The following is a 57,671-nucleotide window of genomic DNA, read 5'->3' as shown; positions in this document are numbered from 1 at the left end:
GGAGAAGTCATCGCAGTGTCCCTCGGTCCAGACCGTGCAGTAGAGGCACTTCGTACTGCCTATGCTATGGGTGTAGACAGAGCCGTTCATGTAAAAGTGGATGACTATGTAACTTTTGATTCTACATACACTTCCGAACTTCTTGCAAATCTCATTAAAGCAGAAAACGCAGATGTGGTCATCGGTGGTCGTCAATCAATCGACACTGACAGCTCACAAGTTGTGGTGCAAATTGCAGAGAGACTGAATGTTCCTCACGTAGCTATGGCCCTCAAACTTGAGTTTGACGGAAACAAAGTAACTGCCACTCGCGAAATCGAAGGTGGAACTGAAGTTGTAGAAACTACAGCTCCTCTAGCAGTAACTGCACAAAAAGGTTTAAATGAACCAAGATACCCAAGTTTAAAAGGTATCATGTCTGCAAAGAAAAAACCGGTAGATGTTAAAAAACCGGAAGAACTCGGAGCAACAGGATCTAAACTCGAAGTAGTATCTCTTGAACCACCTCCTCCACGTATCGCTGGTCGAAAACTGGAAGCGGCAGATGCACAAGGTTTTGCATCTCAACTTGTAAAAGCTCTTCGCGAAGAAGCGAAGGTCATCTAAGGAGACGAACATGGCTGATGTTTTAGTAGTTGGTGAATTAAAAAACGGCGAACTTAAAAAAATCTCAAAAGAACTCACTTCTGCAGCTCGCAAAATTGCGGACTCCATTGGTGGTAAAGTTCATACAGTAATCATTACTGACAACGTAGATACGTTTGCCGGTGATTTGAAAGCGGTTGGTGCAGATACTGTCATCGGTGCAAACCTTGGTGAATTTTCTCCTGAAGGTTATGCAAATGGAATTTTTGCAATCATCCAAGAGAAAAAACCAGCAGTGGTTCTAATTCCACACTCTGCACAAGGAAAAGAATACTCAGCACGAGTAGCGATCAAAGCAAATGCTGGTATCGTTGCTGATGCAGTGGGTCTTTCTGTTGACGGTGGCAAAGTAGTAGCAAAGAAACCGATTTACTCTGGAAAAGCATATGCAAATTTCAAAGTAACTTCTGACATCCAAATCTTTACAGTGCGTGCCAACTCCCAAGAAGTAACTCCAAAAGACGGAGCGGGTGCTGTAGAAAAATCTGGTGCAGGAGCTGGTGAAGTAAGAACTAAGTCTCTCTCTAAAGATCTTTCTGGTGGAAACAAAGTGCAACTTGCAGATGCTTCTATCATTGTATCTGGCGGACGCGGAATCAAAGGACCAGAAAACTGGCCGATCATCCAAGACCTAGCAGATACACTCGGTGCAGCACTTGGTGCTTCCCGTGCGACTGTGGATGCAGGATGGATTTCTCACTCCCACCAAGTAGGACAAACAGGTAAAACTGTCTCCCCTAACTGTTACATTGCTTGCGGTATCTCTGGAGCCATCCAACACTTAGCGGGTATGGGATCTTCCAAATACATCGTTGCCATCAACAAAGATGGAGACGCTCCTATTTTCAAAGTAGCGACTTACGGTGTGGTTGCAGACCTTTTTGAAGTAGTGCCTGCACTCACTTCTGAGTTCAAAAAAGTATTGGGTTAGTTCCCAATACGAACTTTCGTCCTTTGAGGAATTTCCTTCCCAAAATTTCGATCGTTGTTCTTTTCTTTGTCCAAACGGGTTACCTTTGGGCAGAGGAAGGAAGAGATCGTCTGAACGCCGTCATCGGCAAAATGTATTCATTAGAAAGTTTTCGAGCCTCTGTCACCATCAATGGTGGACTCACTGGAGTCGTTTCTTTCAAAAGCCCCAACCAACTCCATGTCCGGTTCAGTGACGGAAGGATTATCTCTTCCAATGGTAGAATTTTATGGTTCTATAACCCAGACTCATCCATTGCCGGCAAACAAGACCTAAAAGGTGTTTCCGGGGGACTCGGGGGCCTACTTTCTGGGTATGAAAATGTGTCGGTTAGTGGCAGAACTTTTCGTCTTACTTCTAATACCAAACGTTATAATGAAATTATCTTGGTAGTTTCCGATAATGATCTCCCCCGTGTACTCAAAATGAAACGTTCCGATGAAGAAATAACTGAAGTGGCTTTCTCTGGAATTGCTACTAATATTGGTCTCGGAACGGGACTATTTAATTTCCAACCACCCACAAGCTCACAGATTGTTGAGAACCCTCTCAACCAAAAGGAGTAATTGTGACTCCGGTCTCTCGTACAGAAGCACACCGCGTATTTGCCGATTTGTATCGTAAAGCACGTACACCGGAACACCAACAGCTCATCGATGAAGCCATTTTAAAATCAAACGATGTTTTTATACGCATTGATCTCATCCGCAAAGTAGATGAGGACTATGAAGCCAAAAACAAACCGAAAAAAGACGATGGCCGGGATCGTGGTCTTCCAGAAAGGGAACAACAAAGAAGGGAAAATCCAAAGCCCTACGTAACATCTACTCCAGATCAAAAACCAAAGCGTTCTAGTGATCTTGTTACAATTGATAGTGCTAAACAGAAACAAAACCCCGCAAAAAAAAGAGTCATCGAACCAAGGCAAGGTGGTGGACTTCTAGCTGGTCTTTTTGGTGGGGGTGCGGGGAGCGTAAACAACTCTATCAGCAAATTTGGAAGAGATACGGGAACCATAGATATTGGTCTTTTTGGCCGTAACCCTACCATTTCCAATAATGTGGAAAAACTTTTCCGAGGAATGAAAGAAGATGTTCTTATTCCTACCATTCAAGCCCTTCGTGTTTCCGAACAACAAGGTTGGAGGATTTGGACTCCCCTTGTTTACAATATCATCAATAACTTTAATAAGTTCTATAATGCCTTTGCCTCTTTAGATGCACTCATTTTGGACAAAATTTCTGCGGATATCTTTTTGGAACGTTCCTTAAAAATGCAGATGTTTTATGTGCGTTTTCTACAAAGAAATGATGCCAGTGACATCATCCTTTCCAACCTCCCAGATATTGTTAAAATGGATGAAAAACTCACTCCCAAACTCAGCAAAATTATGGAGGGAGTTGGTTACGCATTAAATCTGGAGAACACAAAACCCAAGTTATCCGAAGCAATCACTGCATTTTATATTGTAGCAAAGAAAAAAATGTTCACTTGGCCAGAGATTGTTGCGGACTTAAGAGTTCCTGCCATCCAAGAGCATAAATTCCAAGCTGCTAGGGAAATTCAAAAAGAAGTAGAGATCACTGTTGCAAAACTTTCCGACGATATCAACACCAGATCCTTCAAAAAAGAAGAATTGCAAAATCTTAGATCTCGGTATTTTGCCATTGATGACAAAGGAAAGATTAGTTTTGATTTTTTGAATGTGGTTGTTGATGACTTTATGGCCCACCATATGCCAGAATCAGCAAAAAGCCAAACAGTAAAAAATAGCTACAAATCCCAACCACATCGACTTGTATATTTATTACTTCGTGATTTACAAAACGTTTACATCAACTTGATCGAAGGTTACATGCGTCTTGGCGACAAAAACCAAAACCAAGAACTACTTCTAATCCAACCTGGACTTTTTCGAAATGAAATTGACCAACTCAATTCTCTTGTTCGGACCATTGATAATTTTAATAAAAAATTCCCGAGTTTCCAATATAGTTTCCAACAGTATGGAATGGACTATAGCACAGGTAATGCGGCCAATGACCAAATTGCAGGAACCATAGTTCAGGCATTACAAGAGGCTTCCGAATTTTTTGGAAGTTTTGCAGGCAAACTCAATATCATTGTAGAAAACCATTTGATGGCAAAAGTCACTGAATCCAAAGGCAAAACAAATGATAAAATCGCATCCACAAAAGACAAAGTCATTGAAGAAGTAAAAATCGCCCAAAGATTCATTCCTCATTTTGATAAATCCGTAGTTGCTAAAGAAAGAATCAACGGAATGAAGGTAGAGGATGTTTTTATCCAATTTACAAGGTATTTATACAATTATGCTGTAATCTTCAAGGATCCAGCAACCACATCCAAACTCACCGCACATCGCAAAATTGAGCAAGAGCTGATCAAATTAAATAAAGAATACGAAAGACTCACCTACTCCAGTTTTCACAAAGAAGAAGGAAATTCCGAATCTTCCGAAAACAAAGAAAACTCGGATCCATTGGATCTTTCCGATGCGGACGGAGAATCATGAGAGTCCTCACCGGTCTTCAACCCTCAGGAAAACTCCACTTAGGTAACTATTTTTCTGCGATCAAAAAAATCTTGGACTACCAATCCACAGAAGACTTATTTCTTTTTATAGCAAACCTACACGCACTCACAACATTCCGATCCAAAGAAGAATTAAAGAGTTTTACAATGGAATGTGCGATCGACTTACTCGCGCTAGGCGTCGATCCTCAAAAATCTGTATTTTGGGTTCAAAGTGACGTACCCGAAGTCACAGAACTTACTTGGTATTTATCGCAGTCCATTACTGTTTCTCAATTACAATTGGCTCATTCCTTTAAGGACAAAGTAGCGAAAGGTTTTGTTCCGGGTGCAGGACTTTTTACCTATCCCATCCTTATGGCAAGTGACATCTTACTTTTTTCCGCAGAAAAAGTCCCCGTGGGAAAAGACCAAAAACAACATTTAGAATTTTCTCGGGATATTGCCGAAAGATTCAATGCACAGTTTGGACCCGTGCTTACCATTCCAGAACCAGATATCGATGAAAATACGGCCACTGTCCCTGGTGTGGATGGTGCGAAGATGTCCAAATCTTACAAAAACACAATCGACTTCTTTGGAACTGAAAAAGAGATCAAAAAGCAAGTAATGTCCATTGTGAGCGATTCGAAAGCAGTCGAAGAGCCGAAAGACCCAGAAACATCTGTTATCTTCCAAATCCATTCACTCTTCCTAACATCCGCAGAAAAATCGGTACAAATGGAAAAATACAAACAAGGGGGAGCGGGTTACGGAGATCTAAAAAAAGATCTTTTGGATTCCATTCTAGGTCATTTTGCACCCTACCGTGTCAAACGAGAAGAACTTACACGAAATTTAGATTATGTGCACCAAGTCCTAAAAGAAGGAAAAGAAAAAGCCAAAAAGGTGGCAGAAAAAAAATTGGAAGATGTTAGAAAGACCTTAGGCATTTATCCTTTTTAATTTCTAAAGAACCAAAGTTCCCCATTTTTCACCTAATCCTGTATGAAACAGGAGATCTATCTTCTTCCTAGGGCCGATTTCAGTTGGTTCTGTTTGGGGATTTGTGGGACGGCCTTTCTTCTAAAACTGGGACTTAACGTACCGGGCTTTCATTCACTCCTACTTTTTACCTCTCTCCTGTTCCTCGTTTCATATACCTTCCTCCCGCCACTCCTCTCGCATAACATTGATAAAAAGGTTTATCTTTTTCTTTTAGCTTCGATTCTATTTTTAGTATTTGCCAACGTCCACTCAGGACCTAGCGTAAAAACCATCCATCCCCTCTTTCGCTCTTACTTAGAAACCCAATTCAAAAAATCTCCCCTCTCTAAGTTTGAATCAAGAATTGTTATGGGTTTTGTCACAGGATCCACAAAGGAAATTCCTGGAAGTTTCAAAGATATTGCAAAAGAATCAGGGATCCTTCATTTGTTTGCGGCCTCCGGTCTTCATTTGGGAATTTTCATTGGTTCCTTACAATTTTTGGGTAACCTTTGTTTTCGAAAAAGAAAATGGATCTCACTTATACTTTCGTTAGGTGTTGGTTTTCTCTATTTGGCGGCTCTCGACTTTCCTGTTTCTTTTTTACGAGCTTATCTCTTTGTATTTTTATCTCTCATAGCATCACTATTTTATAGAAAAATTGGGCCATCAGACTTACTAACGATCTCTTCGGGTTGTATTGCATTTTTTCTCTTTTATGATTTTCTAAGCATAGGATTTTTATTATCTTTTGGTGCTGTGTTTGGAATTTTTTTTCTAAAACCGATTTTTGATCAGATACTTTTTCCCAAATCCAAATCTTTTTTTAAAGAAAACTTTCATCTAACACTCGCTTGTTCCATTTGTAGTTTTCCCGTTTTAGTTTATTACTTTCGGTCCTTTTCCTATGGAGGGATTTGGATCAATTTCCTTTTGGTTCCTATGGCAGGAATCCTTCTTCCCACACTTTATTTGAGTATTTTTCTCCAGTCCCTCGTCCCAGAATTTTTAGTGGATATACTCTCTCCTTGGATTTGGGTTCCCGCAACGTTTGAGTTATCCATTTTCTTAAAAATTTTCCAGGTTTTGTGTGATTTGGGTAGAGGGTATAAAACTTGGGCAACGACTCCCGAAACCCTATTTTTTATTTCAATCTTCCTTAGCTTTGTTTATACATTTTATCCGAAACTTCATTTTATAAAACATCCCTTAGTTAAAACTGCTCTCTACTTTCTTCCGACTTTGTTTTTGATTGTTTCCTATTTTCTTCCGACAACAAATCTCCCGACACTCCAAACAAAACTCCGAAAAGGAAATTTATCAATTCGATACGGCGAACATCTCTATATTTTTGGAACTTGTTATTCGAAAGGACTCACAGAGCTGACTCCAGGCCATCCACCTCCAAAATTCATTTCCTTTGAATCGGAATCTTGTCTCCGAAGAATTTTATCTTCCATGAAAAAATACAATATAACGGATGTTTATTGGCATGGAACAGAGAAGTCCCTAGATTGGATTTCTAAATTCCAACTTCCCATAAAACCCAAAGAAAGAGAGATCCTTGGCGCGGAAATGAATCCACTTTTTTCCATTATCCGGTTTGATGGGAATCCGAAGGAGGTGGATCGGTTTTTAAAACAAACCAAACAGGCAGATAAGTCGAGAACCAACCCAAATTGGAAGGGAATTCTTCTTTTGGACTTCCCTCCTTGGAAAAAAAAGGAAGCGAAAGAATGGATCCAATACCAAAAACTACTTGGGATTTCTACTGCCTGGAAAATGATACTCGTTGAGGAAACTTTTGAAATCCCCTTACGCGACCATCTCCAATATACAAACCTTCTTTGAATCCAAAGGAATCCGAGCGCAGAAGAAATTTGGCCAAAACTTCCTCATCGACCAAAACATAGTGAATTTCATAGTCAATTCCACCGAACCTTTGCTACATGAAGAATCAACTGTGCTTGCAGAAATTGGAATAGGACTCGGGACTTTAACCTATCCCGTCCTAGGCCTCGATAAAAAAACTTATCTATTCGAAATCGACAACGCTTACATCCAATTGACTAAAGAAGAAATTTTACCAAAGTTTCCAAGAGCAATTCTTTATGAAGGGGATGCATTAGACAACCTCTTCCATATCTATAATGAAAAAGTATTTGTATTTGGAAATTTGCCTTACCACCTAACCACAGAAATCATCAATACCTTGGTCATCCATTGTCGCAATTTCCAAGGTGGGATTTTTATGGTGCAAAAGGAATTCGCCGAACGCCTTGTGAAAGAAACCTCTTCCTTATCTGTTTTCCTTTCTGCGTTTTGTGAAGTGAAGTATTTGAAAACCGTTCATAAAAACTGTTTTTTCCCCATCCCCAAAATCCATTCCGCCCTCATCCTACTTAGTCCCAAAAAAGAAACCAAACAGAACCAATGGAAACTCACGACCGACCGCGAGGTAGAACTTTGGTCGCGAATGCTTCGTACGCTTTTTTGGGGGAAACGAAAACAAATCCAAGTGAGCCTTCGCGAATCTCCCTTTTCTGAGGATCCGGATTTTCGGGAGGCATTGGGAAAAGCCATCCAATCAGCGGGGGTTCCGCCTACGGCAAGGCCTGAAGAATTGAACCGTGAACAATTTCTGACTTTGGGTCAACATTTACTTGACTATTTGTCAAAATGATGTCAAATTTACTCCGCTATGTTCGAGAATTTTACACCTCCGCCCATTGTCACCTATGCCATCCCCGTATTCTTCCTCCTGATTGGAATCGAAGTCTACATTGGTTATCGTAAAAACAAAGCCCTCTACCGGTTAAACGATTCCATTGCCGACCTAAGCACAGGAATCATTTCCCAGATCTGGGGACTTTTCCAAAAGGGAATTGGACTCTTTGCTTATTTCTATATTTACGAACACTTTCGATTTTTTGAATTTGCCATGACAAACCCTTGGGCTTGGATCCTTTGCATTGTGGGTCAAGACTTCTGTTATTACTGGTCCCACCGTTTAGCTCACGAAGTGAACATTCTCTGGGCAGGACATGTCATCCACCACCACAGCGAAGAATACAATTTGGTTGTGGCTCTGAGACAAACCGGACTCGGTGGAATTGTGACCTGGATTTTCTATGTTCCTTTGGCTCTCATTGGATTCCACCCTTGGATGTATCTGGCCAGTGGACAATTGAACCTTATCTACCAATTTTGGGTGCATACCAAAGCTGTGGGTAAAATTGGAAAGATTGGAGAATACATTTTATCCACCCCTTCCCACCACCGGGTCCATCATGCAATCAATCCGATCTATATTGATAAAAACCATGGCGGAATCTTTATCCTTTTTGATCGGATGTTTGGCACATTCCGAGAAGAAACAGAGCCTTGTGTTTATGGAACAGTCAAACCACTCAAAAGTTTCAATCCGGTCTATGCCAATATCCATTACTATTGGGAGCTTTTGAAACAAGCGGCAAGTGCCCCCTATTTCTTAGATAAAATTCGAGTCTTTTTCAAACCACCGGGTTGGTATCCGAGAGAAGGAAACAAACCATCCGGGTTTTTACCGATCCCCGAAGTCAGCCCACAGAGTTTTCATAAGTACGATCCAAAACCTCCCTCCGAAGTGAGAACGTACACCACCACTTGGTTTGTTTTGGTTCTTCTTTTGTCCTTTTCCTTTCTCCTTTTTGTGGCAAAGTTCTCTCTCATCTCGCAAGTGCTCGTGACTCTTTGGGTGACCTTCTCTCTTGTGGCAATCAATGCCCTGATTGAAGGGAAATCTTGGGCAGGTGCGATGGAGATCGGACGTCTTCTTTTTGGTTTTCTCGTAATTGCCTACTTTGATGTGGGTTGGGCCTACTACGCGATCGGTATTGTTTGCCTTCTTGTGGCAGGAATTTACCTCTACCGAACCAATGGCCGAAAAGCTCAGGCTGCCTGAACTAAGTTTTCACAAAGAAAACAAATGATTCACTTCCTTCTTACCAGAATCCCTTCCGGTAAGAAGGTTTTTCCCCTTCCCGGCGTCATTCTGGTCGATAAATTTCCGTTCATCTCCTACTAAACACTGTTCCCTAATCATTTTATGTTTAGAAAAACGAGTGACCTGAAAACCAGTCTCAGTGTTATGTCACATAAATGCCATGTTTGGGGCGGATTTCCCGACCGTTCGCCTTGACCAGATGAGTGGCCGTGAGAATTTGGCATTGCACCATAGTTTATGAGGCAAAATGAGATGAAGCGAAACCGTAGTTACTATATCATTCTAGTCTTAATCCTATTCGTAGTGACCTACTCAGCCTATGCGGCCTACCAAAAGCAAAAAAATGGTCCCGTATTTTTGGACAACCATGTCTTCCAGCGTTACAATGAACAATGGGGCCTTTGGGTAGACCTAAATGCCGAGAAAAAAAGCCTTCTCGAGAAAGCATCCGAGTTTGGAATCCTCGCCCAAGAGGTGATGGAAATCAACCAACTGAAAGAAGCAGATCTGGGACGTTTGAAACGCTCCATTTTCTTTCCTTATTCCGCAGAATACATGCGGGGCCTCCAAGAAAAAGAACTCTTCCGCGAAACCGTGGAATCTCCCATCGACCAATTCATCTGGCCCGTCCTTCCTAATAACAAATCTAGAATTTCTTCTCGAATTGGAAGGCGTTGGAACACCTGGCACACGGGTCTCGACATCGCCATTCCGAAAAAATCCATCGTCCTTGCTGCCGCCGACGGTGTGGTCGAAGAAGCGGGCCGAGGTGGTGACTATGGGCTTGCGGTCAAAATTTACCACCATGACATGAACCACTTCCATACTGTTTACGGACACAACCAAGAGTTACTCGTAAAACCAGGAGATGTGGTAAGAAAAGGGCAAATCATTGCCTTTTCTGGAAACACAGGAAAGTCCACGGGGCCCCATGTCCATTTCGAAGTCCGATTTCATAATGTGTATTTAAATCCTGAAAACTTTCTCACTCCCTACGAAGAAGGAGTTGCCACAAGCATAGTCGGATTTGCAGACTAAGTATTAGTGACTAACCTGACAAAGAACAGTTGGACGGACGAAATTTACGACCGTCTGACAACCATCATACCGAAAAAACCAGGCATCGCCTGTTTTGATTTTGATAACACTCTCATTCGCAACGATTTTGGTGAAAAGATCATGGAAGAACTCCTCCATGATGGACTTATCTATGTTCCCAAAGACTTATCTGATTTTTTTCGTGATAAAGAAATTTGGAAAGATCATACAGCGATCAATACAGCCGAAAAAGAACGTTTGATTTGGGAAGAGTATTCCTACCAGTTAAAAGAATACGGAATCGAAAGAGGATACCGTTGGACAAGTTTTATCTTCCAAGGCATGAACCAAGAAGAATACTACGAAGTGTCTCGCCGGGCTTGGGAAAGAGTGAACATTCCCGATAGAGATTCCGGTGTGTTTCCCCAAGTGGAAATGAAAGACTTAATCGCTTATTTATACCATCATGATTGGACTGTGTACATTGTGACCGCATCTCCGGAACCAGGAATTGCCGCCATTGCCCACCTTTTTCCAGTGGAGGAATCCAAAGTCATTGGAATGAGACAAGTGTTAGGTGAAAATGGGAAGTTCACACACCAACTGATTGAACCTTATACTTATGGGGAAGGAAAAGTAAAAGCCATCGAAGAAAGAGTGGGAGTATATCCCGACCTGGCCTTTGGAGATTCCTTTAATGATTTTCCTATGCTTTGCCGAGCCAAACAAATGGCTGTTGCCATCAACCGGGACAATCCAGAGTTTGCCTCTGCCTGTTCTGCAAAAGGAATTTATATCCAACCTTACTTTGTTTACCAACCCGTAGCCAGATGAACCGACTTTATTTAGTATCCAATTCCATTGGAAATGATGCCGACATTCCTCCTCGCACCAAAACCTTGTTAGAGGAAGCCGACTGGATCCTGGGAGAAGAACAGAGAACCACTTCTACTTTTTTAAAGAAGTTAGGAATCGCAAAACCCTTTGACCTTTTGAACGAACACTCGTCGCGTAAGGATATGGATGAAATCGCAATGAAGCTTGCGACCACCAAACGAACCTGTCTCATTTCTGATTCAGGAAGCCCTGGTCTCGAAGATCCAGGCAAATGGCTTGTTCCTCTCGCTTGGGAGATGGGTGTAGAAGTTCGTTCTGCCCCAGGCCCCACGGCCCTCATTGCCGCCCTCACGAGTTCCGGGTTTGCCACCTCCCCCTTTCTTTTTTTGGGTTTTTTGCCGAGAGAGGAAAAGGAAAGAGAGAGAACTCTCAAACAATACATTGGACTTGGTGTCACCATCGCCTTTTATGAAACAGCTTACCGGACCAAACACTGTCTGGAAACCTTGGCAAAAATCCTTCCTGGTGACCGCCAGATTTTCCTTGCCCTCGGAATCTCCATGGCAAACGAAACAAGCTTTCGAGGTTCGGCAAAAGAGATCCATAAAAAGTTTCCCCCTGGCCTCAAACTCCCACCGGTCTTTGTGATTGAAGATAAAAAAGAAAGGCCGAAACGTTAGTTTGTTGACAGTACCTCTGTTATATTGGACGCTTGGACAATGGTAAGTAAAGTAGAGCAACCGACTGACGGAATTGAACAATTGATTTCAGAATCTGGCGATTATATAACAGATGTCGTCAAAGAGAATCTGAAACTCATCCGTCATACGAAAGGTTTTTCTTTGGACAAACTCGCAAACCGCTGTGGTGTGAGCCGAGCGATGTTATCGCAAATCGAACAAGGGAAATCGGTTCCCACAATTTCTGTTTTATGGAAGATTGCAAACGGACTCAACGTTCCCTTTTCCGAACTCCTCAAAGAAAAAAACCAAGATGGAATTCATATCCTCAAAGTAGAAAACTCCAAAGTCCTCTACTCCAATTCCAAAGTCTTTGCAAGCCGTGCACTTTTTCCTTTTCTCGGGAACCGCAAAACAGAGTTCTATGAGCTCATCTTAAAACCTGGTGGACATGAAGTTGCCGAACCACACAAAACAGGAACCACAGAAAATTTGGTTGTTGTCTCCGGCAAACTACGGTTACGCGTTGGTGAAAAGGTTGTGGAACTAGAACCAAAAGATTCTGTATTTTTTAAAGCTGATGTTTCGCATGAGTATTCCAATCCCACTGACCAAGAAACACTAATGTATCTGGTTATGGACTATACGGATGAAATAGGTTAAGATTGGAATACAGAGAACTCAAAGTCAATCTACCCAAAGAACTATCTGACAGTTTTTACGAACTGTTGGATACACTCCAATGTGCCGGTTACTATGAAATTCTATTTGATGGGGAAGCTCCCAAAGAAAAAGACCAAGGCCTAATCCGTGACAATACCAACATTCGTATTTATTTACAAACAGATGAGATCGATAAAGAACTTAAGATCCTTATATTTTTAAAAATCCACGCACCCGATAATTCCAATACAGAATCACGTAATATAGAAACTCGTGATTACGAAGAAGCTTATAAAGAATACTACAAACCATTTCCCATTGGAAAAAAACTTTGGGTGATTCCCACTTGGGAAAAAAACGAACAAGAAACCATAAACCTTTGGAAACCAAATGGTGGAATTCCTTTGTTTATCAATCCTGGCGTTGCCTTTGGAACAGGCCACCACGAGACCACCAAATTGATATTAGAACATTTGGATGATTTATATGATAGAGGAGAGTTTCCATTTTTATCTGCTTGTGATGTAGGAACTGGTTCAGGAATTCTTTCCATCGGTCTTGCAAAATTTGGTGTCTCCAAAATTTTTGCTTTGGACATTGATCCCAATGCAGTGAAGGCCGCTTGGTCCAATTGGACTGAAAACGAATACCCTAAGGGATTTCAATTCAGTGTAGAAGAATCAGGAATTGATAATCCCAAGTTATCCAACACAAAGTATGATTTAGCGATTGCGAATATCACTTTTGCGGTATTATCACAAAACATTCGTCATCTGGCAAAAATTGAAGCACCAAGAATTATTTTTTCGGGAATCATTACTGACAAAAAAGACCAGTTCCTCGGTTTATTGCAAAGTCATTTGCCAGGAAAACTCCTCTACTCCAAAGAATGGAACGAGTGGTGGGTTTTGGACTGGTTACGCAATTAGTCCTTATTTAGATATTTAATCAAACTGACCTGATTCCCTCGATCGTTGTATTCAATCCGATCGAATACAGATTTTGTCATAAGAATCCCACGACCATGCTGTTGATGAGCATCATTCATTTCATCGATCGATTTCTCCATATGTTTTTTATGGTCAAAACCTCGCCCCTCATCTGTGATACGATAAGCCACAAATTCTCTTGTAAATGAATATTCAATTTTTACTCTCTTTTGGCTATACCGCGGGTCTTCTTGCCTTTTTTGCAAAAACTCTAAATAATTCCCTTCCATAAGAGCCTTGGATTTTTCACCAAAACTGATATTTAAATTTCCATGTTCGACTGCATTGATAATAATCTCTCGAACAGAAGATCTAACTTCCGTTTGTTCTATATTAGAAAGATATTTGGAAAGTTGGGAGGTGATTTTTTGCGATACAAGTTCCGCATTGCGCAGATAGTTATTCATTGAAAGTTCAATCTTTTCGGATTCAATGAGTTGGATGATTGTGTCTTCATATTGTGAAGACATAGTCGCAAGAACTTCCCTAGTTTCATCGAAGTCAATGTATTGTAATCTACAATACATCTCTTTTGGTTCCTTTACATATTTCTGTTCAAACTCAGTCTTGAAATTAATAATGGAACCCGTCATTTTTAAATCCGTTAGTTTGTCATTTACATACATGACATTATAGTCCGAACTTTGATCGCGACCAGTGTATAGAAAATCCGTGATTTTTTTGCCCCGAAGATCATCCAATCGAAAACCCATATGTTTTGATAAAGCTCTGTTTGCATTGATCACTTCGAAATTTTCGTTCATCATCAAAATCACTTCATCCGAACCTTGGAAAATTTCTCTAAACCGTTTTTCCGATTCTTCGATTTTTAATTTAGCATGAGAAAGTTCTCTGATATGATCCCTAAGGCTCCTCGTGAGAAAGTTGATTCGATCAGCAAGCCCCAGTGATAACAAAATGGTTTGTAAGGCAGTTCCAATTTGGATAGTCCAACGAGTGACTTGGTTGTCTGGTAAAAAACCCAAACTCTTTAAAGAATACAAAAGAACACCTAAAAGAAAAAAAGACCAAGAGATTAAATAATAACGGGCAGGTCGTACATTGGTAAGGTAAGTGGAGGCTCCGCTAAACACCATGATAAGAGCTGTAGGAACCGTCAGTAAAATACTGATTACCATAGCTGTACGGTAACTTAAAAAAAACGTAACCCCAGAAAACAAAAACAAAAATCCTACCCAAATCCACATCAATTTGGAAATCTTTGGTAAATGTTTTTTTAAACTGAGATAGTTGTTGGTAAAAGAGATTCCCGTTATACAAGAGACACAAATAAAGAACGGAAGCGAATAGTTTCCCCAAAAAGTCCAATTGGGCCAAAGATACTGAAAAGCAAAACCGTTATTAATTAGATGAAAGAAAAAAATGGAACTAATAAAAAACAAATAAAATAGATAACTTTTTTCGTAAGTAAAGATATAAATAAAAAAGTTATACGCAATCATTACAAATAAAATTCCGTAAAATATACCGAAAATTATTTGTTCTCTGTTTAACTGATCATAAAATTTACGTTCGGTCCATATAGCAAGAGTTAAAGGGATTGTGGATTCCGACTGAATTCGTAAATAGTAAGTTGCAGAAACACCTGCTGGAGTTTCTAAAGGAAACACAGGATTTCTGTAATCCAAATTTCTTTCTGAAAAGGGATGGTTGTCGCCTAATGTACAGATTAAGGCTTTTGGAAGAGAATTTCCGTAAATCTGGATCTCATCCAGAAGAGGAAAATCAAAAACCAAATTCCACCGTATCAAATTTTCGGTAGGATTTTTGATTTGGACACGAATCCAAAACCGAGATTTTGAAAAACCTAAATTCGGAGAGGATATTTTTTGAAATTGTGAATCCAAAGATCCACTAATGATATTTGTTTCTGAAAAAGTTTGGTCTTTGTCTTCTAAAACAAGAACCTCCTGCCAGATAGGTTTTCCCAAGATTTCGGAACTGAGAGGGATGGCAGATTCCGAGAACAAAACTCCAGGCAAAACCAAGAGTAAGATAAGAAAGAAATATTTTACATGGCGGAAAAACAAAGCTGTGATCTCCCAATTCGCTTAAAAAGACAAAGATACTAGATTGTATTTTTCTAATTTTTCTAGCCTTTTTTGTTTCCAATGCTAAAATAGGGGAAAGTTCTATGAATCGAAAAAGTTTCCTACAAAAGATGAGCACTGTTACCTTAGGGGCAGGGTTCGTATTTCCTAAAAAATCATTCGGACAATCCACAACAATTACGAGTGCCGAAACCAAACCAAAGTCTAGTGGTGGAAAAAAGGCGATTGTCCTTGGCGGTGGGCTTTCGGGTCTTTACTCGGCATATCTCTTAAAACAAACCGGATATGATGTCACCGTCATCGAACGTGGGGACAAACTTGGTGGTCGAATTGCGACTTACGAAAATCCAGAACTTGGAATCTTACAAGATTTAGGTGGTGAATGGATCGGTGAAGGCCAATCAGATATCAAAAGTTTAGTGAAACAATTAAACTTGGACTTGGTATCTTCTAATGTTGCTGATCGATTTTCGCTTCAAAAATCAAATAGCGATCTATTAAAAATTTCTCCTGCATCCATTGAGACCTTAGACAAAGTCATTGAACTCCATAAATCTTTAGGTACTACCCAAAAACAAGGTTTAGACAAAATTAACTTTTCGTCTTACGCCCGTTATCAAGGTTTAACTGAAGAAGAAATTCGTTCTATGAACGATCTTTACCGAGTGATCCTTGGTGCCGACCTCAACCAAATTTCAAGCGAATCCGTATTAGATGATCTTTCTGCTTTACAATCGGCCCTCAAACCCAAATTCCAAGTGCGAGGAGGAGCAGAACGAATCATTAAAGAACTAGCAAATTCTCTTCGCAACCAAGAAATTCTATTAGGAGAAACTGTAACCAAAGTTTCTCAACAAAAAAACCAAGTCACTATCGACTTATCCTCTGGAAGGTCAGTGAAAGGAAGTTTGGTGATTTGTTCCCTTCCGGCCGCCGCAGTCCTTGATATCAAATGGACACCAGGCCTACCGAAAGATTTGATTTACTCCGCTTTACGGATGCAAACAGGAAAAATTTCTAAAAACTTAAGTTTGGTAAAAACCAAAGAGTCTTTATCAAAATTCTTTCTTTCAACAAACACAGCCGCAGAAACCTTATATGTTTCCGAATCTGCCATTGGAACGAACGTAACTGCCGTTACATCAATTTCCACAGGGGATAGAGCTTCTTTATTTGAAAAAGGAAGTGATCGTCAGAAAAAAAATCTTATGATATCCTCCTTGGAAGAAGTTGGTGATTTGGACTTGATACTCGAGTCCCCCTTTGTTTTCCATAGTTTCCAAAAAACCACGGGACGAGCCGGATTTGTTTCTCTATTTCCACCGGGAAGTTTCGGTATTAAAGATGTTTGGACAGAACCTTTCGAAAGAGTATTTTTCGCAGGAGAACATTTAGCATTCCATACAGGTAGTATGGATTCTGCCGTTGCCTCTGCAATCCAAGCTGTTAGTAAAACTTAAGTCTATGTACTTTTTAATCCGAAGAGAAACCGAAAAGGTTTTATCTTCCGGATTAAAAATTCATACAAAAGAAAGCTAAACCCTAAAACTACAAGGATATGGGAAATAAATTTCACCCATATCCCCCATTCCATTTCTCTCACCCAATAAGCATAAAACAAAGAGATGGGATGGTGGACTAAATAAATAGGAAGGCTTGCTTCAATCAAATAGGATCCGACCTTTCCACCTTTGTTCCCCAAGACTTGAAAAATCGACACAAGGAAACTCGTCCACAAAAAGGGAGATAGAACCCATAAAAAAATATGTAAGGCTCTTACCCAACCATTCACATACTGAAAGTAAATCCAAAGTGGATCTTCAATTTCCAATTCCTTAAAAACTAAAGAAATAAATACCGCCCAAACAAATACAGCTAATGTTTTATTCCTGGAATGGTCTATGGGTGTAAGAATACTCCTCCAATGAAAACATAAAACTCCCGAAAGAAAAAAGGAAAACTGAAATATAAAAGTAAGTTTATATATCCCGTAATAGGATTCTCCTTTAGAAACTTGCGTATGACATAGAAAAACAAAAATAAAACAAAAACTAATAAGTGTTATATATTTAAAAACCCCTTTAGGTATTTGATTCCAAAGTTTAGTAGTAAAAAAAGATTTTGGGATCAAACTATACAAGATACTAAAACAAAACAAATCAATAAGAAACCATATATGAGAGTGTTGGAAATGATCCTTGGTAAAAAAATATTCCAAAAAAGACAAAAGTTCTAACTGCGGAGTTTTGATCCGTTCTGTAAGGTAATATTGAATGGGAGCCAAAAAAATAAGTCCAAAAATGGTTGGTATGAGAACTCGTTTAAACCTTGCTTCCAAATAAAAACTTCTTCCCTTTTTTTCCCAGACCATCGCAGAAAAAAAACCGGAAATCATATAAAACATGGGCATACGATAACTATGAATCCAATAACAAAAATAAGAAAGGGCCTCACTGCGGTCCTCGTCTTGAATCGCATATTTAATGTCTGTGGCATATACAATCGCCGCATGGAATACAATTCCGAGTAAAAGTGCAAAAGATCTTAAATTGTCTAGGTAAACCAGTCTTCCCATTCCTCCATCTTTTTCTTGACGAAAGGAAAAAAACAGATTTTTTTAAATTATGACGGGAACTCCCTCCGATTCATTTTTTTCCGATGTCAGCGATGAAGAAATTGCTCGGGAAAGAAGGAAAGCTAAAGAACTAAAAAACAGTGCCTGGTGGAAAAACAAACGTTCTTCCGGCATTTGCCATTACTGCGGAAAAAAGTTCAAAGTGGACGAGATTACAATGGACCACCTAATCCCTCTTATTCGAGGAGGGAAATCAGTAAAAGCTAATTTAGTTCCCGCTTGTAAAGAGTGTAATTTTAAGAAAAAACATAGCCTTCCTTTTGAGAAGGAGTTCTTCTCCTAATGGACATGAAGGATTTAGGATTCCAAGGAGATGATTTCCTTCCTAGTCGTGCCGCTGAAGAAATCGATCTCGTAGATGAGAAAGGCAACAGTTACCAATGGGAAGTGTTTTATTCCTTTTCACAAATGGGAAATGACTATCTCGTTTTTCTTCCGGCAACAGAACAAGAGTTCCAATTTGTAAATGTGGAGATGGATGATCCAGATTCGGATGTACCTGGATACATTGTGATGCGAATTGGACAAGATGAGTCAGGGGAAGAAATTCTAGAAGAAATCTTAGATGAGGACGAATTAGAGGAAATTCGCGAATATGTAGAAGACGAAATCGGACTTTTGGGGCAATTTCTTAACCGGGAGGAATGACAAGAGTTTCCCCTTTACTTACCACTTCCGATTTTTGATTGGTCCAAACAATTTTCATTCTTACAGCTTTAAGCCGCTCCACTTTTTCGACAACCTCCACCAAACATGTGATTGTATCTCCAAAATAAACTGGTTTTCTGAATTTGGTTGTGGTTTCCAAAGCAACAGTTCCAAGGCCAGGTAATTTCATTCCAAGGACTGGTGCAAGAAGTGATGCAGCAAGTCCCCCGTGAGCAATCCTTGTTCCGAAACTTGTGGTTTTTGCATACTCTTCATCTACATGTAGAGGATTAAAATCTCCACTAATACCAGCAAACAAATACACATCGGTTTCGGTGATTGTTTTGGTAAAAGATGCGGAATCCCCAATTTGAATTTCTAAAAAACTTTTACCCTTTTGATACATTCGAATCGTCCTTAGGAATTACTTTTTTGGGTGAAAAGGCAAAATGATAAAACACACCTTCGTTTGGTGCAGAAGAACATTCCACCTCACGACCGTTCATTTGGCTGCATAAGGAAAATATAACGGACAAACCGATTGACTCAGCCTTTTTATAGTTTAGTCCGGGCGGGAAACCAATTCCGTTGTCTCTGTATTTTAATTCGTAATTGAGTTTATCAGTAACAATAAAATCAATTTTTATCAAAGCATCCGGTTTTCCCTTAGCAAATGCATGTCGAAAACTATTGGTTAACATTTCTGTGATCATAAGCCCCATAGGGATCGCATCCACAATGTTAAATTCTAATTGTTGCACATCCAATTCAATAAGGATATCAGTCCTCATATACATTAGTTTTATATTTTCCACAAGACTTGTGATATAATCTACAGAACTAAGACCTGATAAATTTTTACTACTATATAGTTTTTCATGAACTAGTGCAATCGCCTTGATGCGAACAATACTTTGTTCCAAAATATCTGCCGTTTCTGGTGGAGAAGAATAAACCTGGAGTTGCAAAAAAGAAATAACAACTGCTAAATTATTTTTTACTCGGTGATGGACTTCAGTGAGTAAGGTTTCGTTTTCCCTTAAAGATCGTTCCAGTTTGGACTGGTTTTCCATATAACTGGTCATATCCGTAATGACCGCAACTGCCTTGTTCGCACTTCCCTCTTTGGTGGGAATAAAAAGTCGATGTTCCAAAGCCCATTTGATTTTCCCGTCCAACATACGGACTCGATACAATAGACCCGTATGATTTTCCCGTAATTGATTCATCCAAATATTGGTCATTCTGTCCCTATCTGCTTCGTGGACCCGTTCGATAAGAAGTTCAGGATGAATGAGGATTTCTTTGGTGGGAATATCGAAAAGTCGGGAGACTTGTTCGCTTAAAAAATCAATTTTCCAAGTATCTAAATTGAATACGATGACAGCATCTTCGATCCGCTCCAAAATGACTTGGAAAAGTTGGTCAGACTCGAACTTTGCAAATAACACTCGTTTTTGTCTTTGTAACTCCCGAACCAAAAGAACAAAGATAATCGCTGCGGATACAGTAACAAATCCCCATCCTTTTAGGCTTTGGATTTCCCGAATGTCATCTGGAGATTCGAATATTAGTGAAATCGCATAATCTGAAAAATAAATCCAGATATAGCCGAATAACAAATATAAAAATGCTATTCGGCCTGCAGCTTTCATTGGTTACAAAAGTTCCTGAAGCGACTGGAAACGAGTTTGAACAGTTTCTTCAATGGAATTGCCCAATTGAGAATAATGCTCCCACAATCGAGTCAGTTCAGAAGGAACATAGTTGGAAAGTCTAGTAAATGACATAAGATACTTCCCCACAAGATAATACGAAAGTAACTTTCGATCCATCAATTTTTCATCGAAAGAATAGTATTCTGTAGATTTATGTAAATCAATTTCTGACAAAGAAAGAATCACAAAAATGGACAAAACGTCTGCAAAAGCAAATTCTACCGATTGTAACTTTTTACGGTTAGGTTCAGCATCCATGGCAAGGATGATAGCAAAGAGTACATTTTGAATTTTGTCGGTGAGTGTTGACTCTTCTTCTAATTTTGCGAATTCTTTTTGAAACTTCTCTTTTCCTGAATATAAGGAAGAAATGATCGACCTTTGAATTTCACTTGTCCCACCGCCGATCGTTCCTAATTTCACATCGCGGTAAAATCGTTCCACAGCGTATTCCTTCATATATCCATACCCACCAAACAACTGTACGGAATCCTTAGCAACGTCCTCGGCAATTTCCGATGTGATAAGTTTCCCCAAACTACTTTCTAATGGAGAAGGGACTCCTCGGTCTTTTCTTTCAGCTACCCAATAAATTAATCTTCTGGCTGCTTGTATGTATACCCAGTTACGAACGAGAATATCACGCATTCCATAAAAACTAGAAATAGGTTTTCCGAATTGAACTCGTTCATTGGCATACCGAAGGCCTTTACGAAAACAAAACTCCATAGCACCAGCAAGGCCGGCGACAAATACAGTTCTTTCCCATTCCAAAGTTTCTTTACCAATTCGCATAAAACCAGTATTCAAAGGACCAAGAAGATTTTCTTTTGGAATCATCATATCTTCAAACACAAGTTCGGCGGTCATTGAAGTATGGTGACCCAATTTCTTTAAAACCTTACTTACTTTAAAGCCAGGTGTATTACTTTCTACAATGAAAGCAGAGATCCCCATTGGCCCTCTTCCTTTTTCGGAAGTTCTCGCCATAACAATAAACACCTGACCTACGGGACCATTGGTGATGTACATTTTGGTTCCGTTTAATTTCCATCCGCCGGCAACTTCTTCAGCTTTCGTTAATAGAGAGGCAGCATCAGATCCAGAAGCAGGTTCTGTTAATGCAAATCCAGCAATCCATTCTCCCGTAGAAAGTTTAGGAAGGTATTTGGATTTTTGTTCTTTGGTTCCTTGGAAGATTATGGGCATAGTGCCTATCACCAAATGCGCAACCCACGAAAGTCCCATCCCCCCATCCAAACATCCTGATGCAAAAGCATCCGTTGCAATCGAACATTGCAAACAACTAGCTTCCTCACCACCGTATTCCGATGGGATGGTAAGTCCAGTGAGGCCGGCTTTACTGAATTCTTTCCATAATTCGTCTGACCAAATTTCTTTTTCATCCCTTTCTTCTGCAGAGGGAAACACTTTGCCTTCCGAAAATTGGAAGACTGTATTGTAAAAACTTCTTTCCTCCTCATTTAGATAAGGGTTCAGTTTCGGGTGTATCATTGGTAAATTCCTTCTATTTGTTTTGAGAATACATCCGAAATGACATTTCGCTTCATTTTTAAAGTTCTTGTCATTTCAGTATCGGGATCAAAGGGACGAGATACCACATAGAAATTGTTAGCTGGTACCATCTCAAAACCTTTGAATCCGTTTTCTCGAGATATAATGCGTGAAATCTCGGCTCGGTATAATTCCCGAACCTTGGGATGGGAATTCCATTCCCCTGCTTTTTCCTTGGAAATCCCTGGAATTTTAGCTTCCACTGCTTCGAAGTTAGGAACTATCAGTGCTCCAAGAGTTTTTTTATCATGTCCGACCACCATCACTTGATCAATGAAGGCGGAAGTAAGAAGTTTGTCTTCTATGGGGATGGGTTCTACGTTTTCTCCACCGATCAGAGCAATGGTATCTTTGGAACGACCCGCAAATACCAATTCATTTCTATGAGAGATCATCATAAGATCTCCCGTATCAAAAAATCCTTCTGCATCAAAAACTACTTGGTTTAATTCCGGACGTTTGTAATAACCTTTAAGGATTTGTTTGGATTTGATCCAAAGAGTTCCCTTCGCACCGACAGATGTCACCACCTTACCTGCATCATCCTTCAAACGAATTTGATAACCATCGATAGGAATTCCCACAGTACCTTTGGTTGGTTTGGTGTTGGAACGAATGGAAACAACGGCAGACGTTTCTGTCATCCCATACCCTTCTAAAACTTTAAGTCCAATCGCAGATAAAAAACCATCCACTACACTGGGGAGGGCCGATCCTGCCGATATACAAATACGGATCTTACCGCCTAACGCCTTATGTATGGCAGAAAAGATTTTGATGCTTATTAGTTTCAAAGGAGAAAGTAAAGTCAAAATGACAAACGCATAGGTTCTTTTGACGAGAGAAACGAAGATATTTGGTTTTTTGATTTCGAATTCAAATCCAAAACACATGGCATAGTAATGGGCCCAGGTAGATCCTACTTTCAAAAAGAAATGGAATAATTTTTCTTTAAATCCACCTTCTTTAGCAACTTTGGCAATGATTCCATTATAAACCGATTCCCAAATCCGAGGAACGGAAGGGAAAATGGTCGGACGGAAGTCCCTTAGGTCATCTTTTAAGGATGACATATTCGAAACTAAAAAATCGATCCCAAGAAAAATTCCAGCGTATTCAATGGCTCTTTCAAATGCATGCCAGGGGGGAAGTAAACTTACGGCATTGTCGTTCGAATTCATATCCAAACGGGAAATTGTATTCTGGATGGCGGTGATCCAACCTTTTTGAGACAACATCACACCTTTTGGATTACCCGTAGTTCCTGAAGTATAAATCAAAGTGGCAAGGGCATCCGGATCAGTTTGTTTGATCCTAGCTTCTAACGTTTGTTTGTCGTCACGGTTCCATCTATCTTTTCCTTTTTTTACGATGGAAAGGATAGAATTTTCACCTTCATACAATTCCCCTTGGTCTGTTTCTAGAATAAAAATTTGTTTTAAATGGGGAAGATCACCTAACAGGTCATCGATGCGTTTTTTATCCTTTGGTTTTTGGACCACAAGGTATTTGGCTTCCGAATGGTTTAGGATATAAAGAATCTCTTCCCGAACAATGTCTGTTCCCCTGGGAACCACAACTGCTCCAGAAGTGAGGATGGCCATATCGGTGCGAAGCCAATTGACAGTGGCATCGCAAAAAAAACCAATTCGGTCGCCCACCTCGATACCAAGATCGATAAAACCCAAAGTCAAGTGGTCGACAAACTGTTTCAAATCTCCAAAACTGATCCCAGGGAATTCAGTAGCCGATTTTCTCTTCCGAAAGGAAACTTTGTTTGGAAGGGTTTCTGCAACTTGGGCCAATGCTTGGTAGAGGTTTTCGTAGTTTTGGATCATGGGGTTTTGCCTTTTCGTATGGATTCTTTACAGAAATGTAGGATGGATAAAAAACCACTGTTCGTTTTTTGCAAGTTTTTTCTTTTTTTTGACAAACTTTTCGGAAAGGTAGGGCATAACTATGTTCTTTTGGATACATGATGGGCGTATTTTGCCAAATCCGCCGGCCACTTATGCAGATCGGGTCCACAAAATCCATCCTGGCGGAAAATCTGCATCCATATCTGGTGAGGGAGAGGAATCAACCAATGCTTTTACTGGTTCTTTTTTACACCGCTCCCCTGGGGATGTTTACCAAGAATCCGCCGGCCAAACGGAAAGAACGGTCTATTTCCTGCACGAGATCATGTCGACTCCTGCCATCACCCAAAAGTCCACAGAAACAATAGCCAACTGTTTGGACTTTATGTTGGAAAAAGGGATTCGCCATCTCCCGATTACCGATGAAACGGGAACCCTTGTGGGTTTTATTTCTGATCGCGATATCCTCGAAAAAAGTAAATCTTATGAAAGGGACTGGCCAGTTTCCGACATTATGATCAAACGCGTATTAGTTGGCTCTCCGGGATCGGAAATTCGAGGGGTCACACAAGTCCTTTTAGAAGAAAGAATTGGATGTATTCCTGTGGTAAATGACGATAATCAACCTATTGGTATGATCACAAGGTCGGATTTACTTCGTTTGTTACTGAAGTATCCAAATTTGAATATCATCGCTTAAGGGGTTGTATGGTCTGGGATTTACTAGTTCTTATCTTTTATTTTCTCATCGTTTTTTATTTTGGTTTTTATTTTGCTAAGAACAACGAGAAAGAAGAAGACTTTTATCTCGCTAAAAAAGAGATCCATTGGATTTTTCTTTTAATATCCCTTGTCGCAACAGAAACTTCTAGTTTAACTTTTTTAAGTATTCCCTCCTTATCTTTCAAAGGGGACTACCGGTTTTTGGAAATTGCATTTGGATATGTGATCGGTAGAACCATTGTGGCTCTTTATCTATTGCCATCGTATTTTTCTGGAAATACCATTTCCGTCTATGAGTATGTAGGAAATCGTTTTGGTAAATCTCCTCAAAAAACAATCTCTTTTGTATTTACCATTTCTAGACTTCTCGGAGATGGAATTCGGTTGTATGTTAGTTCTTTACCTATCGCCTTTCTTTTGGAGAGGATGGGCCTTAATCTTTCTTCTGATATTTTAGGAATGATTGCACTTACAACACTCAGCATCGTCACCATCATCTACTCCGTTGTCGGCGGATTTCGTGCGATTGTATTTACCGATGTACTTCAGTGGTTTATTTATATCTTTGGTGGATTTTTTGCACTGGGACTCCTCATTTATAAATTGAATGTTCCAATTATTTCGGGGGTAACAGAACTTCAGAGTCTTGGGAAATGGAATTTATTTATTTTCGACTATCTTTCATCAGGTGACAATAGTTACTTTATCGTATTTGCTTTGATTGGTGGTGCTTTTATTTCGATTGGATCTCATGGAACAGACCTAATGCTTGTTCAGCGAGTGATCGCCACAAAAAACTTAGTATCTGGTCAGAAAATTCTCATTGGAAGTGGGATTGTTGTCCTCTTTCAATTTATTCTATTTCTCCTCATTGGATCTCTACTTTATCTTTTTTATGCAGGCCAATCTATGGCTCCTGACAAAGTGTTTAGCCAGTTCATTGTGAATGAAGTGCCCTCACCACTTCTTGGAATCCTTGTGGCAGCCATCCTTGCCAGTGCCATGTCCACACTCAGTTCCACCATCAATTCCCTCTCTCTCACCTGGGCCCGTGATTGGGGAATGGACCGGTGGTTTAGTCCCCGAATGCTTTCGCTTTTTTTTGGAATGACTCTGTTTCTTTCGAGCCTTGTTCCCTATTTTCTCATCCAAACTTGGGAAAAAGGACTATTAGAAATGGGACTCACCATATTTTCCTATACCCTCGGGCCATCCATTGCGGTTTTCTTTTTAGCCAAAGGGAAAAGAGAAATGCCAGTATCCGGCCCCGTATTTTCGGCATTTTTTCTAACGAGCATCCTTCTCACGGTGGCGATTGGACTCGGTTTTCAAATTGCCTTTACCCTTCTCATCCCGATCGGTTTTGGAATCCAAATCTTTCTTGTACAAATTTCCCGCATTGCATTTAAAAAAAATTGACAGGAAACAGGGATCAGTTCGTCTAAAAATTAACAATGAAATCATCTGATAACATTCAGTTACTCCTCCTCCTCGAACTTTTATAGATCGAGGGAGAACGTGCTGTGTGACAAAGCCCACTCCCAACCGGGAAGTGGGCTTTTTTTATTTTTGGTCCTCCTTCCGGTCGGTAGTGGCTCGGATGTAGAGGAACTATGAAACCAAACCAAATTAAAATCCAAGACGTTACCTTACGGGACGGAAACCAAGCGTTACGTAGACCCTGGACCTTAGAAGAAAAAATCGAAGTCTTTGATTTACTTATCGAATTGAATGTCGATGGGATCGAAGTGGGTTTCCCTTCTTCCAACGAAACAGAATTTGTAGCAAGTAGGACTCTCGCCAAACGAGCCGCAGCCGGAGTTCCTATTGCTGGATTGTCACGTGCCAATGAAACAGAAATTGCAAGAACCTGGGAAGCCATCCAATATGCAAACAAACCACGAATGCATATCGTTTATCCCGTCAGTGATTTTTCCATTCGCCATGTTTTGAAAATTTCTGAAACCGAAGTGATTCAAAAAATCCAAAACTCTGTTTCCTTTGCCAGATCCATCGTAGGACCAGATGTAGAAATTCAATTCTCAGGGGAACATTTCGGAGATGCCATTGAAAATTTTGAATTCACCAAAGAAGCTTTTCTTGCAGCCATCGAAGCCGGTGCTAATATCATCAACTTACCCAATACAGTGGAACGTTACCGGCCCATGATTTTTGTGAATATGGTAAAGGATATGAAAGACTTTATAGGGGACAAAGCCAAAGTTTCCGTGCATACTCACAATGATTTAGGAATGGCAACTGCCACTTCCGTAGAATGTGTGTATGTGGGTGCTGAACAAATCGAAGTGGCTTTAAATGGTTTGGGAGAAAGAGCAGGTAATACCAATTTGTATGAAACGGCTATCGCTTTACACCAAAATGGTGAGACTTTGGGAATCAACTTCCAAAGAATTTATCCTACTGCCAAACGAATTGCAGAGATGACAGGCATTCCTATTGGAGAAAAGACACCGATTATCGGTGAGGATATCTTTTCCCATAGGTCAGGTATCCACCAAGATGGGGTTGCCAAGACCATTAAACAAATCAAAGGTGCTTACCGAACTTTTTCTCCCGAATTTGTGGGAAGAAAGGATTCCGAAACTATCTCCTTTACCAACCAATCTGGACATCGAGCCATTCAATTTTTATTGGAAAATCGAGGGATTGTCGTTCCAAGCGAAGAAATCCACAGATTGTTTGAAAAAGCTAAGGCAATTTCATCCAAAGAGAACAACAGAGAAATCACCGAAGCAGAGTTAGTGGATTTGGCGAGTCCCTACATGATTGCCTCCTGAACAAGGGGGCCTTTCGTCCAGAGAATCTTTTGTGTGATTCCACTCGAATCATTGACAAAACTTTGTCAGTCTGCCATAATTTCGTTTGGTTTTTCTGGAGGTATTCATGGCAGACACTCTCATCAAACAGGCGAGAATTTTTGACGGTAGCACAAATCCATCTTTTGTCGGTGATGTGAGAATTAGGGATGGGGTGGTTCAAACTATCTCTAAAACGGAACTTAGTCCAAACTCTGGGGAAACTGTGGTCGATGCCAAAGGCCTTTGGCTTACCCCTGGGTTCATTGACTTTCATACCCATTACGATGCAGAGATCGAAATGGCACCAGATCTTTCGGAATCAGTTCGTCATGGTGTAACAACCATTTCTCTAGGTAGTTGTTCATTGAGTTTAGCTGTGGGTGACCCTACGGATTTAGCAGATATGTTTAGCCGAGTGGAAGCCATTCCAAGAAAGAATGTTTTATCCATCCTTGAGAGTAAAAAAAATTGGAACTCTGCTACTGAATACAAAAAACATTTAAACAATATGCCACTTGGCCCCAACGTAACTTCGTTTGCTGGTCACTCAGCCATTCGTGCTCACGTAATGGGACTCGAACGATCTCTCACCAAAGGGGAAGTTCCCACAAAACAAGAGTTAGAAACTATGAATAAACACTTGGAAGAAGCATTGGACGCAGGTTTTATGGGTCTTTCGATCAATACTCTTGTTTGGGACAAAATGGATGGTTCTAGATTTAGATCTCGCCCACTTCCTTCTACTTTTGCGAACTGGAGTGAATACCAATACCTAAACAAAACATTGAGAAAAAGAGGAAAAATATTCCAAGGTGTTCCCAACGTTTCAACAAAAATCAATGTTCTTATGTTCTTAAAGGAAGCCTTTGGACTCTTTCGTAAACCATTAAAAACCACCATCATCTCTCTTATGGATGTAAAGTTTGATCCGGGTTTGTATAAATTACTCGGAGTCATTGGCCGCATCACAAACACGATCTTCAAGTCTGACTTTAAGTTCCAGGCACTTCCCGAACCATTTGATTTGTATGCCGATGGAATGGACGTAGTTGTTTTTGAAGAATTTGCGGCTGGTGCTAAGGCAAATCATATTGAAGATGAGTTCGAAAGAAAACAATTAATGAAGGATCCAACTTACCGGTCTTGGTTCAAACGCCAATGGACCAATTGGTTTTTACCTCGTGTTTTCCATAGAAACTTCCGTGAAACAAAGATTGTGGATGCACCCGATAAATCTTTGATTGGAAAATCCATTGATGACGTTGCCAAAGAAAGAGGGATCCATTCTGTTACAGCCTTCCTAGATTTAGTCGCCGAACACGGCAACAAAGTTCGTTGGTATACAGTGATGGCAAACCATAGAAAAGAACCTCTGCAAAAAATTGTATCTTATCCAGATATCCTCATCGGATTTTCGGATGCAGGAGCTCATTTACGTGGTATGGCTCATTACAATTTTCCTCTTCGTATGCTGAAATTGGTAAGAGATGCAGAGTTAGAAAAAAAACCATTTATGACTTTAGAGAGAGCAGTAAATCGCCTAACGGGAGAGATTGGAGATTGGTTTGGAATTGATGCAGGTTACATCAAAGAAGGGAAAAGGGCCGATTTGGTACTCATTGATCCAACCAAACTCGACGATTCCCTTGCTAAAGATGTAGAAGCACCTATGCCTTTTATGGAAGACTTCAAACGTTGGGTCAGACGTAACGATGATACAATCAAAAAAGTCTATATCAATGGCAAACTTGCCGTGGATCAGGGAAAACCCGTCGCATCCCTTGGAAAAGAAAAAGGGTATGGTAGCTTTTTAGAATCCACAATCGGCACATAAAAAAGATTTGCGGTTGGATACAGAAGGACTTAATCTCTGTATCCAACATGGCATTCTCCCAAAACAGACTCGCTCTCCTAGTATTCATCGCCCTTTCTTTTTTTATAATCCAATGTTCCTCCTCCCAATCAATGGAGCGAAAAAACATGAGCCGCTCTTACGGCGAAGCCGAGGATTATGCGCCTTCCGTTGCTGCTCCCTCCCCTAAAACAGAAAATACACAGAGTGAACCAAAAGTCCAAAAAAGGATGATGGTGTATTCTGTGAATGTCAATTTACAATCTAAAGAAATTGAAGCAAAAGTCATAGAAATCATCAAACTTGCAGAATCATACGGAGGTTATGCGCTACAATACAGCTCCAATGGAATCGTACAATTAAAGATCCCAGCCGAGAAATTAAAACAGTTTTTATTCACTCTAAAAAACCAATCGCAAAACTATTCAGAAGATGTTTCTGCTAAAGATGTAACAGAAGATTATACTGATACAGAAATTCGGATGGAGAACGCGCTGAAAATGAGAGTTCGCCTTTTAGAAATTCTAAAAACGGCAAAAACCGTGGAAGAAATCCTCAAAGTAGAAGCGGAACTAAATAAAGTTTCAGAATCTATTGAAAGATGGGAAGGAAGATTAAAATACCTAGCAAATGCCGTGCAACTTTCTTCTGTCCAAGTGCAGGTTCGTCAAAAATGGGAACCAGTGATTCAAAAGGAATACAAACCAGGGCCGTTAGGTTATCCTTTTTACTACCTCTATCTTGGCCTAGGAAAAGTAAAAGATGGTCTTATATGGATGTTTGTCCAAGAAATTCCAAAAGAAAAAACAGAAATCCCCGATTGAGTAAAACTCAAACAAATTATGCAATTAGAGCGCTTAACGGAAATTAACTTTTAATTAAGCGCTCTGCAGAGGAAATCATCTGTGATTTCATTCGTTCAATGACCTTTCTATCTTTGGTTAGGGCATACAACCGAAGACCACCCAAATAACTCATATACAATTCATAACTCAAAGACTTTACAAGGTCTTGTCGCAAATTTGGGGCGAAGTTTAAAATACAAGTCTCCACAGTTTCCAAAACATGGTGAACCGCTTTGTTTCTATAGGTATCAAATTGGCTCAAGTGGGAGATTTCTCCTGAAAACAGGGCAATCGGACAATCCTTTCTAGAGGTATTCCGTTGGTTTCTCACAATAAAATTGACCCATTTTTCAATGAAGTCAGGCATATCATTTGCCTTTGCCAGTACCTTTAACATAACAACTCTTTGCTGTTCGGATAGATAATTTAGGTATTCAAATCCAATATCATCTTTGGATTTAAAATGATCATACAGAGTTTTTTTATAGGCTCCGGCCTTATCTAAAATTTCCGCAATTCCTGTCGCTTGGAAACCTTTTTCACGAAACAAAGCAAAGGAACTTTCTAAGATTTTCTGTTTGGGTTTCAAAATGAGTTACCTCCTATTGTTTCTTAGAGATATTTTTAATTAGAATCATTGTGATTGTATTTAAGGACTACGTTTCCAATTTTGTCTTTGATCTCGGAACGCCAAACCAATTTTCCCTCTTTCAATTGAATCAGTAAAGATCCATAGTTTTCATACTTAAACGCAGATCCAAGTTTATATTCAGAATCATATTCCAATGGTAAAAATGGTAAAGGGAGATTGAGAGAGCTTGAAGTGATTTCTATGAATTTACGTTTGTCTGAGAAGCGATATTCATATATTTCCGCGATATGCCGATCACCCGAAAGAATGACCAGATCGGAAGTTTTGGCAGAATCTAAAAGTCTAAAGAGACGATCCCTCTCTTTGGGAAAATTTCCCCATTTTTCAAATGGTTGTTCTGTAGGGATCACCTGGATTCCGGATGCAAAAACAAGAAGGTCAGAGGGTTTGTTCAATTCTTCTTCCAGCCATGTCCACTGCTCTTCACCGAGAAGTGTAGCCTCATCATCTTCATTTGGACTGTATTGACTTTTACCCGTAAAATAAGACCAAAACTTTCTCTTTAAAGGAGAGCGAAAAAACCGAGTGTCAGGAATCACAATATGAACTTTTTTCTCTTTGAATGTGAGAAAGTAGGAATGAAAGATCCCTTTTCCCTCCTTTGTTCCAAACCTTTGGCCCTGGGGCATTAAAGATCCCATTTGAGAAATAAAAATTTCGCGACTCTTTTCTTTATCTAAATATTCACCACCACTGTCATTGATTCCATAATCATGGTCATCCCAAACGGCGAGGATTTGCGATTGGGAACGAATGGACTTCCATTCAGGTCTTTCAAATTGTTTTTTGTAAGCTGGAATTTTTTCTGTGGCAACCAAACTATCTGCGTAAATATTATCACCTAACAAAAGGATGAGATCAAAAGATTCCTTTTCCCATTGGGTCAAAATAGGACTCTCTTTATCTTGATGCAAACAAGATCCAAAACCGATATGTAAACTTTCGGTATCCTTTCCCTCAATCGGGAATTGAAACAAAGTCACAAACATGACTGATAAAAAAAAGAAATAGAATGGAGAGTATCGTTTCATAGAGGATTCACAAAATTTAAGAAATGTTCCTAAATTATTTTGAATTTTTCCCTATTAGTCAATCGGAAATCTTCTAACGACCTCTCATATATAACCCATAAGGTGACCTTGAATTATAATATCCGATGTTATTTCGCATTACTTGTCTGCTATATATATTGCGATAGGAATACATCGGAAAAAACCAAGGATAATCTCTTCGATGAAAAGAACTACTGTATAAGATCACATCGTGGTAATAAGCACTGTTTACATGTAACTCATATATATACCCAGCGATAGGCCATTCCACAGGAAAAAATTCTCCTGCCACTTCCACTTCTGTTTCCTGATACATATCCCGACCGGATCGCCTATCCCCGATGGCGCAAGGTTCCATCCGACTGGGAACCGGCCCTTCCATAAGAACCAGGCACTCTGAATTGTATCCATGTTTTTCAGCATAGGTCAATTGTTGGTGAGGCCGAAGATGGTTAGTCACATAGAATCCCCTCATTGCTGTTTTTTTATCTAAAGTGCTGCATTTGAGTATTGATCCAAACATCAGAATTAGAATTAAAATCCGCAGAATATTAACTTGGTGAAAATTAGGATACACAATCTACCTCACCTTGAATATTGAATCGTTGGAATTTTTCCCGGCAGACTTTGTTGCATGGATTGGCGCAGAATATTTTCTTTTAAGGAACGGTTATGGAAAGGCCCTCGGCCAAGTGTGACATCTTTATAGAATTCAGAATTGGCATGACCTACACGGAGATAACCTGGAATGATCGTTATAAAAGAGGACGGTTCCCGTAAGTATTCATTGGAAACATTTCCTAACCGAAGCTCCCGACCTCCCACATAACAATAACCTATGCGAGGGAAAGGGTATTGTGCACTAGAAGGAAGAAGGCATTCCGAGGATTCCCCGGTTTCCTTAATCACAAGATATTGATGATAACCCCGGTCGTTTGGGGGAGGATTCTTAATCCCCAAAATTAACATTTTATCTAGACTGGTGCAATGAATCGTAAGGAATAGAATCACAACTAAGAGTTTCATGATTGCATTATAACCAGAAACTAACAGCTATGCGATGGTGGATATCCGCAATTGCGGAAACTACCTAGAGCCAAGGAATCTTTCCAGATAATAACTAAGACAAAAGATTCCTTGGCAAAACCTCTCAGATTATAATTTTCGAAAATTGATTCGGTAGGGAGTGATTGCGGAAGAAACAGGTCTTCCTTGGCATTGGTAATCGGATGGATTCACAAGTCCTGTCGATTGTAGGGAATACAACTTTCCTCCTTCCAAAACAATCTGTTTGGAACTGAGAGAGGATGAAAAAAGGTCGGTATTTCCTTCCTTCAAAAAAACAATAAAATCAAATCGGCTCGAGTTACAACTGGAGGAAGTGAGAGTCTGTCTCCCCGTGGTTGCCGTTACTTCATAAGTTCCACCGGATTGCACAGAAACCGAACCACTCACTGCCGAAACACTGCAGAGGGAAAGTGGGCCGTCACCCAAAATGAAGGGAACATTTGCATTTTCATTCGTTAAATACTGACAAGGAGGAGTGGCAAGAACAGAAAGGACTAAGGCATCTGCCAAAGGATCTCCCGTGATCCTTGTGCCAGGGAAGAGGCCCTCTTCTTTGTCTATCGAACAGCCAAAGGAAAAGAAAGAGAAAAAGGATAACCAAACCAAATGTTTTAACATAATTTACCAACTTATATTTTTCTGAGTAGGTAAAAGAAACATTGGTTTGGTTCCGAAGTTTAAGAAAAAAGCGATCCTAAAAGAATTTATCTTATGAGATAACTTTTGAGAAAGTCAGACTGTGAACCTTATTTTGTTAACCATTGAGATGGTCTATTAATCAAGTTAGGTGCCTTGGGTTCTGAATCATAAACAATTAAAATGAGAATATCAACCTCTAGCCAAGTCTGAATCTTCAAACTTAACTACAAATTTCTTGTTCGTTAGAATCATCAAAATCAGATATTAAAGAGCTCTGTTTTTCCCAAAAAATATAGGTAGATAAAGGTCGAAACCAACAGGGAAATAAACAGATAAAATTCTTTCTAAATTAAAACCAAAACCCAGGAGACCAATGTCTTATCTGAATTTTGATTTTATCATATTTTTTTAAAAAAAGTATTTAGCGTAAATATCACTAAACGCTTAAAGCTAAAGTTTACTCACAACTAGCAGTCATCGCTTTAAAATCTGTAAATGCCGAAAGAGCTACAAAGCGGTTATTTCCAAAGGTGATAGCCTTCCATCCAATTTGCTCAGGAGCAGCCTGCCCCGTCCAAGTGATCCCATCAGGAGAAGTCATGATTCGGTTCGTTCCGCTCGTCATTGACAAGGCTACAAATAAACCTTTGGCATAGGTAAGTCCCCTCCAATCATTAGCCTCTGCAGCCGTACGCGCAGTCCAGGTGATTCCATCAGGAGAAGACATAGCTCTAGTAGTTCCGTCCAAACTTAACCCTACATACATCCCATTACCGTAGGCGCCAGGAAACCATGTGTTCGCTTCCACAGCAGAACGCGATGTCCAAGTGATTCCATCTGGGGATGTCATGATCCGATTGGTTCCGCTCGCTGCCAAAGCTACAAATTGTCCGTTTCCAAAGAACACTGACAGCCAATTGTTTGCTTCTGCGGCAGTCCGTGCCGTCCAAGTGACTCCATCGGGGGAAGTCATCACTGCTCCCGATGCGGCTACGGCTACAAAAATACCATTCCCAAATGCGACAGACTGCCAACCTGCTACCAATGCCGCGGAACGTGCTGTCCAAGTGATCCCATCAGAAGAGGTTACCACCCGATTGGTTCCAGTCCCTGATACTGCTACAAAAAGACCGTTACCGAAAGTGATCGACTGAAAGGCATTTCCTTCGGGAATATCACGTCCCGTCCAAGTGATTCCGTCAGGTGATGTAATCACTTGGTTTGCTGGCCCCGATGTTCCAATAGCTGCAAATAGTCCATTTCCATACGCAACAGACAACCATGCCTTCGAAACCGGAGGTGTATTTATTGTCCACTTCAAGGTTTTATTTTGACAACTCAAGTCTTCGCCACCAGAATTATTTGCCGAAGCAAGAGCACCGAGCAATAATAAAGATAGCGAATCATTATTTTCCTTGTCCGGATTGCAATTAATTGCTGAAAAAATAAGCACAGTGGATAAAAGAACAGAACGAAAGATTTTTCTCATATTTAGGACATCCATCTAAAATTTAACCATCATAATTTGAAGGATCAAGTAGATTGTCAAATCGCATTTTCCACTTAACGAATATTAGGAAATATTCAAATAGTAGAATAAGTTAGATTGCATTAAATCTAACTTCTGTTTTGTATGGTTTTTTGCTACGAAGGTTCCAAGAATTTAGCTCCGTCGGTTTCCCTATAGTTGACAGAGAGTCCCTCTTATAATGGTTTCCATTTCATTAGGACCCATTCATTCAGGAAAAAAAACCTTTGTAGATCGATTCTTATCAATAAATTCTTGTTATCTCAAGCTGATACCAATAATGTTAGCCGAGGTCTCCCTGTCGGGATTAAGGCTTTCCTTATGCTAAAAAACGTTTTCAAATCATTGACTTTATTTCCCATAGTTTTCTTTGCCCTTATTTTATTGATTTTTTGTAAACCTTCCCAACTGAACAATCCTTCTGACTCCCATTCGCAAGACTATTTTGAAACCGCAGTTTTACGTTGTGCACTAGGGCTCGGACCATGTAACCCTTGTTTACCCGCACAAGGGCCCTGGGGTAGTTTTTTGGGAACTTCTACGTTAGCTGGAGCATTCACCGGAGCAATCAAAGTAAAAGCCGATTATACTCACAATCTATACGGGCTTTCTTTTACTAACCACGATTTTGAACAAGGAGGGATTCCTTTCCAAGGAACACCCGGGTCGACTCTTAACATTTTAGCTGCAAAATTTTCAGCAGCCGGGGAACGCCAATGGATTCGGTATCTAGGGCAAAGATCGGATCGGCCAAACGGACTTATCTTCCGAGACAATGATGGTGTGTATACCTATGCAACTACTCCAACAAGCATTCTCCCCTTTGCTAATACCCCCCACGTAGGAGTCGGTGCAAACTCAGCCATCGTAAAACTTTCCATTGATGGTACTATCCTTTGGAGTAAATACTTTAATGATGGATTGAATATTGACTCTGGGATCATCTCTGAGATTAAAGATAGCAGTGATCAATCAGGTTTCTACGTATTGGGAATCGCCACTGGCGCATCAATCAATCCGGGAACTTTGATAAATAGTCCGACAAATAACGATTGGTTCATCCAAAAATTGAGTTATGACGGAGTGGCCCTTTGGACAAAATATTATCCCTTTGGGCCAGCGATCAGTAATTTTAGGCCCTATCGATTAGAAGCAATTCCAGGTGGCCAAGGATATATAATCGTAGCACTTGTAGAAGCAGATTTGAACGGTTCGTTTCTGAACGGCAAAAATACATATCCTGGAGTCATGGGAAACCTTGTTATGAAACTTGATGCCAACCTGAACTACCAATGGCACCGTTACTTAGGTGACACAACAGTTGGTGCAAGTGATAACATACCTCCCTCACTGATTGTGTATGCTGACCAAACCATCCTAACTTCTACTCTTTATTCGGATCCAGTTCCAAGTTTAGGCCTTCCCCATCCGGGAACCGGCATTGACTCAACCATCTTCTATCGGTTAGATGGTTCTGACCAATTATTAAATTCTTCTTTCGTATACAACTCTGGAGAAAGTGTAATGATCAGTGAAGGAAGTTTTTTGCCAAATGGAAAAGTACTGATCACCGGTTCGGTGAACCAACTGGTTGGATTTGCCTCTGAATTGGATCCAATTTCTCTTAAAGAAGATTATCGTATTTCCGGAAAAGAAAACTATAAAGCTTCTGTCATCAAACATTGTGATGGATCCTTTAGCAGTTTCGGAAGTTCGAGTAGCGCTATCGCTGACTCACCAATTCCCTTTGGCATTGGGTCGTCCAATGCCTATTTTTCGCGCTTCCAAAGATAACCGATTCATTCCGACTGGATAAACTTTTTCCACCATCGTTCCATTAGGTTGGGTTCTCTAATTTTAACAAGTTGTCCAAACTTGGGAGTGAGTAAATCTATTTTGTATGCCTCTGCTTGTTTCTCCAATGATTCGGCTGGTTCATACCAACTATGGAGTGATAGGTTAAACATTCCCCAGTGAACAGGAACTAACCTCTTCCCTTTTAAATCAAGATGGGCCTTTGCAGTTTGTTCCGGTAGAACATGCACCGCTTCCCACATAGGATTGTATTGGCCGTTTTCTATAAAGGTTAGATCAAATGGTCCATATTTATCCCCAATGTCTTTAAAGTGGACATCATAACCAGAATCACCGCTAAAATAAAATCTTTCTTTTTCTCCGATCACTGTCCAAGAAGACCATAATGTTTTATTCCCATTCATCCCACTCCTTCCTGAAAAATGTTGGGCAGGTGTACATACAATTTTGACTTTCCCAATTTCCATAGGTTCCCACCAGTCAAGTTCCGTTAGGCGACCTTCAGGAACACCCCATTCTTTCATATGAGAAGTAACTCCAAGTGGAGTGATAAATTTTGTACTTGTGTTTTTAAAAAACTCAATGGTCTGCATATCCAGATGATCATAATGATCATGGGAAATAATGATATAATCGATGGGAGGTAATTCTTCTAATTTGACAACAGCATCTTGAAACCTCTTCACCATAAAAGCAAAAGGGGCGGCGGACTCCGAAAATACGGGATCAAAAAATAAAATTTTTCCTTCAATATTGACAAGGAAGGTGGAATGACCAAACCAAATGAATTTGATGCTCTCGTCAGGTTTTAAGAACTCCACAAAATCAGGTTTTTCTTCTGGTAATTTCACACTTGGCTTTTGGTCTTTATCCCCACCAAAGAAAAATTTAAAAAACAAAGAAAAGAAATTCTGGCCTTCCCGCATTTTTTCTAAAACGTCGGGCCTGCGGTTTACAAACTGTTCTCTGGTATTGTCAAAGTGGGTGGATTTTTTTATTTTTTCAAGGTGGGCTCCGTGCGGATCCTTTCCAAAAGCCTTGCAATCAAATTGGATGACTGCAACAAATAATAGTAAAACAAAAGCGATTTTTCTCAAAACATTCCTACCTAATCTGTAACTTTCTTTAGACTATCTGTTGTTACAGAATTTGTAAAAATCTTTCCGAAGAAACAAATATAAACACGAGAAAATGGCTCTTCAAAAATTGCATCAGTCCTTTCCCCAAGCTTCAAAATTTAGTTGTTTTCGCAGAGATTCTTAGAAAATGATGAACAGAATTACCGAACAGTAAATGTGCGGAACAAACCTTCCAAAAAAGTGGCCTTACTAACGCAGCTTAGTTGAAGATTCGTTAAAAATGAATACGATGACTCCAATTCTAAACAAACAGCCGAGGAAACCTGTAATTGGAAAAAAGTATGTATTTCCGATGGCCAAGTCGGATACATTTGCGAACAATATTTACGAAGTCCCATGGACCATCGAGTCGGTTTTTCCAAGAAGAACAATAACTGGATGATGATTTTCTTTGTGGAAGCTGGAGACTAAATTCGATTAATGCACTTTTGTCTTTAGAGAAAGAATAAAAATCATTTGATTTAATAAGAAACAATTTCTATCGAAAAGGGATTTGTACCTGCAGTTACGGGGAATCCCTCCATAGGCGAAAGAGATCCATTGGCACCGATTGAATAACCAGAGACAGTTCCTCCCTCTGTGTTCGAAGAATACAAAAATTTTCCACTTGGATCGATACTTAAACCAATGGGACTAAAGCCTGACAAAAAAGGCGACCCGCTGACAGGTATTAAAGTTCCTGAAATTGGTTGTATGGAATAAGCGGAAATCGTTCCTTGGGCCGTGCCACTATTGGCAACATAGACAAACCGGTTCCATGGGTCTGTAACGGTAAAACCCGGAGCTATACCTGCTGAGATATTTGTTAGGATAGAAAGCGCGCCTGAGTTTTTATCTCTCAGAAACGGAAATACATCTTGTGAAAAATAATTTGCTCCATAAACAAACTTACCATCAGAAGTGATAGCTAAAGAAAGATTATTTTCACCTGTTTGGTAGACGTTAATCGATGTTAATAATCCAGTCGTAGAATCTAAAGAGAACGCCTGTATCCCTGCCGTATTTCCCCCGGCACTGGTGAGCCCCGCATACAGATGCCTACCTGTGGAATCAAATACCATGCGCCCTACGGCACCAGCCGTTGGATTTGCCGTAGAAGTAACAGGAGTTAAACTAGAAATATTTCCGGAGGTATCAATGAGTAATCTGTGAATTTGCTGAGTCGTTTCTGAACTCGCAAATAAAAATTTTCCATTGGGATCTAATGCCAAAGAATAAGGAGTGGAAGGAAGAACCAAATCAGGATGTTTTAAAGATAAATTTCCGGTCTCTGGATTGAGATTCAGTATAGAGATAGAAGTATTACCGATGTTTGCTACATACACAATGGTTCCAGCGGCATTGGTGACCGAATAACGTGGACGATTGGTCAATTGAAATGGAGACCCAAACACTTGTGCAATGGCACCAGTGCTCGGATCAACCCGATACACATTGATGCTACTCGTTGCTGTGGACAAACCAACATTCGTAACAAGGATAAAACGAGGGATTTTGATCCTTGGGTTTCTAATGCTGGCACCGCAGAAATGAGTGTATTCACTAGCACCTATTAGGACAACAAAAGTTTGCAAATAGGAAGAGGATTCGGGATCACAAGTAGAATTGAGTTCAGAACGTTGGCACTGAAAAAAAAACATAACCATAAAACAAATCAAAAGAAACCTTTTGAAGTTGTGTATCCATTGATTACGTAACAATCCTAAATTTTTCATTTTCACTAAGCAGGTATCTCTTTCTCTTCTAAAGATCACAAACTTAAATTCATGTTTCCTTTGAAAAATATCAATTTATTTTCTCTTTGGTGAACGATGGAAAACCAATAGATCAACTTTTTTTAGGAACGACCAGGCCGTTCCCAATTCGATCTTGGTTTAGGCAGTTTATTTAAAAATGGGTCGGGCTCTCCAGGGGTCCGCGTCCGCTCCCGTCGCCTACCATTTAACAATGGCCGGCGACCAAGCCCTTCCGATCCCTAACGGAGACTTGGTTCTATCACTAATTTAGATTTTAATTCTTTATAATAATTTCTACCCATTTTGAGTTGAATCCCCGTCGTTAGCTCCACTTGGTAAGAACCTCCAGCAGCAGTAATTAATTTTTTAATTTGTTTGTGATTCACAAGGAAAGAACGATGGATTCTAAAAAAAGAATCTGGCAACACTTTCACAATAGAATCTAAACTTTTATTATGAACGAACATTTCCCCATTTTTTTTATGCACCTTAACGCGTTTGTCAAAAGATTGGATGTACAATATATCCTTTATTGCAATCAAATCGACACCATTCTCTTGTTTAATGCCAATGTATTTTGTTTTTGTCCGCGTACTGTTTGTTTGGAACTTTTGAAGCGCTTTTGTCATTCGTTCTTTGGAGATTGGTTTAGGAACAAAATCCAAAACTCCATAGTCAAAAGCGTTGATTGCTTCCGTTGTATTTCCAGATGTAATAATTGTTAAAAAAGAAGCGGCAGAAGTTTCTTTTAACAAATCAAATCCGATATCACCATCCAAATTAAGATCCAACAACAATAAATCAATTTCATTTTCCTGAATGAAACATTGAGAACCAATTAGACTTTTTTCAATACGTAGAGATGTAATTTTAGCACCAAGAAGCTCGCGTAACATTCGCTCAAGTCCCCTTGCTGCCACCATTTCATCTTCTACGATTAAAATTCTCAAATCTTAGACCTATCCGATTATTGTTCGAGTCGATATTGCACGTTGGATAAATTCACAAACACGCCAATCATTGCTTGGTAAGAATTTAACGTTCGCATGGAAAACTGATCTGCTTTCAAAAATTCTCTATAATAATCTACTTCTGCTTTGATCCCAAAGTAGCGACCTAAATAAATATTTAAACCAGCACCAACACCCAGAATACTTCCAATTCCACTAGAGATCTGGTTGCTATAGGCAAACCTGTCATGTGTGATTCCGGAATGGGCTTCCCCTGTGAAAGAAACTACACCAGCCCTTGCAACTAAATATGGATCGAAGAAGTTTCTCGGAATCGGGTGGTATGTGGCAAGAAAACTCATTGAATTTCCTCGATAAATCGTACGTTCCCTTGGGACGGGATCCACATATTCTTTATAGTAGGACAAACCAGGGATTACATCTTGCCTTTTTGCCTTCATAGAATTTTGCATTACAGTAAATCCAAGTCCTATCTTTTCTTTCCAACCATATTCAAAGTCAAACTGAGAAGCAACTCCAGGAGTATACGTTGGCTTAAAATACAAACCTGGATCTTGGTTACGAATCGAACCTTGTGGATAATAATCTTGGCTCACCTCTTTTGTGACTATTTTATATTGTAAGGCACTATCATAGTTTTTTTCGTGACTAATAAAAGATCCGCTAGGTGCAAGCGTTCCACCTCCCATAAAACTTATAAGAAATGCTCCTTCATAAAAACCGGGTGGGTATTTTAGTTTTGCATAATATTTATCCAGATCAGCATTCATTTTTTGAGTTTCCTCCGGAGTTTGAGTGACCATCGGCTTTTCCTCTTTTTTTACTACTGGTTCTGCAAATCCAATTTTTGCAAATAACAGAAGAAAGGTTATCATTAGTTTTTTTGTATTCATCTTTTTATCCTTATGGGAAGGATAAAGATGTTACCAAAACTTACAAAAGAAATGGAGCGAAGTGCACTTTTCTGGTGTGAGTTACACTAATTTCACTCCATAACCGTGATTGTATTTTCCCAACCCCCTGTCACCATTTTGGATGTGAAATCCCATTTATTGGGGAAGGCTTCCTGTAATCTTGATTTTATATATTTCATGCCAGTACCCAAAGAATCTGATTTTGTGGTGGGAAGCCCGTCATTGAAGAGGATGTATTTTGTCTTATTTTTATCTTTCTTTTTCTTTAAAGTAAAAACCCCTGAGTTTTTTCCTTGGTAACCATGAGTGACTCCATTTTCAACCAAGGTCAAAAGGACAATAGGTGGGATCATATCTTTGGAACTTACACCTTCTGTTTTAAATTCAAACTTTGATTCTTTTCGAAGGCTCATAATTTCCAAGTATCGTTTGCAAATATTGATCTCTTCGCTGATTGAAATCGTTTTTTTATTGGTCAACTTTAGGATGGCTCGCAGTTCATCAGAAAGAGCCGTTAATAATTGTTTGGCTGTTTCTGGGTCCTCATCTAGCCAGATGATGGTTGCATTGATCGAATTTAATAAAAAATGAGGATGAATGTTGTTTTTTAACAATTCAACTTCTAGTCTCGAAGAAACTAACTTGGCATCTTGAAGTTTGACTTTATAAGAAGTCATTAGTCTTTCGGCCCGATTTTTCTCTGAATTAGCCAGTTTAATTTTATAAGCAAGTCCTAGGGAAAGTAAACACATCTCAATCGCTGAACCTGCTTGCAGTCCATACTCAGTAAAAATATTAGCAGGCAAAATTCCGAATCCTTTGAGTGAATAAATACCTACACCAAATAAAAGTGCTACCCAAGCGATTAAAAAATAACGTGCTGGTTTGTATCCCTTGTCCCAACAAACAACAGCCACGAGAAAAACAGAAAGGGCAAATAAGATAACAAAAGAAGCTAATAAATAAATATTTACATAATAAGAAAAAATAAAGGAAGATAACATTAAAAACAACATTAACCCCATAAGTACAAAGATGATCTTATCCCACATGGGTGTATTTTTTTTCGTATTTAAAAAACTTCTAGTAAACTGAAGTCCCCAAAACAAGGAACAACCCCCAATAAAGGGTAAACTGATATTTGCCCAATGAGGAGAATTCGGCCAAAATATTTGAAACGCCAATCCGTTCAATACCGACTGAGAAAGTCCATATAAACTAATATACAATAGATAGTATAAATATCCCCAGTCTCGCAACATAAACAATAATATTAAATTATAAATTACTAATACAAAAACGATTCCATAATAAATCCCCAGGGACAAATTCTCTTTTTCTTTCAATTTCAAAAATCTTTCGTGAGAATAGACAGTAATTGGGAACTGCACAGTACCCTCACTTTCAAAGCGAAAATAATACGACTTGTTTTTTTGAGGACTAAGTTTAACTGGAAAAATAAAGCTTTTTTCTTCTAAGGGCCTCTCGGAAAAAACATAGGAATCACCAGTAATTACTTGTTTCCATGTTTTTTCGTTCCATTCATAAAATTCAATTTTATCTAACAATGGATAAGAAACATGAATGAACCAATCACGTTCATTTGAGTCATTTTGTAGGGCAAAACGAACCCAATAAATATTCTTTGTGAAACCAAAATTAGGAGAAAGTGACTTACTCTCTTCAAAGAAATTCGATTTTTTGACTTCTTCAAAACTTAGGTTATTATCAGGTGTTAGAGTAAGGATTTCCATATGGAAACCGATTGGGTATTCCCCTGTTCCTTTTTTCAAAAAAGTTGTCAGTCTCGACGGAGTGGGAAGTGCAGATAGAGAAAAAGAGCTGACCAATAGTAGAAATAGACTGAGTCTGAGTGGGAACATTTCTGACAAAATTTATTAGGATTTAACTAGATTGTAAAGTAAAAGTTTTTTGTTTGGCGGTCTTAATTGAGATTTGGATTGATTTCAAAGCTAACTTTTAGAATCCTTCAGATAAAGAGTAAAGCTTTCGGTAAAATGATTCAATGAATAAACTAACAGCTTGGATAAAATCGATCCATTTCCTTATAGGATTACAAAGTAGGGATGAAACGCTTCCTGAGGTTAAGGAAATTTTGATTCCAATTCGTAACGGTATTTTGCGTGCCGATTATTATACGCCAAAATCAAAATCATTAGGTACAATCATCACGATCAATGGCCTAGCACCATTGGGAAACCGTGATCCGAGGTTTATCATTGTAAATCGAAGTCTGAATCAACTTGGTTATACGGTCATAAGCCCATTCTACGATGAAATTTGTGATTATAAAATCTCCCTTCGGAACATTGAGGACATTAAAGATTCGATTCTTTTTATCTCCGCCCAAAAAGAAATCAGTCCATCAGGAAAAGTATCCATTTTTGCGCCTTCTTTTTCAGGTTCTTTAAGTCTCATTGCAGTAAGCGACAAACAAATTGCCAATCGAATTAATTCCATTTGTGCAATCGGTGCCTTTGCTAATGTAGATGATATTATTGGGAATTTATTCGCTAATCAAAATTTAGATGAATATGGCAGAATGATCCTTCTACTTAACTTTCTTCCTTTATCCATTGGAGAAAACAAAAGTTTATTCAAGGCCATTAAACTTGCTATTTTAGACAATTATTACAAATACAAGGACAATCTTCTAGAACCTCATTATACAAAGATGAAAAAAGCGGATCGCGTTTTTTTTGAAAAATTGAAATATGATAAAAATTTCCGAATGAAACATTGGGAAATCATCCTTAAAAAAGGAGGAAAAAATCGTGAGTTATTATCTGCCTTATCGGTAACAAACTACATTGATTCACTTAATTTACCTATTTTATTAATTCATGGACTGAAGGACGACGTAGTGCCAGCAAACGAGTCTTCTATGTTACACGAAAAACTAATCGCTCGGGGGGTAGATTCTAAACTTTGTATTACAAATCTTATCTCCCATGGAGATACTGGATTTAGTTTAAAGACATTATTCGAAGTGCCTAAACTCATCACATCATTTTCATTTTTTTTCAGAAAGGCTTAGTTTATAAAAAAGAATCAACAGCAGCTTTGATCAAATTTAAAGCTTCTTTCATTTCTTGTTCTCGAATCACAAGCGGTGGTGCAAACCTGACTGTGTTTTTATGAGTTTCTTTGACCAAAACTCCCCTATTCATTAGTTCAAGGCATAATTTTTTGGCGTCCACGGTTTCTGTAAATTGTACTGCATTTAAAAGACCCTTTCCCCGAACAGAATGCACTAAAGGATGATTCCAAGAGGCAATCGTCTCTCGAAATAGTATCCCCATACTTTCGGAATTCTCAGACATCCCTTCATCTAAAATTGTTTTCAGAGCAGTCATGGCCACTTCGCAAGCCAGTGGATTTCCACCAAAAGTAGAACCATGTTCCCCAGGTTTCAAAAGCAAAAGAATTTCATCGGAACCTAACACACAGGAGATGGGCATCATTCCACCTGAAAGAGCTTTACCAAGAAGCAATAAGTCTGGTTTTATTGCAGAATGATCAGAACAAAGAAGTTTTCCCGTTCTGCCCAAACCAGTTTGTATTTCGTCAACAATCAACAATACATTATGAATTTCGCATATTCTTTTTGCTTCTCGCAGATAATTTTCATGAGGAACAATGACGCCAGCTTCGCCTTGAATTGCTTCCACCATAAAAGCAGCAACATTCGGATCAGAAGCTGCCTTTTCTAAAGTTTCTAAGTCATTGTAAGGAATGATTTCGTATCCAGAAAGAAAGGGACCAAAATCATTTTTACTTTTCGGATCTGTCGATGACGAGATAGCAGCGATCGTTCTACCCCAAAAATTTCCTTCACAGAATATGATTTTTGCTTGGTTTTTTGGGATTTTTTTCTTTTGGTATCCCCATTTTCTAGCTAGTTTAACAGCTGTTTCTCCTGCCTCTACCCCAGTATTCATTGGTAACACTCGATCATATCCAAAGGTAGAACACATAAATTCAGTAAATAACGGAAGTTTGTCGTTATGGAAGGCTCGGGAGGTAAGGGTAAGTATGGATGCTTGTTTTTGGAAAACCTCTACAACTTTTGGATGGCAATGGCCTTGATTGACAGCACTATAGGCAGAAAGAAAATCAAAATACTTTTTCCCTTCTATATCCCATAGATAAATACCTTCCCCTTTGACTAAGACAACCGGTAACGGAGAATAATTGAAGGCTCCAAATTTAGATTCTTTTTCGATTAGTAAATCCGTTAAATTTCCCATTGGGAAATAAAAACATTTAAGTTATTGTTTACAACTCCTTTCATATATCATAATCTCATTTTTTAAAAGAATCCAGAGTTTTAGGGTCCAAATTGGTTGTTACATTATGTTTACAAAACAAATGCAATATGATGATACAAAAATTCTTGGTATTGCAAAAACAATTGAAACAAATTCTGGGTCCCTGTTTCAAAGATTCATATTTTTCATTACTTCGAAAACAATTCACTTTGGGTTTCGTTACCCGAAACTAAAATTACAAATTTTTAAATTCATTGATGTCCTTCCCTCTCTCGAAACAAAAAAAATTTACTCTTATTTTAAAATTTATATTTTTGATGAAGATACAGAGATACCTACTTTTTTAAAATCAGCGATTCACTTTTTTATCAGCATTTTGTTCCTAAGCTTTCCAATCTCTTTTTTGATAGAAAAAATTGTAAAAGTTTTTGCAAAATTTTTTATCCTGACTGATTCACCCGAAAACTTAAAACAAATGAAACCGTCTGCGAGGCCTCGCACTTACGACGTATTAGGTGAAATTGCTCTTTCTCCGAAAGAAGCCAAAGAATACCTCAGGCAATATTCGGAACTTTTGGAAATATTACCCCAAGTGGCCCCTGAGATAGATCCCAAACTAAGAACTAATATTTCTATTAAATGTTCAGGGATCGAAACTAGATTATATCCTGAATCCGAAGAGATAAGTGTTCACTACTTAAAAGAAGCGCTCCGCCCTATCTTACGTTTAGCGATGCAGAAAGGAATCGGAATCAATTTGGATATGGAACAATATGATTTAAAATCAATCATTACCCAAACGGCAATGGATTTGTTTTTAGAGGAGGAATTCAAAACCTACCCTCATTTTGGTATTGTTGTTCAATCCTATTTAAAATCTTCCAGAGAAGATTTATTGGTTTGGAGAGAGTATGCTAAGACCCGAGCAGTTCCCATCACCATTCGACTTGTGAAAGGCGCATACTTAGAATATGAAAGAATCAAAGCAGAAGAACGTGCATGGGTTTCCCCTGTTTTTGATACCAAAAGAGAAACAGATATAAAGTTCGAAGAGAATGTTTTATTTCTTTTGGAAGCAAGTCCTTACCTTCGATCGGCCTTCGGAACACATAATCTTCGTTCGCTGGCATTTATCTTATATCATGCGGAACGTTATTCTATTTTTGATTTTGAAATTCAAATGTTATATGGAATGGCCGGAAAATACAAAGTTGGATTAGAATCTATGGGAATCAAAATCAGAGAATACTCACCCATTGGATCTTTACTTCCGGGAATGGCTTACTTGATTCGAAGATTATTAGAGAATACCTCAAACCAAGGTTTTTTATACCAAATGAGTCTTGGAAAGAACTTAGATTCTTTGATCATAAGTCCAAAAAAGGAAACAGTCAATGGAATTTAAAAATGAAACCATTCGGGATTTTTCACTGGATACAGAAAGAACAACCTTACGTTCTGTATTAAATTCTATTGAGAATTTGCTCCCTTTCGAAATTCCCATTATATTCGGTGGTATGGAGAAATTTTCGGCAAATCGTTTTGTCCATAATAATCCATGGTCACCAGAACTTGTGGTCTCAAAGGTGTCTCTTGCCACTGCCAATGACTTAGAAGAAGCGATTCAAATTTCCAAAAAATATGGAAACCAATGGAAACAGTGGTCACAAGAAGATCGTTCCCACTTACTCCTCAAAGTCGCAGAAAGATTAGTACAAAAGAAAGATTTGATTATCTCTGTCTGTATTTGGGAAACAGGGAAACATATCACAGAAGCAGAAATTGAATTTGCGGAAGCAGTCGATTTTTGTCGTTACTATGCGATAATTGCAAACGATCATCTTCTCCCCAAAAAAATAAATCTCTTAGGTGAAGACAATTTCTATTACTACCAACCCAAGGGAATCGTCGGATGTATCTCTCCTTGGAATTTTCCCATGGCCATATTCACTGGAATGTGTGCAGGCCCTCTAGTCACAGGTAACATTGTCCTAGCAAAACCAGCAGAAGAAACTTCTGCGACAGCGTATGAAATCACAAAATGTTTTTGGGAAGTGGGTGTACCAAAAGAAGTCTTCCATTTTTTACCTGGACTTGGTTCTGAAATGGGAGAAGCCATTGTGACTCACCCAGAGGTTTCCGTAATTAATTTTACTGGTTCCAGGGATGTTGGTCTTTCCATACTCAGGAAGGCTTCCATTGTTTCTCCTGGACAAAGAATCATCAAAAAACTGGTCTGTGAGTTAGGTGGAAAAAATGCAATGATTGTGGATGCAGATGCTGACATAGACGTTGCCATCCAATCCATTCTTTCCTCTGCCTTTGGGTTCCAAGGCCAAAAATGTAGTGCACTCTCTCGTCTTTTCGTACATAACGATTGTTACGATAAACTAAAAGAAAGATTAATTGCTGCCATGGATGGTTTACTAATTGGTTCACCCTTAGATTTCGAAAATCGAATTGGACCTGTGATCCACGAGGAAAGTTATTTACGGCTTTTGAAATTGCAAAAGGAAAATGAGAGTTTTTTAATCGGAAGAGCAAACTTAGTTCCCAATGGAGGATTTTACATTCCGCCGAGTTTATATGAACCACCCATTTTTTCTTCTATGTGGACTTCTGAAATCTTTGGGCCATTACTTTCTATGCAAAAAATTTCTAGTTTTGCGGAAGGAATCCAGTATGCCAATGACTCCGACTACGCACTTACCTGTGGAGTCATTTCTCGAAATCCAAAACATATATTGCAGGCAAAATTAGAAATAGAAGCAGGAAATTTGTACATCAACCGTGGAATTACGGGAGCCGTTGTCAACAGACAACCATTTGGTGGCGGAAAACTTTCAGGAACAGGGGCCAAAGCGGGTGGACCAGACTATTTACACCTTTTTGTCGAAGGAAGAACCTATACGGAAAACACAATGCGCCAAGGTTTCTCAAGAGATACACTCCAATGAAAAACCAAAGAATCACGTAGTTTCTTGCTAATTTTCTGAACTAGAAATTCTTTCTTGGTGGCCCGGATAGACAAACTTAGGTTTATGTTTCTCTGCCAATCCTTTTAAAAAGTCCAAACTTTTCCGATTGAGGTTTTGGTCCGTTGTAAAAGCACCTGGAGTGACTCCTTCTTTCCAGCCCCATCTGGTGTGACAAGAATCCCCTAACACCAAATGTCCACCTTCTTTTGAAGGAATGAAAAATGCCAAACTTCCCGGCGTATGTCCTGGTACAAAAAGGACGTAAAAACTCTGATCTCCAAAAAAATCAAACACTGCAATTTCATTTGGATTTTTTCCAAAATCGAATTGTACTAAATTTGGATTTTCTCCTAACAAACGATTGGTGGAACCTTGCACAAATAGATTAATGAAATATTTGTCCGTTACCTCACCTGGTCCCACATAAAAAGGGACAGATCTATCTATTTCATAAGCACCAAGTGCATGATCTAAATGCAAATGAGTAAAAAACACTCCCTTTAAATCTATTTTGTTTTTGAACAAATAGGATTTGGTCGTTTCATAAACTTTTAGTTTATGAAAATGCATCTGCGATTCCACGATAGAACTAACACGACTTTCCTCCTCACCCTTAGGGAAATTTTCCCCCATTCCAGAATCGATCATAAAACTTCCGTATTTCGGGTGTTTGACGAGGTAAAAGTAAATCGAAATAGGTTCTGACCGATCTTTTAAACCGGCAGCTTTCGCTTTGGGATCATCCAAATCCAAAAGTCCAGCTAAAGAGGCTTCCCAATCCGCTACTTTGACCACTTGGAACTCGGTCCAAACTTTTGGTTTAGGAAAGAGAGGAACGGTTTCAGTAGAACTATTAGAAAGATAAGGAGTTACTTTATGTGAGGTTACCTGACAAAAAAAGGTCAAAATACAAAAGGAAAATAAAACACCGGTTTTAATCATACGATAACACTTTAAGTGCCTCCAATAATCTTATCAATGATACCATAATCCAAAGCCTCTTTCGCAGTAAACCAAGTATCACGTTCCGTATCTTCCTTTAACTTTTCTATAGGTTGACCTGTGGCGTTAGCCATGATTTCGTTTAATAAATCTTTTTCTCTTCTAACAGATTCCGCAAATATTCGGATATCTTCAGCAGGCCCCTTAAACTCTCCCATCACATGAGGTTGGTGAATGAGGACTTTACTATGAGGATAAGCGAAACGATATCCCTTCGCACCCGATAGAAGTAATACCGCACCAAAGGACATAGCCATCCCCAAACAGGTAGTATAAACTGGATTGTGAAGGTGATTCATTACGTCTAATATCGCCAAACCTGCATAAGTTGACCCACCAGGAGAATGAATGTAAAGTGTAATGGGTCTTGTCGGATCTATGGCTTCGAGATATAAAAATCGATCGATTAAATACCTCGCGGAATTGTCGTTCACCTCACCCCAAAGAAAAACTTTTCTTTGTTCCAGATATACATTTTCAATTTGTCCATTTGAATAAACTTGAGTTGCTTCCAATTAGATCTCCTATGCTGCCATCATAAATGTTGAATTGGCTTCTGGGCGAAAAGTTTCACCTATTCCCGTTCGAAGGATTCTTTTGACTCTAGTATGTCTTTTTTTGATAAACGATAAAGTTTTTCCTTCAGATTTAGAAATTTCAACTAAAGAATAATTTTGGTAATAATGTAGTTCGATTAATTTTTGATCAGCTGGATCTAATTTTTGAACATTCTCAAAAATAGTTTCATAACATTCTTTCTCTAAAAAAGAAGAATGTAATTCTTCTGAATTTTGGTCCATCTGGTTTGGATCGACGAAAATTAAATTCTGAGATTCTTTCTTTCTTAAGATACGGTCGACATGTTTGATTACGGCTCTTTTTAGCAGTGAGGGAAAAGCAGCGGGAGTGTTGATTTTTTCCAGATTTTGATACAGATCCCAGAAAGATTCTTGGACTACGTCTTGCGAAAGGTCTTCATCTTTTAGAATTTTAGCAGCAAATTTGGTGGCAAAATTAGAAAACCGATTTTGTAAAATTGTCCATGCCCGCATATCTCCCGATTTTACGATTTCTAAAAGTTCAATATAGGATTTGTCATTCATACAACCAAATGTCCCAGCTTACCTCAATTTAGTTCCTAAAAAAATAAATGAATCACATTTTTATCAAACGAAATTAGCGAAATAAAATAGAATTTTTCTACAAATTAAGCTTGGAATCGAGCCCAAGATCCCCATCGTTTGGTTCCAAATCAAGAATAAGCCGAGCGGGATGAAAAAGGATCTAATGATAACCTAAAAATAGAATTGAGTTTCGCAAGAGGCCTGTTAGTGTATCCAATTAATGAGAGTTTGTGGAAACTGCGATGGATTTATACCATTAGAAATATCTAATTGTCCTAATTGTGGGTCAAAGGCAAATAACCTATCTTCGAACGGTCATTCCATTCAAAAAATTGTGTCTGGGATTGCTTCCCTAAGTGTTAGTATGACTTTAATGGCTTGTTATGGACTGCCACCAAGAATGAATGACGAAAAAGACCTCCTCGCAGTTTTGGCATTATCCAACAGCAGTAATCATGTACAAGCCATCATCACTGCTCCAAGTGATCGAGGAACATTAACGATTGAATTAGGACAAAAAAAGTTTATACTGCAGGCTAGTCAAAAATCGAAAGCCTTCAATTTATATTCTGAGACCTACCATTATAAAATCACTGACTCCTTAAACAATGTCATCTTCGAAGATACACAATTCAATTTTGCAAAAAATAGTAAAGATGGGATTATCATAAAGTCCGACTCAAATGTCGATTTTAGCGACACAACCATTTGTTACAATCTGAACGGTATTTCTGGAAATCTCGAAACCATAAAATGTTCAGAATTAGACAGCAATTGATATTATGAATAGTAGGCGAATCTCAGCCTCGGACCAAAACTATCACCCCGCATATGTAGTATGGGAACTTACACTTAAATGTGACCAATCCTGTTCCCATTGTGGTTCTCGAGCCAGATCACCGAGAAACAATGAATTGACGACCGATGAGGCAATTATCTTAGCCGAAGAATTGATACAAATGAAACCTAAGGAAGTTGTATTGATTGGTGGAGAGGCCTATTTGCATAAGGGATTTTTGGAAATTATCAAGATACTAAGTTCGCATCAAATATTGGTGAGTATGACAACGGGGGGAAAGGGAATCACTCCAGAAATAGCGAAACAATCTGTAGATTCTGGACTAAAGAATGTATCAGTTAGCATCGACGGGTTAGAGGCAACCCATGATCTGATTCGCAGAAACAAAGGAAGTTTTAAGGCGGCAACTAACGCCTTGAAAGTTTTTCAGGAATTAGGAGTATCCATTGCTGCCAATACAAATATCAATCGGATTAATAAAGATGAATTGGAAGAGTTATATCAGTTTTTAAAATCAATGGACATCCAGTCTTGGCAGATCCAAATCACGACACCATTAGGAAGAGCCGCTGACCGCCCGAATCTAATTTTACAACCTTGGGATCTTTTGAAACTTATGCCAAAAATTGCAGAATTAAAAAAATCTGCTTATCAAGAAGGTATCCTCATTATGCCAGGAAACAATTTGGGTTACTTCGGTCCGGAAGAAAAAACAATACGTTCTTTAAGTGAATCAGGCAATGACCATTGGTTGGGTTGCCAGGCGGGAAAGTTTGTTATGGGAATTGAATCTGATGGGGGAATCAAAGGATGTCCGTCATTACAATCAAATGCATATATCGGTGGCAATATTCGAAACAAAAGTTTAAAAGAGATTTGGACAAAAAGTCCAGAGCTCCAAATCAATAGATTTAGAACTGTTGAATCCCTTTCTGGATTTTGTAGAACTTGTCCTTTCGCAAAATCATGTTTAGGTGGTTGCAGTTTTACGGCTCATTCGATTCTCGGAAAAACTGGCAATAATCCTTTTTGCCATTTCCGTGCAAAATCTTTAGCAAAACTGAATATAAGGGAAAGACTGGTGTTAAAAGAAAAGGCTCCATCAAAACCTTTCGACAATGGGATTTTTGAAATCCATGAAGAACCATTTGATTTACCAGAAGAAACAATTTTTAGTAATATAGATCGTATAAAAAAAGCGAACGTGATCAAAAATACCTAATTCATTTATAAAATCCTCCTATTCTATTTAGATTCATAAAGTAGAATTCAGAATACAATAGATAAAATTAAATCATCCGCCTCCGTATAGCCGACCTATCCAATTCAGTCTTTGCGAAGATCAGCGCTTTGTTATAGTATATCTTTGCATTTTCCCGTTCTAATTCTGAGTGTAACTCTCCCAATAGGAAAAAATAATAGGGGTTTGTTTTTAGATCCAGATCTTCAAGTTCCTTTAGAGCAGCATCCCTACCCTTTACCTGAAAAAGAGCATAGGCACGATTTAACAAAAGTTGCGGAGAAGGTTCTAACTCTAACAAGCCAGTATAAAGTTCATAAATGGACTCCCATTTTTTTTCTGTATCCTCTTGCTTTGTATGCCAATAAGCAATAGCTGCCTCTAAATGGTATTTAGAAAATTTTGGTTCTTTGTTTGACTGGGAAAAGAAATATTCTCCCTTTTTAATAAATTCGGTATTCCATAATGATTTGTTTTGATCTCCGTAAAGGATGATCTCTCCTTCTCCATCCAACCTTGCTTCAAATCTAGATATATGAAAACAAAGGAGAGAAAGAAGTGCATTCACTTCAGAAGTATTGGTTTCTTTATTTTCTAATAGAATGGAACAAAGGCGGATGGCGTCCAAACATAATTCTTTCCCCGAGAATCTGTCTTGGATTTGAGAAGAATACCCCTCGTTAAACAGTAAATAAATGGTTCTAAGTACAGAGGACAATCTCTCTTCCAACTCATGATGACTTGGAAATGCTAATGAAATATTATTTTCTCTTAGTTTACTTTTTGCACGAAGTAGTCTTTTGTTAATTGTCTCCTTATTCGATAAAAAAGCTCTAGCTATTTCCTCGATCCCAAACCCACAAAGGATTCGCAATGATAGAGCAATTTGGGACTCTATCGGAATGGAAGGATGTGCGATGGCAAAAATCATTCGAAGTTGGCTGTCTAGAATATTTTCATCAGACAAATCCAGTTCTATTTCTGTTACGATTTTTTCTCTTTGGTAAACAGGAAGGATCTTGCTTTGCAAAATAGAATCTCTATGAATGAATTTTTTTGCTTTATTTTTTGCAACTGCATACAACCAACCCACAGGATTTCCAGGGATTCCATTTAACCCCCAAGTTTGCGATGCAGTTAAAAAGGTTTCGCTTGCAATATCTTCTGCAATCTCAATCTGATAAAATCCATAGTGTTTACAGAGAACAGAAATTATTTTTGCATATTCCGTTCGAAACAAATGGGGAAGTAAGTCGGACTGATTCATTAATATTCAGATAGTTTCTATTAAATTACTTATTACTTATGAATGCCGACTATTTTTCTCACCTCTACACTGTTTCCTTCCCCCATAAGGATAGGACAATTTTTGGCAATATTTGCAGCTTCTTCAAAGTCATTTGCTAAAATGATAATAAAACCAGCTAGAGATTCTTTTGTTTCTACATAGGGGCCATCGGTTATGATATGGTCCGATTGAATGACTCTTCCTTCCGTCGACAATGCAGTCCCTGACTTAAACTTCTTTTGTGCAACAATACTGTTTATCCATTCCTGATATTGTTGCATATAGATTTGCAATTGTTCGGGAGATGGTTGAGCCTCCTTTGTTAGAATGTCTAAACGCATTAAAATTAAATATTCTTCCATTGTTTATCTCACTTTTTTCTCATCGATATTTCTTCGGATAAAATCTCGAACCCTTGCTTCATATTCAATTTGATTTGCTTCCCAAATAGAAGCGTGAGAACCTAAAGCAGGGAACCAAACTTCGCGCGGTCCTGGATAAAGTTTTGCCAATGACTTCGAATGTTCGTAAGAAACTACTGAATCTGCCTTACTATGAATTAACAATAGAGGTACAGAACTAGCGAATGGTAAAGCATTTTCGGGACTCAGCAATGAATCAAATTTTCCTCGGCTAGTAACAAGTTCCATTAATGTGTAAACCATCCAATTGGGTAAGTTAGCAGATTCTGGAGAATCCAAAATCAATCGATCAAAACTAAGCATAGGATTTTCTAAAATCAGTCCTTTCACCTTTTCTAAAAAAGGAAGAGATATTAATACAGAAGAAGCTCCCACAGAAGAACCCATCATTAGAATATTCTTATATTTTTTATATACATACAAATATGCCGAGATCACATCTCTTGATTCACGGTTTCCGAAACTAAGTCCTGGAACTAAACATGGTGCCTCTCCATGACAAGAAAGGTCAAAACTCAATACATTAAATCCTTGGCTTAGATATAACGGGATGAATCGGGTAAGCTCCCTTCGATCGGCACCTCCTCCATGGATCAGTAGGATCACTCCCTTTTCATGGAGAGATCCATTATCACTTGCTGACACAAACCAACCTGGAAGATTATATCCGTTAAGGGAAGGAACCGAAATTTCTTGAAATTCAAATTCCTTAGTTAGGCGGATATTTCCACAGAATTTCCCCCAAACTTTTTCTCCTTCGGAACTACATTCCTTAAAGTTCTTACTGATCCCTTTCCAAACTGGAAATAGAATTTGGTTACTCGCCGACCAAATTCCGAATGTAAATGCAAATAGGAAGATAAATAGAAGGATCACGGAGGTGTACCCGAGATTCCGAAGTTTCTTATTTCCCATGAATGGTTCGTATATTTTTTGTTTTTTGGACATGCCAATCTCCTGTCACTTATATCCAATGAAGATTGGTAAAATGGACAGGGGACTTTAAAAAAGTGACAAGACTGAGAATAAAATCGCAGAGTTGAGAATGCCTATTGATTGGCTTGGTGAGGCGGATATTCGCGCTGACCGCGAACCACTTCCTCACCAAATTCTTGGGATATTGATTCTCCTGCCTATCGAATCGCCCATGTTGCGTATTGAACTTGTTCAGATGCTGATCCAGCGATTGAGACCAATACGAATGCACCATTCCCATATGCCACTCCACGATACTGGCCAGTGGAAAGGGGTGTCCTTGCTGTCCAGGTAATCCCATCGAGGGAGGTCATTGCGCGGCTGGTACCAGTAAAAGATACTGCCATAAAAAGACCATTGCCATACTGGACACCATACCATTGGTTATTTTCCGCAGCTGATCTTGCAGTCCAATTGATGCCATCGGAAGAGGTCATCACTCGGTTTGTTCCCGTCCTTGCAACGGCTACAAATGTATTTTTTCCAAAGGTTACAGCCCGCCAATCATTGGTTTGAGCAGCGGTGCGTGTTGTCCAATTGACAGCATCTGTTGAGGTGGCTACTTGACCACCGGACGCTACAATGACAAAGACTCCATTGCCATAAGCGATACCTTCGTAACTGCCTGCAGGAGGAGCCGCACTGGTCCAATCGATACCATTCGTTGAGGTGGCAATGCTCGTCCCACTAATCGCTACAAAACGCCCATTCCCAAAAAGTACATTGGACCAACTGACTGTACCACCACCTGGTAAGGAACGCATAATCCAATTGATTCCATCTGTGGAGGTCATAGCGCGGTTCGTTACTCCCGAATTTGCCAATGCAACGAAGATGTTATTTCCGTAAGCAACTCCAAGCCATTGTTCCGAGTCACCAGCCATACGCTCTGTCCAAGTTTTTGCATCCGGTGATGTCATCACTGTGTTGGTAAGGGCAGTATCTTGAGCAACTGAGACAAATTGGTTCCCTCCAAAGGTAACGGCTGCCCAAATGTTTGAGCTAGAAGCAGCTGCACTTGTAAAAGTACTTAACTCGCAGCGTTCCGGATTGGTTTCACAGGTTTGCGTCGCATAAAGCCCTAAAAGGAGTAGAGGCAATTGGTCGTCTTTTTGCTTCGAACATGCGGTAAAAATGAAACTGAAACAAGTAAAAATCAAAAGAAAATTAATCGGACTTTTCCATATGGATATACCATTCAAAACACTCATAAATCAAATCTCCATTTCATTTGCGGATAACATGATTTTGAATATCCGAATCTCACAATCCTATACAAATCCCTTAAAAACTCAATTCATTTCTTCGGAAAAAGTATAACAATAAAATGCGAAAGCTGTAAAATTTTAAGGTTATTCCATTTCATTTTTCAGTGAATCATTACGGAAAATTTTTAATAGAGGTGTTTACCAATGCACTTCCAAAAATGGTTTTTCGTTTTTTTGAATCAGTTCGAATTTCAAAATCTCTTTTGTGTGTTTCAGTGTGATATCGATATCATCCCAACCGTTTCGGATTCGATTCACAGAAGCAGAATCCAAATGAAATGGAAAGCTTTGGTCTCCCGCTTGTACTTCCAAATTTTCTAAATTGATTCTGATTGGAGATCCCGAATTTTTAGAAACCCAGTCATTAAGATATTGGATTTCTTCTTCTTTCAAACGAACCAATGCGATTCCATTCTTCGCAGAATTAATCGAGAATATATCTGCGAATGAGGGAGCCAAAATCGCCCTGATTCCGAAATCAGAAAGGGCCCAAGGAGCATGTTCTCTACTCGAGCCACAGCCGAAATTTTTTCCAGCGATGAGCACACTTGCGTTCTTAAATCTTTCTTGGTTCAAAATGAATTCTGGATTTGGAATCGTTCCTTCTAAATCTAGATATCTCCAATCATGAAATAAATGTTTTCCAAAACCCTTTTTATCGATTAATTTCATAAATTGTTTAGGAAGTATTTGG

At 39.1% G+C, this 57,671-nt stretch carries 54 protein-coding genes (1 of these 54 running past the window's edge); 28 read left to right on the top strand and 26 right to left on the bottom strand.

Annotation, left to right across the window (positions count from 1 at the left end; genetic code table 11):
- From JWG40_RS15815 to JWG40_RS15755, 13 genes are all read left to right on the top strand, one after another.
- Nucleotides 1-606: the 3' portion of an electron transfer flavoprotein subunit beta/FixA family protein gene (locus JWG40_RS15815; protein WP_002971965.1), read on the top strand. 156 nt of this gene lie to the left of the window's left edge; only the last 606 of its 762 coding nucleotides appear in the window; the start codon falls outside the window, past its left edge; it ends in the stop codon at nt 604-606.
- Nucleotides 607-616: 10 nt separating this feature from the next.
- Complete coding sequence (locus JWG40_RS15810) at nt 617-1,576, top strand: electron transfer flavoprotein subunit alpha/FixB family protein (protein ID WP_205286747.1); 960 nt, start codon at nt 617-619, stop codon at nt 1,574-1,576.
- Between the two features lie 23 nt (nt 1,577-1,599).
- Nucleotides 1,600-2,181, top strand: a complete 582-nt coding sequence (locus tag JWG40_RS15805) for a LolA family protein (protein WP_205286746.1) — start codon at nt 1,600-1,602, stop codon at nt 2,179-2,181.
- A gap of 2 nt (nt 2,182-2,183) precedes the next feature.
- Nucleotides 2,184-4,151: a hypothetical protein gene (locus JWG40_RS15800; protein WP_205286745.1), complete on the top strand. Its 1,968-nt coding sequence runs from the start codon at nt 2,184-2,186 to the stop codon at nt 4,149-4,151.
- Complete coding sequence (gene trpS / locus JWG40_RS15795; RefSeq protein WP_205286744.1) at nt 4,148-5,116, top strand: tryptophan--tRNA ligase; 969 nt, start codon at nt 4,148-4,150, stop codon at nt 5,114-5,116. Before JWG40_RS15800 ends, trpS begins: the two co-directional genes overlap by 4 nt.
- Nucleotides 5,117-5,158: 42 nt before the next feature.
- Complete coding sequence (locus JWG40_RS15790) at nt 5,159-6,988, top strand: ComEC/Rec2 family competence protein (RefSeq protein WP_205286743.1); 1,830 nt, start codon at nt 5,159-5,161, stop codon at nt 6,986-6,988.
- Nucleotides 6,942-7,820, top strand: a complete 879-nt coding sequence (rsmA, locus tag JWG40_RS15785; RefSeq protein WP_205286742.1) for a 16S rRNA (adenine(1518)-N(6)/adenine(1519)-N(6))-dimethyltransferase RsmA — start codon at nt 6,942-6,944, stop codon at nt 7,818-7,820. Before JWG40_RS15790 ends, rsmA begins: the two co-directional genes overlap by 47 nt.
- A gap of 18 nt (nt 7,821-7,838) precedes the next feature.
- Nucleotides 7,839-9,080: a sterol desaturase family protein gene (locus JWG40_RS15780; protein ID WP_205286741.1), complete on the top strand. Its 1,242-nt coding sequence runs from the start codon at nt 7,839-7,841 to the stop codon at nt 9,078-9,080.
- Nucleotides 9,081-9,374: 294 nt separating this feature from the next.
- Nucleotides 9,375-10,160 (top strand): M23 family metallopeptidase, encoded by a 786-nt coding sequence (locus JWG40_RS15775; RefSeq protein ID WP_135658870.1) that lies wholly within the window; start codon nt 9,375-9,377, stop codon nt 10,158-10,160.
- 6 nt (nt 10,161-10,166) lie between these two features.
- Nucleotides 10,167-10,994, top strand: a complete 828-nt coding sequence (locus JWG40_RS15770; protein ID WP_205286740.1) for an HAD family hydrolase — start codon at nt 10,167-10,169, stop codon at nt 10,992-10,994.
- Nucleotides 10,991-11,677, top strand: coding sequence for a 16S rRNA (cytidine(1402)-2'-O)-methyltransferase (gene rsmI, locus JWG40_RS15765; RefSeq protein WP_205286739.1), 687 nt, complete (start codon nt 10,991-10,993; stop codon nt 11,675-11,677). The genes JWG40_RS15770 and rsmI overlap by 4 nt, the downstream gene beginning before the upstream one ends.
- Before the next feature lie 39 nt (nt 11,678-11,716).
- Nucleotides 11,717-12,340 (top strand): helix-turn-helix domain-containing protein, encoded by a 624-nt coding sequence (locus JWG40_RS15760; RefSeq protein WP_205286738.1) that lies wholly within the window; start codon nt 11,717-11,719, stop codon nt 12,338-12,340.
- Nucleotides 12,341-12,342: 2 nt separating this feature from the next.
- Nucleotides 12,343-13,269, top strand: a complete 927-nt coding sequence (locus JWG40_RS15755) for a 50S ribosomal protein L11 methyltransferase (protein WP_205286737.1) — start codon at nt 12,343-12,345, stop codon at nt 13,267-13,269.
- On the opposite strand, the gene JWG40_RS15750 is transcribed toward JWG40_RS15755, so the two are convergent.
- A complete protein-coding gene (locus JWG40_RS15750) occupies nt 13,266-15,380 on the bottom strand; it encodes a 7TM diverse intracellular signaling domain-containing protein (protein ID WP_205286736.1) in 2,115 nt (704 codons plus the stop codon). The two genes, JWG40_RS15755 and JWG40_RS15750, sit on opposite strands and share 4 nt — an antisense overlap.
- 104 nt (nt 15,381-15,484) lie before the next feature.
- Here JWG40_RS15750 and JWG40_RS15745 point away from each other — a divergent pair, with 104 nt between their 5' ends.
- Nucleotides 15,485-16,861, top strand: coding sequence for a flavin monoamine oxidase family protein (locus JWG40_RS15745; RefSeq protein ID WP_205286735.1), 1,377 nt, complete (start codon nt 15,485-15,487; stop codon nt 16,859-16,861).
- 2 nt (nt 16,862-16,863) lie between these two features.
- On the opposite strand, the gene JWG40_RS15740 is transcribed toward JWG40_RS15745, so the two are convergent.
- A complete protein-coding gene (locus JWG40_RS15740; RefSeq protein WP_205286734.1) occupies nt 16,864-17,976 on the bottom strand; it encodes an acyltransferase family protein in 1,113 nt (370 codons plus the stop codon).
- 49 nt (nt 17,977-18,025) lie between these two features.
- Here JWG40_RS15740 and JWG40_RS15735 point away from each other — a divergent pair, with 49 nt between their 5' ends.
- Nucleotides 18,026-18,319, top strand: coding sequence for an HNH endonuclease (locus tag JWG40_RS15735; protein ID WP_205286733.1), 294 nt, complete (start codon nt 18,026-18,028; stop codon nt 18,317-18,319).
- Nucleotides 18,319-18,684 (top strand): DUF1292 domain-containing protein, encoded by a 366-nt coding sequence (locus JWG40_RS15730; RefSeq protein ID WP_205286732.1) that lies wholly within the window; start codon nt 18,319-18,321, stop codon nt 18,682-18,684. The genes JWG40_RS15735 and JWG40_RS15730 overlap by 1 nt, the downstream gene beginning before the upstream one ends.
- Here the strand turns inward: JWG40_RS15730 and JWG40_RS15725 are convergent.
- Genes JWG40_RS15725 through JWG40_RS15710 form a run of 4 tightly spaced genes read right to left on the bottom strand, consistent with a single transcriptional unit; the run spans nt 18,668 to nt 23,815 of the window.
- Nucleotides 18,668-19,090: a MaoC family dehydratase gene (locus tag JWG40_RS15725; RefSeq protein ID WP_135658853.1), complete on the bottom strand. Its 423-nt coding sequence runs from the start codon at nt 19,088-19,090 to the stop codon at nt 18,668-18,670. The genes JWG40_RS15730 and JWG40_RS15725 overlap by 17 nt on opposite strands.
- A complete protein-coding gene (locus tag JWG40_RS15720) occupies nt 19,074-20,339 on the bottom strand; it encodes a sensor histidine kinase (protein ID WP_205286731.1) in 1,266 nt (421 codons plus the stop codon). The genes JWG40_RS15725 and JWG40_RS15720 overlap by 17 nt, the downstream gene beginning before the upstream one ends.
- A 3-nt stretch (nt 20,340-20,342) precedes the next feature.
- Nucleotides 20,343-21,917 carry an acyl-CoA dehydrogenase family protein gene (locus tag JWG40_RS15715; protein ID WP_205286730.1) on the bottom strand — a complete coding sequence of 525 codons (1,575 nt, stop codon included), beginning with the start codon at nt 21,915-21,917 and terminating at the stop codon, nt 20,343-20,345.
- Nucleotides 21,914-23,815 carry an AMP-dependent synthetase/ligase gene (locus JWG40_RS15710; RefSeq protein WP_205286729.1) on the bottom strand — a complete coding sequence of 634 codons (1,902 nt, stop codon included), beginning with the start codon at nt 23,813-23,815 and terminating at the stop codon, nt 21,914-21,916. Before JWG40_RS15710 ends, JWG40_RS15715 begins: the two co-directional genes overlap by 4 nt.
- Nucleotides 23,816-23,936: 121 nt before the next feature.
- Here JWG40_RS15710 and JWG40_RS15705 point away from each other — a divergent pair, with 121 nt between their 5' ends.
- The 5 genes from JWG40_RS15705 (at nt 23,937) to JWG40_RS15685 (ending at nt 30,054) form a co-directional block, all read left to right on the top strand.
- Nucleotides 23,937-24,536, top strand: a complete 600-nt coding sequence (locus JWG40_RS15705; protein ID WP_205286728.1) for a CBS domain-containing protein — start codon at nt 23,937-23,939, stop codon at nt 24,534-24,536.
- An 8-nt stretch (nt 24,537-24,544) separates the two neighbouring features.
- Nucleotides 24,545-25,978, top strand: a complete 1,434-nt coding sequence (locus tag JWG40_RS15700) for a sodium:solute symporter (RefSeq protein WP_205286727.1) — start codon at nt 24,545-24,547, stop codon at nt 25,976-25,978.
- A gap of 194 nt (nt 25,979-26,172) precedes the next feature.
- Entirely contained in the window at nt 26,173-27,357 is a 1,185-nt protein-coding gene (gene leuA2, locus JWG40_RS15695; RefSeq protein WP_205286726.1) for a 2-isopropylmalate synthase LeuA2, read from the top strand.
- 106 nt (nt 27,358-27,463) lie between these two features.
- Entirely contained in the window at nt 27,464-29,212 is a 1,749-nt protein-coding gene (locus JWG40_RS15690; protein WP_205286725.1) for an N-acyl-D-amino-acid deacylase family protein, read from the top strand.
- Between the two features lie 146 nt (nt 29,213-29,358).
- The gene (locus JWG40_RS15685; protein ID WP_232369428.1) at nt 29,359-30,054 is read left to right on the top strand and encodes a DUF4349 domain-containing protein; all 696 of its coding nucleotides are present in this window, start codon (nt 29,359-29,361) and stop codon (nt 30,052-30,054) included.
- A gap of 43 nt (nt 30,055-30,097) precedes the next feature.
- On the opposite strand, the gene JWG40_RS15680 is transcribed toward JWG40_RS15685, so the two are convergent.
- From JWG40_RS15680 to JWG40_RS15655, 6 genes are all read right to left on the bottom strand, one after another.
- Complete coding sequence (locus tag JWG40_RS15680) at nt 30,098-30,664, bottom strand: TetR/AcrR family transcriptional regulator (protein WP_205286723.1); 567 nt, start codon at nt 30,662-30,664, stop codon at nt 30,098-30,100.
- A 35-nt stretch (nt 30,665-30,699) separates the two neighbouring features.
- Nucleotides 30,700-31,758, bottom strand: a complete 1,059-nt coding sequence (locus tag JWG40_RS15675) for an alkaline phosphatase D family protein (RefSeq protein ID WP_205286722.1) — start codon at nt 31,756-31,758, stop codon at nt 30,700-30,702.
- 73 nt (nt 31,759-31,831) lie between these two features.
- Entirely contained in the window at nt 31,832-32,239 is a 408-nt protein-coding gene (locus JWG40_RS15670) for a hypothetical protein (protein ID WP_332470904.1), read from the bottom strand.
- A 125-nt stretch (nt 32,240-32,364) separates the two neighbouring features.
- Nucleotides 32,365-32,805 (bottom strand): hypothetical protein, encoded by a 441-nt coding sequence (locus tag JWG40_RS15665; RefSeq protein ID WP_205286720.1) that lies wholly within the window; start codon nt 32,803-32,805, stop codon nt 32,365-32,367.
- A 129-nt stretch (nt 32,806-32,934) separates the two neighbouring features.
- Nucleotides 32,935-33,465: a hypothetical protein gene (locus tag JWG40_RS15660; protein ID WP_205286719.1), complete on the bottom strand. Its 531-nt coding sequence runs from the start codon at nt 33,463-33,465 to the stop codon at nt 32,935-32,937.
- Between the two features lie 478 nt (nt 33,466-33,943).
- On the bottom strand, nt 33,944-34,975 hold the full coding sequence (locus JWG40_RS15655) for a WD40/YVTN/BNR-like repeat-containing protein (protein ID WP_205286718.1): 1,032 nt from the start codon (nt 34,973-34,975) through the stop codon (nt 33,944-33,946).
- A gap of 360 nt (nt 34,976-35,335) precedes the next feature.
- Here JWG40_RS15655 and JWG40_RS15650 point away from each other — a divergent pair, with 360 nt between their 5' ends.
- Complete coding sequence (locus JWG40_RS15650) at nt 35,336-36,808, top strand: hypothetical protein (protein ID WP_205286717.1); 1,473 nt, start codon at nt 35,336-35,338, stop codon at nt 36,806-36,808.
- Nucleotides 36,809-36,813: 5 nt separating this feature from the next.
- Here JWG40_RS15650 and JWG40_RS15645 read toward each other — a convergent pair whose 3' ends face one another.
- From JWG40_RS15645 to JWG40_RS15625, 5 genes are all read right to left on the bottom strand, one after another.
- Nucleotides 36,814-37,926, bottom strand: coding sequence for an MBL fold metallo-hydrolase (locus JWG40_RS15645; protein WP_205286716.1), 1,113 nt, complete (start codon nt 37,924-37,926; stop codon nt 36,814-36,816).
- A gap of 503 nt (nt 37,927-38,429) precedes the next feature.
- Entirely contained in the window at nt 38,430-39,683 is a 1,254-nt protein-coding gene (locus JWG40_RS15640; RefSeq protein ID WP_205286715.1) for a lactonase family protein, read from the bottom strand.
- Nucleotides 39,684-39,943: 260 nt separating this feature from the next.
- A complete protein-coding gene (locus tag JWG40_RS15635; RefSeq protein ID WP_205286714.1) occupies nt 39,944-40,654 on the bottom strand; it encodes a LytR/AlgR family response regulator transcription factor in 711 nt (236 codons plus the stop codon).
- Nucleotides 40,655-40,671: 17 nt separating this feature from the next.
- Entirely contained in the window at nt 40,672-41,568 is an 897-nt protein-coding gene (locus JWG40_RS15630; protein WP_205286713.1) for a hypothetical protein, read from the bottom strand.
- A gap of 92 nt (nt 41,569-41,660) precedes the next feature.
- Nucleotides 41,661-43,382, bottom strand: coding sequence for a 7TM diverse intracellular signaling domain-containing protein (locus JWG40_RS15625; RefSeq protein ID WP_232369427.1), 1,722 nt, complete (start codon nt 43,380-43,382; stop codon nt 41,661-41,663).
- A 233-nt stretch (nt 43,383-43,615) separates the two neighbouring features.
- On the opposite strand from JWG40_RS15625, the gene JWG40_RS15620 reads away from it, so the two are divergent.
- Nucleotides 43,616-44,647, top strand: a complete 1,032-nt coding sequence (locus tag JWG40_RS15620; RefSeq protein WP_205286711.1) for an alpha/beta hydrolase family protein — start codon at nt 43,616-43,618, stop codon at nt 44,645-44,647.
- A gap of 1 nt (nt 44,648) precedes the next feature.
- Here the strand turns inward: JWG40_RS15620 and rocD are convergent, their stop codons facing one another.
- Nucleotides 44,649-45,860: an ornithine--oxo-acid transaminase gene (gene rocD, locus JWG40_RS15615; protein WP_205286710.1), complete on the bottom strand. Its 1,212-nt coding sequence runs from the start codon at nt 45,858-45,860 to the stop codon at nt 44,649-44,651.
- A gap of 106 nt (nt 45,861-45,966) precedes the next feature.
- Between rocD and JWG40_RS15610 the strand changes: the two genes are divergently transcribed.
- Both JWG40_RS15610 and JWG40_RS15605 read left to right on the top strand, forming a co-directional pair.
- Nucleotides 45,967-47,286, top strand: coding sequence for a proline dehydrogenase family protein (locus tag JWG40_RS15610; protein ID WP_205286709.1), 1,320 nt, complete (start codon nt 45,967-45,969; stop codon nt 47,284-47,286).
- The gene (locus JWG40_RS15605) at nt 47,276-48,838 is read left to right on the top strand and encodes an aldehyde dehydrogenase family protein (RefSeq protein WP_205286708.1); all 1,563 of its coding nucleotides are present in this window, start codon (nt 47,276-47,278) and stop codon (nt 48,836-48,838) included. The genes JWG40_RS15610 and JWG40_RS15605 overlap by 11 nt, the downstream gene beginning before the upstream one ends.
- Nucleotides 48,839-48,865: 27 nt before the next feature.
- On the opposite strand, the gene JWG40_RS15600 is transcribed toward JWG40_RS15605, so the two are convergent.
- Genes JWG40_RS15600 through JWG40_RS15590 form a run of 3 tightly spaced genes read right to left on the bottom strand, consistent with a single transcriptional unit; the run spans nt 48,866 to nt 50,964 of the window.
- Entirely contained in the window at nt 48,866-49,801 is a 936-nt protein-coding gene (locus JWG40_RS15600; RefSeq protein WP_205286707.1) for an MBL fold metallo-hydrolase, read from the bottom strand.
- Nucleotides 49,802-49,812: 11 nt separating this feature from the next.
- A complete protein-coding gene (locus JWG40_RS15595; protein WP_205286706.1) occupies nt 49,813-50,376 on the bottom strand; it encodes a ClpP family protease in 564 nt (187 codons plus the stop codon).
- A 9-nt stretch (nt 50,377-50,385) separates the two neighbouring features.
- A complete protein-coding gene (locus tag JWG40_RS15590) occupies nt 50,386-50,964 on the bottom strand; it encodes an RNA polymerase sigma factor (protein ID WP_205286705.1) in 579 nt (192 codons plus the stop codon).
- Between the two features lie 421 nt (nt 50,965-51,385).
- Between JWG40_RS15590 and JWG40_RS15585 the strand changes: the two genes are divergently transcribed.
- Together JWG40_RS15585 and JWG40_RS15580 are read left to right on the top strand one after the other, a co-directional pair.
- Entirely contained in the window at nt 51,386-51,763 is a 378-nt protein-coding gene (locus JWG40_RS15585; protein ID WP_205286704.1) for a hypothetical protein, read from the top strand.
- 4 nt (nt 51,764-51,767) lie between these two features.
- Nucleotides 51,768-53,006 (top strand): radical SAM/SPASM domain-containing protein, encoded by a 1,239-nt coding sequence (locus tag JWG40_RS15580; protein ID WP_205286703.1) that lies wholly within the window; start codon nt 51,768-51,770, stop codon nt 53,004-53,006.
- Nucleotides 53,007-53,073: 67 nt separating this feature from the next.
- On the opposite strand, the gene JWG40_RS15575 is transcribed toward JWG40_RS15580, so the two are convergent.
- The 4 genes from JWG40_RS15575 to JWG40_RS15560 all read right to left on the bottom strand — a co-directional run bounded on the left by JWG40_RS15575 (nt 53,074) and on the right by JWG40_RS15560 (nt 56,809).
- Nucleotides 53,074-54,291: an RNA polymerase sigma factor gene (locus JWG40_RS15575; protein ID WP_205286702.1), complete on the bottom strand. Its 1,218-nt coding sequence runs from the start codon at nt 54,289-54,291 to the stop codon at nt 53,074-53,076.
- A gap of 32 nt (nt 54,292-54,323) precedes the next feature.
- A complete protein-coding gene (locus tag JWG40_RS15570; protein ID WP_205286701.1) occupies nt 54,324-54,674 on the bottom strand; it encodes a YciI family protein in 351 nt (116 codons plus the stop codon).
- A 3-nt stretch (nt 54,675-54,677) separates the two neighbouring features.
- Nucleotides 54,678-55,682, bottom strand: coding sequence for an alpha/beta hydrolase (locus JWG40_RS15565; RefSeq protein WP_205286700.1), 1,005 nt, complete (start codon nt 55,680-55,682; stop codon nt 54,678-54,680).
- A 185-nt stretch (nt 55,683-55,867) separates the two neighbouring features.
- Nucleotides 55,868-56,809, bottom strand: coding sequence for a hypothetical protein (locus JWG40_RS15560; protein WP_232369426.1), 942 nt, complete (start codon nt 56,807-56,809; stop codon nt 55,868-55,870).
- 34 nt (nt 56,810-56,843) lie between these two features.
- Here JWG40_RS15560 and JWG40_RS15555 point away from each other — a divergent pair, with 34 nt between their 5' ends.
- Nucleotides 56,844-57,029, top strand: coding sequence for a hypothetical protein (locus JWG40_RS15555; protein WP_205286810.1), 186 nt, complete (start codon nt 56,844-56,846; stop codon nt 57,027-57,029).
- Between the two features lie 86 nt (nt 57,030-57,115).
- On the opposite strand, the gene leuD is transcribed toward JWG40_RS15555, so the two are convergent.
- On the bottom strand, nt 57,116-57,671 hold a 556-nt coding region (gene leuD / locus JWG40_RS15550), incomplete at its 5' end, for a 3-isopropylmalate dehydratase small subunit (RefSeq protein ID WP_205286698.1).

Source organism: Leptospira abararensis, from assembly GCF_016918735.1.
Classification (GTDB): Bacteria; Spirochaetota; Leptospiria; order Leptospirales; family Leptospiraceae; genus Leptospira_A; species Leptospira_A abararensis.
Note: the sequence above shows the minus strand (reverse complement) of the source record. Positions and strands in the feature narration are given on the sequence as shown.

Bases quoted from the DNA above. Each gene is read 5' to 3' on its own strand.
- JWG40_RS15810 (WP_205286747.1), top strand. From the start codon at position 617: ATGGCTGATGTTTTAGTAGTTGGTGAATTAAAAAACGGCGAACTTAAA.
- trpS (WP_205286744.1), top strand. From the start codon at position 4,148: ATGAGAGTCCTCACCGGTCTTCAACCCTCAGGAAAACTCCACTTAGGT.
- JWG40_RS15790 (WP_205286743.1), top strand. From the start codon at position 5,159: ATGAAACAGGAGATCTATCTTCTTCCTAGGGCCGATTTCAGTTGGTTC.
- JWG40_RS15780 (WP_205286741.1), top strand. From the start codon at position 7,839: ATGTTCGAGAATTTTACACCTCCGCCCATTGTCACCTATGCCATCCCC.
- JWG40_RS15775 (WP_135658870.1), top strand. From the start codon at position 9,375: ATGAAGCGAAACCGTAGTTACTATATCATTCTAGTCTTAATCCTATTC.
- rsmI (WP_205286739.1), top strand. From the start codon at position 10,991: ATGAACCGACTTTATTTAGTATCCAATTCCATTGGAAATGATGCCGAC.
- JWG40_RS15760 (WP_205286738.1), top strand. From the start codon at position 11,717: ATGGTAAGTAAAGTAGAGCAACCGACTGACGGAATTGAACAATTGATT.
- JWG40_RS15745 (WP_205286735.1), top strand. From the start codon at position 15,485: ATGAATCGAAAAAGTTTCCTACAAAAGATGAGCACTGTTACCTTAGGG.
- JWG40_RS15740 (WP_205286734.1), bottom strand. From the start codon at position 17,976: ATGGGAAGACTGGTTTACCTAGACAATTTAAGATCTTTTGCACTTTTA.
- JWG40_RS15735 (WP_205286733.1), top strand. From the start codon at position 18,026: ATGACGGGAACTCCCTCCGATTCATTTTTTTCCGATGTCAGCGATGAA.
- JWG40_RS15730 (WP_205286732.1), top strand. From the start codon at position 18,319: ATGGACATGAAGGATTTAGGATTCCAAGGAGATGATTTCCTTCCTAGT.
- JWG40_RS15725 (WP_135658853.1), bottom strand. From the start codon at position 19,090: ATGTATCAAAAGGGTAAAAGTTTTTTAGAAATTCAAATTGGGGATTCC.
- JWG40_RS15720 (WP_205286731.1), bottom strand. From the start codon at position 20,339: ATGAAAGCTGCAGGCCGAATAGCATTTTTATATTTGTTATTCGGCTAT.
- JWG40_RS15715 (WP_205286730.1), bottom strand. From the start codon at position 21,917: ATGATACACCCGAAACTGAACCCTTATCTAAATGAGGAGGAAAGAAGT.
- JWG40_RS15710 (WP_205286729.1), bottom strand. From the start codon at position 23,815: ATGATCCAAAACTACGAAAACCTCTACCAAGCATTGGCCCAAGTTGCA.
- JWG40_RS15705 (WP_205286728.1), top strand. From the start codon at position 23,937: ATGTTCTTTTGGATACATGATGGGCGTATTTTGCCAAATCCGCCGGCC.
- JWG40_RS15700 (WP_205286727.1), top strand. From the start codon at position 24,545: ATGGTCTGGGATTTACTAGTTCTTATCTTTTATTTTCTCATCGTTTTT.
- leuA2 (WP_205286726.1), top strand. From the start codon at position 26,173: ATGAAACCAAACCAAATTAAAATCCAAGACGTTACCTTACGGGACGGA.
- JWG40_RS15690 (WP_205286725.1), top strand. From the start codon at position 27,464: ATGGCAGACACTCTCATCAAACAGGCGAGAATTTTTGACGGTAGCACA.
- JWG40_RS15685 (WP_232369428.1), top strand. From the start codon at position 29,359: ATGAGCCGCTCTTACGGCGAAGCCGAGGATTATGCGCCTTCCGTTGCT.
- JWG40_RS15675 (WP_205286722.1), bottom strand. From the start codon at position 31,758: ATGAAACGATACTCTCCATTCTATTTCTTTTTTTTATCAGTCATGTTT.
- JWG40_RS15665 (WP_205286720.1), bottom strand. From the start codon at position 32,805: ATGAAACTCTTAGTTGTGATTCTATTCCTTACGATTCATTGCACCAGT.
- JWG40_RS15660 (WP_205286719.1), bottom strand. From the start codon at position 33,465: ATGTTAAAACATTTGGTTTGGTTATCCTTTTTCTCTTTCTTTTCCTTT.
- JWG40_RS15655 (WP_205286718.1), bottom strand. From the start codon at position 34,975: ATGAGAAAAATCTTTCGTTCTGTTCTTTTATCCACTGTGCTTATTTTT.
- JWG40_RS15650 (WP_205286717.1), top strand. From the start codon at position 35,336: ATGCTAAAAAACGTTTTCAAATCATTGACTTTATTTCCCATAGTTTTC.
- JWG40_RS15640 (WP_205286715.1), bottom strand. From the start codon at position 39,683: ATGAAAAATTTAGGATTGTTACGTAATCAATGGATACACAACTTCAAA.
- JWG40_RS15630 (WP_205286713.1), bottom strand. From the start codon at position 41,568: ATGAATACAAAAAAACTAATGATAACCTTTCTTCTGTTATTTGCAAAA.
- JWG40_RS15620 (WP_205286711.1), top strand. From the start codon at position 43,616: ATGAATAAACTAACAGCTTGGATAAAATCGATCCATTTCCTTATAGGA.
- rocD (WP_205286710.1), bottom strand. From the start codon at position 45,860: ATGGGAAATTTAACGGATTTACTAATCGAAAAAGAATCTAAATTTGGA.
- JWG40_RS15610 (WP_205286709.1), top strand. From the start codon at position 45,967: ATGTTTACAAAACAAATGCAATATGATGATACAAAAATTCTTGGTATT.
- JWG40_RS15605 (WP_205286708.1), top strand. From the start codon at position 47,276: ATGGAATTTAAAAATGAAACCATTCGGGATTTTTCACTGGATACAGAA.
- JWG40_RS15600 (WP_205286707.1), bottom strand. From the start codon at position 49,801: ATGATTAAAACCGGTGTTTTATTTTCCTTTTGTATTTTGACCTTTTTT.
- JWG40_RS15590 (WP_205286705.1), bottom strand. From the start codon at position 50,964: ATGAATGACAAATCCTATATTGAACTTTTAGAAATCGTAAAATCGGGA.
- JWG40_RS15585 (WP_205286704.1), top strand. From the start codon at position 51,386: ATGAATGACGAAAAAGACCTCCTCGCAGTTTTGGCATTATCCAACAGC.
- JWG40_RS15580 (WP_205286703.1), top strand. From the start codon at position 51,768: ATGAATAGTAGGCGAATCTCAGCCTCGGACCAAAACTATCACCCCGCA.
- JWG40_RS15575 (WP_205286702.1), bottom strand. From the start codon at position 54,291: ATGAATCAGTCCGACTTACTTCCCCATTTGTTTCGAACGGAATATGCA.
- JWG40_RS15570 (WP_205286701.1), bottom strand. From the start codon at position 54,674: ATGGAAGAATATTTAATTTTAATGCGTTTAGACATTCTAACAAAGGAG.
- JWG40_RS15565 (WP_205286700.1), bottom strand. From the start codon at position 55,682: ATGTCCAAAAAACAAAAAATATACGAACCATTCATGGGAAATAAGAAA.
- JWG40_RS15555 (WP_205286810.1), top strand. From the start codon at position 56,844: ATGAAACTGAAACAAGTAAAAATCAAAAGAAAATTAATCGGACTTTTC.